The organism is Streptomyces antioxidans, from assembly GCF_000968685.2.
In the GTDB taxonomy this organism is placed as follows: Bacteria; Actinomycetota; Actinomycetes; order Streptomycetales; family Streptomycetaceae; genus Streptomyces; species Streptomyces antioxidans.
In genome coordinates, this window is record NZ_LAKD02000006.1 from 1 (window position 1) to 56394 (window position 56394).

Genomic DNA, 56394 nt, shown 5'->3' on the forward strand with positions numbered 1-56394 from the left:
GGGCGGGGCGGCGGGGCGTGAGCGGGGATCAGCGGGCCCTCGTGCCAGAGGGGTCACCGTGGCCACATGAGCCACGGTGACCCCTGCCGTATCAGCCCTTGCTGGCGCCGAGGGTGAGTCCGGCGATGAAGTGGCGCTGCAACAGCAGGAAGACCAGCACCGTGGGAAGCGCCACGATCACCGAACCCGCCGCGAGCAGGTTGTAGTCGGTGAAGAACTGGCCGCGCAGATTGTTGAGCGCGGAGGTGATGGGCAGCTTCTCGCCGTCGGAGATGAAGACGAGCGCCCACAGGAAGTCGTTGTACATCCAGGTGAATTGCAGGGTGGCGAGCGCGGCCAGCGCGGGCCGGCACAGCGGAAGCGTGATGTTCCAGTACTGCGTCCAGACCCCCGCTCCGTCCACCCGCGCCGCCTCCACGATCTCATCGGGAATGGTGCGCATGAAGTTGGCGAGGACGAAGACGCAGAATCCCACCTGGAAGGCGACCTGAACGGCGAGCACGGCCCAGTAGGAGTCGTACATCGTCATCGAGTCCGACATCCAATAGGGCAGATCGATCTTGGTGAAGAGCACATAGAGCGGGGTGACGATGACCTGCTGCGGCAGCAGATTGCCCGCCGTGAACACCATCAGCAGCACCAGCCCGCCGCGTATTCTCAGCCGGGTCGCGCAGAAGGCGACGAACGAGGCGAGGAACAGCGTCAGCAGCACCCCGGGCACCGCGATGATGAGCGAGTTGACGAAGTACTTGCCCATTCCGGAGTCGTTGAACGCCTTGGCGTAGTAGTCGAACGACAGATGGCGCGGCAGCGAGAAATAGCCGTATTTCGCGGTCTCCTCGTACGGCCGCAGCGAGGCGTAGACCGCGAGCAGCAGCGGGGCGAGGAAGGCGAGCGACACGACCATCAGAAAGGCGTGCAGTCCGAGCCGGCCACGGGTCACCCGACGCTTGCCGGTACCGGTCGCCGGGGTCACGGTCCGCACGGGGGCGGTCGGCGTGGTGAGGGTCATCGCTTCTTCCCCCCTCGCAACTCCTGGACCAGATAGGTCACGATGAATCCCAGGGACACGGTCAGCAGGACGACGGCGATCGCGGAGCCGAATCCGATCCGGCTGGCCTCGCCGATGATGTTGTCGGTGACCAGCACCGAGAGCAGTTCGAGCCCGTTGCGGCCGTGGTTGATGGCATAGACGATGTCGAAGGCGCGCAATGCCTCGATCACCGTGATGACGCCGACGATGATGTTGACCGGCCGCAGGGTGGGCAGCACCACCCGGAAGAAGGTCTGGGTCTCGCTGGCGCCGTCGATCGCGGCGGCTTCCTTGAGCGAGGGATCGACGGATTTCAGCCCGGCCAGATAGAGGATCATCACATACCCGGTGTGCCGCCAGGCGGCCGCCAGCAGCACCATCCAGATATTGAGGTCCGGGTCTCCGAGCCAGTCCACGGGGTCGTTCTTGTTGGCGAGGATCGCGTTCAGCGCACCCTGGTCGCGGGAGAAGACCAGCTGTGCGATGAAGCCGACGATGGCGAGGGAGAGCACCACCGGCATATAGAGGGTGGACTGGTAGAAGCGGCTGAATCGGACGCCCTTGTCCAGCAGGACCGCCAGCAGCAGTCCGAAGGGGGTCGCGACCAGGCCGAGAAAGGCCACCCAGAGCAGATTGTTGCGAACCGCGGGCCAGAACGGCGGATAGTCGGTGAAGAGGGTCTTGTAATTGTCGATGCCCACCCAGTGGATGTCGCCGATGCCGTCCCAGTTGGTGAAGGACAGGCCGACGGAGGCGAGGGTCGGGCCCCAGATCAGGGCCAGGTCGAGCAGGACGGGTATGCCCAGCAGCACGCCGATGACGGCGAGGTCGCGGGGGGTGAACCTCCGCGGACCCCGCCGTTTGGCACGCCGCGCGGTGGTGAGCGGCACGGCGCGGATCTCCTAGTCGCTGGCGAAGATGGTCTTCTTCTGGGACTCGATGTCCTTGGTGAGGCCGTCGATGTCGTTGGGCTTGTTGATGAACTGCTGAATGGCCCGGATCATCACCTGGGACGCGAAGTCCGGCCGGGTGTCGCGGTCCATGAACTGCGATATCTGCTTGGCGTTCGAGACGAGGTCGACGGCCTTCTTCTGGAGCGCGTTGTACGACGAGGTGGACGCCTTGTCGTTGACCGCGATGTTGTTCGGGTCGCGCTTGAGGTAGATCTCCTCGGCGGCGGGGGTGGCGAGGTACTTCATCAGCTCCTTGCCCTCCTTCTGCCGCTTGGACTTCTTCGCCAGCAGAAAGCCGTCGATCGGCGCCTCCACCGCGTCCTGGCCGTAGGCGGAGTCGATCTCGGGGAAGGCGAAGAAGTCCAGATCCTCGCGGTCGGCGGCGGAGAACTGCTGCCCGGGGTGGGGCAGCCCGAAGACCGCCATACCGGACTTCTTCTGGGCCAGGCTCTGGGCGGCCTCCTGCCAGGTCCGCCCGTTGGCGCCCTTCTGGTGGTAGGGCATCAGCCCGCGCCACAGGTCGAAGACGTGTTTGACCTTGGGATCGGTCCAGGACTCCTCGCCGCCCATGAGCGAGACATGGAAGTCGTAGCCGTTGGCCCGCATGTTGAGATAGTCGAAGGTCCCCATGGCGGGCCAGCCGTCCTTGTCGCCGAAGGCGATGGCGTCGAGACCGTCCTTGTCCATCCGCTTGGCGAGCGCCCGGAACTCGTCGAAGGTCTTGGGAATCTCGTAGCCGTGCTGGGCGAAGACGCTCTTCCGGTAGAAGACCGCCCAGGGGTAGTAGTAGTACGGCACCAGGTACTGCTTGCCGTCCTTGCCGGTCGACTGCGCCTTGAGCGCGGCGGAGAAGCCGTCGAAGCCCTTCCAGAGGTCGCTGATATCGGCGAGCTGCCCCTGTTCGGCGAAGAATTGCATGCGGTATCCGGCGAACCACATGAAGACGTCGTCGGGGGTGCCCTTCAGATAGCGGTTGATGCCCTCCTGGAAGGCCTCGTGGTTGACGGTGTTGACCTTGACCTTCTTGTCCGACTTCTTCTCGTACGCGTTGAAGACCTCGGCGAACGCCTTACGGGGCACGGCGTCGGAGGCATTGGAGCCGATCTTCACTTCGTCGCCCGGACCACCGCAGGCGGTCAGCAGCGCCGGAAGGGCGACCGCGCCGGCTCCGGCCGCGGTGCCCCGTAGTAGCGCACGGCGGGAGATCCGATGTCCTGACGATGACGGTTCCATGTGCCCCTCCACAGAGGTTCAATCAAACACAACCGAACGCGAGTGAGGGGATCTCACCCGGCCGCCAGGCCAATCGTCAAGGGTTTTGACAAGATATCGAACAACTGTTATCGCAACTCTTCCAACAGACTCCAACAGGGTCTACCGTAAACGCTCGCATGTGACGCAGCCATGACACTGCGTTACCCCCGCTGAGGACGGAGGACCCGCATCGTGCGCCACCGCTGTTTCCGACCCGCGAGCCGAAGAGTCATCGGAGCACTGAGCGCCGGACTGCTGGCCACGGTCGGCCTGGCCCTCCCGGCCGTCGCCCAGCCCGCACATCCCGCCGAGGTCACCCCATCGGTCTCCGACCCGGGCGCCGCGCCCGGTGACGGGCTCGCCCTCACCCCTCCGATGGGCTTCAACAACTGGAACTCGACCAACTGCCGCGCGGAGTTCAACGAGGCGATGGTCAAAGGCATCGCCGACATCTTCGTGGACAAGGGGCTGAAGGACGCCGGATACCAGTACGTCAACCTCGACGACTGCTGGGCGCTGCCGGAGCGCGACGCCAACGGCAAGCTGGTGCCCGACCCGGACCGCTTCCCGAACGGCATCAAGGCCGTCGCCGACTATGTCCACTCCAAGGGCCTGAAGATCGGCATCTACACCAGCGCGGGCACCAAGACCTGCAACAGCGCGGGCTTCCCCGGAGCACTCGGCCATGAGGAGTCCGACGCCCAGCAGTTCGCCGACTGGGGCATCGACTACCTCAAGTACGACAACTGCAATAACCAGGGCGTCGACGCCAAGCAGCGCTACCGCACCATGCGCGACGCCCTGAAGGCCGCGACCGAGACCACCGGCCGCCCCATCGTCTACAGCATCTGCGAATGGGGCGAGAACAAGCCGTGGGAGTGGGCAGGGGACGTCGGCCAGCTCTGGCGGACCACGGGCGACATCAGCGACAACTGGGGCAGCATGCTGTCGATCGCCAAGCAGAACCTGCCGCTCGCGCGGTACGCCGGGCCCGGCCGCTGGAACGACCCCGACATGCTGGAGGTCGGCAACGGCGGGATGACGGACACCGAGTACCGCAGCCACTTCTCGCTGTGGTCGATCATGGCCGCGCCGCTGCTGATCGGCAGCGATCTGCGCGAGGCGTCCGCCGAGACCTATGAGATCCTCGGCAACCGCGACGTCATCGCCGTCGATCAGGACCCGCTGGGCAAGCAGGGCACCGTGGTCTCCTCCGAGGGCGGGCGCTGGGTCATCGCCAAGGAGATGTCGGACGGCAGCCGCGCCGTCGCGCTGTTCAACGAGACCGGCCAGCCGCAGCACATCGCCACCTCGGCGACCGGGGTCGGGCTGCCCCGGGCGACCGCGTACCGGCTCCGCGACCTGTGGTCGCACAAGGACTACAACACCGCCGGAGCCATCTCGGCCACCGTCCCGGCCCATGGCACCGCGCTCTACCGGGTCTCGGCCGACACCCGCTGGGCCTCCTACCCGCCCGCCGCCGAACTCGGCCTCGACGGCGCGGTGCTGACCGAGGCCGGGACCGCGGCCCAGGTCGACACCGCGGTCACCGACCTCGGCCGCACCCCGGCCCAGCAGGTCGCGGTCCGGCTCACCGGCCCCGACGGCTGGCGGATCAAGGCCACCTCCCCGACCCGGGCCGCCTCGCTGCCCACCGGCTCGAAGCTGGCCACACGCTGGCAGGTCACCGCGCCGACCGGTGCCAAGCCCGGTCCGTACGACCTCACGGTCAGCGCCGACTACCGCTCACCGGGAGGCGACAAGGCCACCGCCCGGCTGGTCTCGGCGGTCCATGTGGTGGTCGCTCCGCCCTCCGGCAACTCGTACGCGAGCGATCTGCCGTGGCTGAGCGCGCTCAACGGCTGGGGTCCGGTGGAGAAGGACACCAGCGTCGGCGAGGACCAGGCGGGTGACGGCCATCCGCTCACCATCGACGGCACCACGTACGCCAAGGGCCTGGGCGTGCACGCGCCGAGTGAGGTCACGTACTACACCGGCGGCCGGTGCTCGCGCTTCACCGCGCGGGTCGGCGTGGACGACGAGCAGGGCAGCGAGGGGTCGGCCGGCTTCGAGGTCTGGGCGGACGACGCCAGGGTGGCGTCGTCGAAGACGCTGACCAACGCCGATCCGGCCGCCGCGCTCGACGCCGCCATCGACGGGGCGAAGACGGTGCGGCTCGTGGTCACCGACGGCGGGGACGGGGTCACCAGCGATCACGGGGACTGGGCCGAGGCGGCCTTCACCTGCTGAGACGGCCTGAGTTCCGCCCCTTCCCGTGGCCGCCCCGGGCTCAGCACTCGGGCAGCCCGGGAAGGGGCTCGTCATTCTCGCCGCCCTTGACGTAGACGACGCTCACATAGACATCCCGATGGCCGTTGTCATCGTCGGTCCTGGCCCACCACACGTTCGTCCACTTGCCGTAGTTCTCCCGGCGGCCCAGGTTCTCCTGGCAGTAGAAGTAGTTCACGCCGTGCTTGAGGGTGCCGACCGGCTCACCGCCGTGGGTGTACGAGGTGGCGTCGCGCCACACCTCGCAGTCGTACCGCCCGCCGCCGCTGCCGTGGCAGACGGGCGCGGCGCCCGAGGGCGGGTCCGATGGAGCCGCCGGGCCGCTGGCGTCACCGCTGCCACCGCCGTCGTCCGGGGTGGACGAGGCCGTGTCATCCGGCCGCGCGCTGCCCTGCCCGGCCGTGGCGCTCGCCTTGCCGCCGCCCGGCGCGGCGGACTTCCCCGGGCCCGCGGATTCGCTCGGCGCATCCCCCGTCCGCCCCGACTCCGTGCTGTGGCCCTCGCCCCCCACCAGTGCGTACGTCAGCCCGCCGCCGGTGAGCGCGACGGTGGCGGCCGCGGCGGCGATGAGCGCTCCGCGGCGCCTGCGCCCCGCGCTGCGCGGCCGGGCCCCGCTCCCCGCGCCCGGCTCCCCACCCACCAGTTGCTCCGCCACGGGCGGCGGGCCGAAACCCGGAGGCGGGGCGGACGCGGCTGGTTCGCTCGGCGGAACGGGCGGGGGCGGCGCGGCCGCGCCGCGCGGCGTCTCCCCGGCCGCCACCTCCGCCAGCATCCGGCGCGCCTCGGCGGCGGACGGCCGCCCCCGCGGGTCCTTGTCCATCAGCGCGCGCAACACGGGCGCCAGCGGCCCGGCCAGCCGGGGCTCGGGCAGCGGCTCATTGACGATCGCGGTGAGCGTGGACCACACGGAGGTGCGGCGGAACGGCGAGGAGCCCTCCACCGCCGCGTACAGCGTCATTCCCAGCGCCCAGACGTCCGAGGCCGGGCTCGGGTCCTGGCCCTGGGCGCGCTCGGGCGCGAGGTAGTCCAGGGAGCCGATCAGCTCGCCGCTGCGGGTCAGCTTGGTGGTCGCACCGTCCTCGGGCGCCTCGAGGCTCGCGATGCCGAAGTCCGTGAGGACGACACGGCCCTCGCGGTCCAGCAGCACGTTGCCGGGCTTCACATCGCGGTGCAGCACCCCGGCGCCATGGGCCGCGCCGAGCGCGTCCGCGACCTCGGCGCCGATCCCCGCAGCCTCCCGGGGGCCGAGGGTGCCCCGCTCGTCGATCAGATCGTCGAGCGAGGGCCCGTCGATCAGCTCCATGACGATGAGCGGCAGCCCGTCCTCCTCGGCCACGTCATGGACCGTGATCACACCGGAGTGCCGGATCCGGGCCGCCGCCCGCGCCTCCCGCTGCATCCGGGTGCGCAGATCGGCCAGTTCGGCGCTGGAGGCGTCGGTGTGGGCGCGCAGCACCTTGACCGCGACCTCCCGGCCGAGCACCGCGTCCACGGCCTTGCAGACCACGCCCATGCCGCCGCGGCCGAGGCTGCCCGTCACCCGGTACCGCCCGCCCAGCAGCCGCCCCGACAGATCCCCGCCCATGTCCGCCGGTGCCACCGCTCCGCCTTCCCTCGCGCTCTCCTCGGCCCCGCCCGGCCGCCGTTGGGCATCCGGGCTCAGGGCGAACAGCTTAGGGGGCGACGGTGACAGCGAGTCATGGCCAAACGGTGAAGGAGCGGACTCAGTCCCCGGCCGGACGCGGGCCCGCCGCCGGGCCGAACCCCTCCAGCCGCGCCTCCTGGGCCGCCGCGGCGGCCGCGCCCACCAGCCCCGCGTCCGTGCCCATCTGCGCCGGAACGACCTCCAGCCCCCGGACGAACGACAGGGTCGCGTAGTCGCCCAGGGCGCGCCGCAGGGGCGCGAAGAGCACGTCCCCGGCGCCCGCCACCCCGCCGCCGATGACCGCCACCTCGATCTCGACGAGCGCGGCGGTCGCGGCGATACCGGCGGCCAGGGCCTGGGCGGCCCGTTCGAAGGAGGCCCGCGCGACCGGGTCTCCGGCCCGCGCCGATGCTGCCACCGCCCGGGCGCTGGTGTCGCCGTCCGGCCCCGGGCGCCAGCCGCCGTCCAGGGCGCGGCGGGCGATGTTGGGGCCGCTGGCGATCCGCTCCACGCAGCCGCGTCCGCCACAGGGGCAGGGGTCGCCGTTGAGCTCCACGCTGATGTGGCCGATGTGCCCGGCGTTGCCGGTCGGGCCCGGATACAGCCTTCCGCCCAGGACCAGCCCGCCGCCCACACCGGTGGAGACCACCATGCACAGCGCGCTCTTACGGCCCCGCGCCACGCCCTGCCAGTGTTCGGCGGCCGTCATCGCGGGCCCGTCGCCGACCAGGGACAGCGGCAGTGCGCCGGTGGTCTCGCGGACCCCGGCGACCAGCGGGAAGTCTCTCCAGCCGGGGATGTTGACGGGGCTGACGGTGCCCACGGAGGCGTCCACCGGGCCCGCGCTGCCGATGCCCACGGCGGCCGCCCGCGACCAGTGCGCGGTGGCCGCGAGCTCCTTGAGCACGGCGGTGACCTGCCGCATCACCGTGGCGCCTGACTCCTGGGCGCGGGTGGCGCGGCGGGCCCGTACGACGAGCTTTCCGCTCCCGTCCACCAGAGCGCCCGCGATCTTGGTCCCGCCGATGTCGAGTGCGGCGATGAGGTCACGTGGCATAGGTGTCGTCTCTCCTGGTGGGCATGCTGGCGGGCAGGGCGTGTTCGGTGTGCGGCCATAGTCTTCCCGGCGCTGACAACGTTGTCCAGGGGCTATGCTCGTCACTCCTTCCCCCACGACGACCAGCGACGGGACGAGCGCACTGTGACCGACACCGCCCCGGGTACCGCCAGCCGCACCCCCACCCGCCGTTACGGCACCCGGCCCACGATGAAGGACGTCGCCGCGCGGGCCGGGGTCGGCCTCAAGACCGTCTCCAGAGTGGTCAACGGCGAGCCGGGCGTCACCCCCGACACCGAACGCCGCGTCCAGGAGGCCATCACCGCGCTCGGCTTCCGCCGCAACGACAGTGCCCGCATCCTGCGCAAGGGCCGTACGGCGAGCATCGGTCTTGTCCTGGAGGACCTGGCCGACCCCTTCTACGGTCCGCTGAGCCGCGCCGTCGAGGAGGTCGCCCGGGCCCATGGGGCGCTGCTGATCAACGGGTCCAGCGCGGAGGACCCCGAGCGCGAGCAGGAGCTGGTGCTCGCCCTGTGCGCGCGCCGGGTCGACGGCCTCGTCATCATCCCGGCCGGTCATGACCACCGCTATCTGGCGCCCGAGATGGCGGCCGGGGTGGCCACCGTCTTCGTCGACCGGCCTGCGGGGCGCGTCGAGGCCGACGCCGTGCTCGCCGACAGCTTCGGCGGTTCCCAGGACGCCGTCGCCCATCTGATCGCCCACGGACACCGGCGGATCGGCTTCCTCGGCGACCTGCCGGGCATCCACACCGCCGCCGAGCGGCTGCGCGGCTATCACGCGGCGATGAGCGAGGCCGGGCTGCCGGTCCATGACGCCTGGGTCTCGCTCGGCCCCACCGATCCGGAGCGGGTCCGGACCGCGGCCACCGCGATGCTGGACGCCGCCGAGCCGGTCACCGCGCTCTTCGCGGGCAACAACCGGGTCACCGTCACGGTCGTACGGGTCCTGGCCGAGCGCCCCGCGCCCGCCGTCCCGGTGGCCCTCATCGGCTTTGACGACTTCGAGCTCGCCGATCTGCTCTCCCCCGGGATCTCCGTCATAGCCCAGGACTCGGCACAGCTCGGCCGCACCGCCGCCGATCTGCTCTTCCGCCGCCTCGACGGGGCGGGCGGGGACCCCCGGCGACTCGTGCTGCCGACCCGGCTGATCCCGCGCGGCTCGGGTGAGCTGCCCCCGCCCGCGGCGTCCTGAGCGCCCCTCCCCCAACGGCGCGCCTCCCCGGACGCCCGGGCCGCCTTCCCCGGACGCCCGGTCTTCCCGGGACGGCCCGCCGCCCACGAACGCCTGGACGGCCCCGCTCCGGTTGCCCCGGTCCCCCGCTCCCCCCAGGGTGGAGGCCGAGGGCCCGGGGCCTGTCCGACGGAACGAGGGAGACGCGATGAGCGGGCGCCGAACGCGGACGATCTGCGCGGTGAGCCTCATGGCCGTGCTGGCGCCGGCCGCCGTCGGCTGTTCGGAGGACGGGGGCACCCCGTCCTCCGAGGTGTCCCGGGCCTCCGCCGCCATCGCGTCCGCGCGGGCGTCGGCGCAGGCCGAACTCGACAAGATCAAGGGCGGCTCGCAGGCCAAGCGCGAGGTGAAGGTCGGCCGGGTGAGCCGCGACGGCGCGGGACGTGCCGTGGCTCCGCTGACCGTGACCAACGCGGGCAAGCACCCGGCCGGTTACGCCATCGAGATCAACTTCCGCGACGCGAGCGGGGACTTGGTGGACGCCGTCGTCCTGCGCCTGCCCAAGGTGGCCCCGAACCAGCCCACCCCGGCCACCGCCCGCAGCCACCGCAAGCTCACCGGCCGCATCACGGCGAACGTGGGCACGGCACTGCGGTACTGACCCCGTACTGAGCCCCCGTACCGACCGGTGCTCCCGAAAGGCGCAGAGGCTATGTCACAGGTGCACCACAGGTTCGCGGACATCCAGGGCCGACGGCTGTTCTACCGCGAGGCAGGGCCCGCGGACGCCCCCGCGCTCGTCCTCCTGCACGGCTTCCCCACCAGCTCGTTCATGTTCCGCGAGCTCATCCCGCGCCTGGCGGACCGCCATCGGCTCATCGCCCCCGACCATCTCGGCTTCGGATTCTCCGACGCCCCCGGGGTCGATGAGTTCGACTACACCTTCGACGCCCTCACCGACCTCACCGCCGGTCTCCTCGACCACCTCGGCCTCGACCGCTACGCCCTCTACGTCCAGGACTACGGCGCGCCCATCGGCTGGCGCCTCGCCCTGCGCGCCCCCGAAGCGGTCACCGCCATCGTGACGCAGAACGGCAACGCCTACGACGAGGGCTTCGTCGAGGACTTCTGGCGGCCCGTATGGGCCTATCAGGCGGATCAGGGCCCGGCGAACGAGGAGGCCGTCCGCCAGGCCCTCTCCCTGGACCTGATCAAGTGGCAGTACGTCACCGGAGCTCCCGACGAGAGTCTGGTCAGCCCCGACACCTGGCACCACGACTTCCAGCAGGTGTCCCGCCCCGGCAATGACCTGGTCCAGCTCGAGCTCTTCCGGGACTACGCCACCAACAGCCCCCTGTACCCCCGGGTGCACGAGTACTTCCGCGCCCACCAGCCGCCCCTGCTCGCCGTATGGGGCCGCGACGACCCCATCTTCGGCCCCGACGGCGCCCGCGCCTTCGCCCGCGACAACCCGAAGGCCGAGGTGCACCTCCAGGACGGCGGCCACTTCCTCCTCGAAACCGGCCTGGACGAGGTGGTCCCCCTGATCCGGACGTTCCTCGGCACCCACGTGGGCGCCCGCTGAACCACGCCCGACCCGGTGTCAGCCGCCCCGGCCGGGTGCGCCCGTGCGGCCCGTGGCGGCCAGCAGGGCGATCACGGCGAGGGCGGCCAGCAGGATCAGGACCAGCAGGAGCACCGTCAGCACGGTGGGGTGGTTCCACAGGGCGAACACCGCGACCGGCACCAGCAGGGCCGCCGTCGTCAGCCCCCGCCGGTGGTCGGCGGTCCAGGTACCGGCCCGGCCGGTGCGCATCCCGTGGGCCGCGCCCCAGCGGGCCGCGCTGTCGGCCAGGACCTCGGCCCGGCCGCGTACCGCGCTCGGCAGCCGCCCGGGGCCCGCCAGATAGGCGCCGAGCGCGACCACGAGGCCGAGCACCAGCACGGTGAGCACGGTGACCCGCAGGAAGCGGACCACCGTGTCGAAGAGGGCCGAGGCGGCCTCCCGGGACAGCACGCTGGTCGGCACGTGGTCGAGGTAGTAGCGGCGGCCCACCACCAGGAGCAGCACCAGGCCGAGGGAGGCGAGCGCGGTGCCCAGGGCCGCGCGGGCGAGCGCCCGGCGGCGCCGGCGGGCGAGCACCACTCCCGTACCGCCGAGGGTCACGGTCAGCGCGGGCAGCCAGTTCCCGGCCAGGTCGAGCAGGCGTGCCGACCGCCGGAGGGTGTCGAGCCGGTCGGAGTGGAAGAGGACGAGCCGCTGGTGGATGTCGGGGACGCCGGTCACCGCGGGGAGTCCGGCGTCCACCAGTTGCTGTCTGACCCGCTCCACGGCGGCGCCGACGTTGAGGGTGACGGTGTGGCCCTCGACGCCGACCGGCCCGCCGCCCTTGCCGGTGAGGGCGCTCACGACGGCGGTGTGGGCGGCCCGGTTGGCGCCGGTCCACACGGCGGGGAACTGCTCGCTGCGCACGATGTGGGCGGCCACCTTCCGCACCGCCTGGTCCAGGGCCGAGTCCAGCTGCGGGGCCAGCCCCTCGATGGTGTCGGCGGCCCGCTCGGGGAGGCCGTGGGCGCGCAGCCAGGAGGCGATGTCGTCGGTGATCTCCTGGCTGTTGTGGCGGATGTCGACGGCCTTGCTGACCTGTTCCACGGCGGTGTCCTGGATCGCCGGGTCCTTCGCGAGCGGGGCGACGGTCGCCACATAGCGGTCGGTGTCCAGGACGATGTCATGGACCCACACCGTCAGCACGGACACCGGTACGAGGAGGCAACCGAGCAGGATCAGCAGGGCCGACACGGCGCTTCTGGCCATGACACCCATCTCCCGCCCTCACCGGCGGGGCCGCATCCCGGGTGACACGTGCGGGTGAGCGGATGTGACCAAGCGGATCAGCGGGCCCGGCGGGACGGGCCGAGCCGTGGGCCCCAGCGGTTCCGGTGTGCCGGGCCGGTCAGGGGGCGGCCGGGGCGGCGCGGCCCGCCAGCGCGTCGAGTTCGGCGCGGCCGAGCCCGGTCAGCCGCTCGACCTCGGCGGCGTCGAGGGCCCCGCAGTCCAGCCCGCGCACCAGATGGCCGCTGAGCGCCTTCGCGGTGGCCGGTTCGTCGGCGACGCCGCTGGGTCCGGCCGTACGGTCCACATACGCGGCGAGCCGTTCCGCCGCCGCCTCCAGGCCCTCGCGGTAGAACGCGTAGACGGCGGCGTAGCGGGTCGAGAGGTGGCCGGGGTGCATGTCCCAGCCCTGGTGGTACGCGCGCGCCAACGACCGCCGTACCAGGCGGTGGTGGAGCCGCCAGGCGTCGTGGACCCGCTCGGTGGGGCCGACCGGCAGCACGTTGGTGGAGCCGTCGGAGAGTCGTACGCCGGTGCCCGCGGCGGCGACCTGCATCACGGCCTTGGCGTGGTCGGCCACCGGGTGGTCCATGGACTGATGGGCGGCGCCCACGCCGCAGGAGGCGCTGTAGTCGAAGGTGCCGTAGTGGAGTCCGGTGGCCCGTCCCCCGGCGGCGTCGATCATCCGGGCGACGGTGGCGCGGCCGTCCGGGCCGAGGATGGCCTGGGTGGTCTCGATCTGGATCTCGAAGCCGATACGGCCGGGGGCGAGCCCGTGGGCCTTCTCGAACTCCCCGCACAGCCGGGCCATCGCGGTGACCTGCTCGGCGTACGTCACCTTGGGCAGGGTGAGCACCAGGCCGTCCGGCAGCCCTCCGGCCGCCATCAGTCCGGTGAGGAAGATGTCGAGGGTGCGGATGCCGCGGTCGCGCACGGCGGCCTCCAGGCATTTCATGCGGATGCCCGCGTAGGGCGGCGCGGTGCCGTCGGCGCGGGCGGCCGCGATGAGCCCGGCGGCGCGGGCGGCCGCGGCGTCCTCCTCGGCGTCGGGCCGGGGGCCGTAGCCGTCCTCGAAGTCGATCCGCAGGTCCTCCACGGGTTCGCGCTCGAGCTTGGCCCGCACCCGGGTGTGGACGGGCTCGGCGAGTTCGTCCGGGATGCCGAGGACGGCGGCGAAGGAGCCGGCGTCGGGGGCGTGCCGGTCGAGGGCCGCCAGCGCCTGGTCGCCCCAGTCGCGCACGGTACCGGCGGTGACGAGGTCGGCGGGGACGTAGACGGTGTGGACGGGCTGGCGGGTGCCGGGGTCGCCCGGGTAGCGGCGGGCCAGCTCGGCGTCGACGGCGGCGAGGGAGTCGGCGACGGCCGCCCGTACGGCACCGGGCAGGCTGGTGCGCACCGTCTGCTGAGGCTCAGGCTCCATGTCCGCTTCTCCACCCTTCCCGGCCACTTCCGCGCTGCGGAAACGATGATCCGTCCGGTGAAGTTAGCCAGTCGCGGAACGGCGGGTCAACACCCTCCCGGCGGCCGTGAGGCCCCGTGCGCGATGCGCGTACGGGGCCTCGGCGGAGGTCCGGCGGGGGTCAGCCCTTGCGGGACTTGACCTCCTCCGTCAGCTGCGGGACGACCTCGAAGAGGTCACCGACCACGCCGTAGTCGACCAGGTCGAAGATCGGGGCCTCGGCGTCCTTGTTGACCGCCACGATGGTCTTCGAGGTCTGCATACCGGCGCGGTGCTGGATCGCGCCCGAGATGCCCGCCGCGATGTAGAGCTGCGGCGAGACGGTCTTGCCGGTCTGGCCCACCTGGTTGGTGTGCGGGTACCAGCCCGCGTCCACCGCGGCGCGGGAGGCGCCGACGGCCGCGCCGAGGGAGTCGGCGAGGGCCTCGACGACGGGGAAGTTCTCCGCGCCGCCCACACCACGGCCGCCGGAGACCACGATCGCGGCCTCGGTCAGGTCCGGGCGCCCGGTCGACTCGCGCGGTGTGCGCGAGACGACCTTCGTACCGGTGGCCCGCTCCGAGAAGGACACCTCCAGCGCCTCGGCCGCGCCCGCGGCCGGGGCGGCCTCCACGGCGGCCGAGTTCGGCTTCACGGTGATCACCGGAGTGCCCTTGCTGACCCGGGACTTGGTGGTGAAGGCGGCGGCGAACACCGACTGCGTGACCACCGGGCCCTCGTCACCGGCCTCCAGGTCCACGGCGTCGGTGATGATGCCCGAGCCGATGCGGACCGCGAGCCGGGCCGCGATCTCCTTGCCCTCCGCGGAGGACGGGAACAGTACGGCGGACGGCGACACGGCCTCGTACGCGGCCTGGACCGCGTCCACCTTCGGGACGACGAGGTAGTCGGCGAACTCGGGCGCCTCGGCGGTCAGCACCCGCGCGGCGCCGTGCTCGGCGAGGGTGGGCGCGGTGTTCCCGGCGCCGGAGCCGAGGGAGACGGCGACGGGCTCGCCGATGCGGCGGGCCAGGGTCAGCAGCTCCAGGGTGGGCTTGCGGACGGCACCGTCCACGTGGTCGACGTAGACGAGGACTTCAGCCATGGGAATCGCTCTCCTGCGACATGCGAAAGATCTGGGCGGTAAGGGGGGCAGCGTGGCTCAGACGAACGTCTGACCCGCGAGGCGGCATCAGATGAATTTGCGCTCCGCGAGAAAGGCGGCGAGCTGCTTACCGCCCTCCCCCTCGTCCTTGACGATCGTGCCCGCGGTGCGGGCCGGACGCTCGGTGGCGCCGTCCACGGCGGTCCAGGCGCCCTCGAGACCGACCTCGTCCGACTCGATCTCCAGGTCCTCCAGGTCCCAGGACTGCACCGGCTTCTTCTTCGCCGCCATGATGCCCTTGAACGACGGGTAGCGGGCCTCACCGGACTGGTCGGTCACCGACACCACCGCCGGAAGCCGTGCCTCCAGCTGCTCGGACGCGGTGTCCCCGTCACGGCGCCCCTTCACGGTGCCGTCCTCCACCGACACCTCCGACAGCAGCGACACCTGCGGCACGCCAAGGCGCTCCGAGAGCATCGCCGGGAGCACGCCCATGGTGCCGTCGGTGGAGGCCATCCCGCAGATCACCAGGTCATACCCGGTCTTCTCGATGGCCTTGGCCAGCACCAGCGAGGTGCCCAGCGCATCGGTGCCGTGCAGATCGTCGTCCTCGACGTGCACGGCCTTGTCCGTCCCCATCGACAGCGCCTTGCGCAGCGCGTCCTTGGCGTCCTCCGGGCCGACGGTCAGGACCGTGATCTCGGCGTCATCGGCCTCGTCGGCGATCTGCAGGGCCTGCTCGACCGCGTACTCGTCCAGCTCCGAGAGCAGGCCGTCCACGTCGTCGCGGTCGACGGTCAGGTCTTCGGCGAAGTGCCGGTCGCCGGTGGCGTCGGGCACGTACTTCACACAGACAACGATCCTCAAGCTCACGCCGGCTCTCCTACTGCATCGTCTCTACCGAGCTGCCTTGTTGCTGGCAGCATAGGCGCCTTCGGGGGCGGGACCCGGGCGGGACCGCGGGCGGTTTCCTGCCGGGGCGTCCCATGCACCGCAGCAAAATATTACTCGTCAGTACACCCAGCTCGTTCCCCGTACGCAACCCGCTTGAACTGTGACCTTGCCAACGGCGGTGATCAACGCGAGGCGTACATGCCAAGCAGAGAGGCGGCGGGCTCAGTCTCGGAGGGCGTTGAAGCGCCCCTGGTGGTACAGCAGCGGACGGCCGGTCCCGGCCGCGGTACCCGTGGTGACCTCGCCGATCAGCACCCGGTGGTCCCCGGCGGGTATCCGGGCCACCACCCGGCACACCAGCCACGCCAGCACCCCGTCGAGCACCGGCACGCCCTGCGGTCCCGAGCACCAGCCGGTGGCCGGTCCGAAGCGGTCGGCACCGCTGCGTGCGAAGGTCGCGGCCAGCTCCCGCTGGTGCTCGCCCAGGACGTGGACACCGACGTACTCGGCGTCGGAGAGCACCGGCCAGCTCGAGGAGCCGGTGCCCACGCCGAAGGAGAGCAGCGGCGGCTCGGCGGCCACGGAGGCGAGGGAGGTGGCCGTGAAGCCGACCGGGCGGGTGCCCTGGGCGGTGATCACGGCGACGCCTGAGGCGTGGCGGCGGAAGACGGAGCGGAACAGGTCGGACGTCGTCGGTCGGGACGTGCCGAGGTCGTGCGTTGCCGTCATGGACTTGTCCTTCTGCCGGAGGTACGGGCGGGGGCTGCGCTTGTCCTCGTTCGCTCACCCGCCCGGACACCGTGCGCCGGCGGTCCGCATCAGATCCACGTGCACACGTCCGTAAAGGAGGGGTCCAGGCCGCATGCCGTTCACCCTGACCACGCGGGGTGCGGACCGTCAAGTGGGGCCGGGGGACGGTGATTCACACGGCATCACCCACAGCGGCGATGACATCGGCCCGGCGCGGCGGTCCGGAGGCCCGCCGTACGATCCGCCCGGCCGCGTCGAGCACCAGCACGGTGGGGGTACGGGCGATGTCCAGCGCCCGGACGAGCTCCAGCCGCGACTCGGCGTCGATCTCGATGTGCGCCACCCCGTCCACCATCGCGGCCACCTCGGACAGCGTCCGCCGGGTGGCCCGGCAGGGCTGGCAGAAGGCGCTGGAGAACTGGACCAGCGTCGCCCGCTCGCCCAGCTCCGCACCGAGCACGGCCGCGCCCAGCCGCGGGCTTCCCTCGCCGTCTCGCACCTGTTTCCTCCCGGTCGGGCCGTCGTGGCCTCCGATGGGCCCCTTCGCCGGACCTCTGGTTGGGCCTCCGTCCGGGCCTCCCTGGTTCAGCGTCCTGGGCGGCCCGGGGATTCCCCGGGAGCTCTCCGACGTGATGAGGATCTCTTGGCCGGGCCGTGCCGCGCGGTAGCACAACGAGACGACATCGGGCACCATCTGCCAGAAGCCGGATACCTACGGCCGCGTAACTTCCGCCGGGAGAACCCTCCCCGGGCATCGACGAAGGGTCCTCGATGGCAGAGCTCGTCTACCCGCCGGTGATCGGCATCGCCCGCACCATGTTCAAGGCGCTCGATCTGCGCTTTGACATCAAGGGCACCGAGAATGTCCCGCAGCGGGGCGGCGCGGTTCTGGTGAGCAACCACATCGGCTACCTCGACTTCGTCTTCTGCGGGCTGACGGCCCGTCCGGCCAAGCGGCTGGTGCGGTTCATGGCCAAGGAGTCGGTCTTCCGGCACAAGGTCTCCGGGCCGCTGATGCGCGCGATGAAGCACATTCCGGTGGACCGCGCGGCGGGCATGGACGCCTACAAGCACGCCCTGCGGGCGCTGCGCTCCGGCGAGATCATCGGCGTCTTCCCTGAGGCGACGATCTCGCGGTCCTTCACCCTCAAGAACTTCAAGTCGGGCGCGGCCCGGCTGGCGCAGGAGGCGGGCGTCCCGCTGCTGCCGATGGCGCTGTGGGGCACCCAGCGGCTGTGGACCAAGGGGCAGAAGCGGGCGCTGGGCCGCCATCACTTCCCGATCACGATGCGGGTGGGCGAGCCGATGGAGGCCGACCCGACCGAGCCCTCCGACACCCTCACCGAGCGGCTGCGCGGCCGGGTGCAGGAGCTGCTGGAGGCGGCGCAGCGGGCGTATCCGGTGCGGCCCAAGGGCCCGGAAGACACCTGGTGGGTCCCGGCCCACCTGGGCGGCACCGCCCCCACCCCGGCCGAGGCGCTGACCCTGGACCGGGGCCGGTAGGACGGACCACCGCGGGGCGGGCCGTACGGCCCGCCCCGCGCGCATGCCCGGAAACGGCCTAGCGGCCCATCTCCTCCTTGACGGCCGTGATGAAGCCGTCCACGTCCTCCTCCGTGGTGTCGAAGGAGCACATCCAGCGCACATCGCCCGCGGCCTCGTCCCAGAAGTAGAAGCGGTAGCGCTTCTGGAGGCGTTCGCTCACCTCGTGCGGGAGCCGGGCGAAGACCGCGTTGGCCTGGACCGGGTGGAGGATCTCCACCCCGTCCACCGCGCGCACGCCGTCGGCCAGCCGCTGGGCCATGGTGTTGGCGTGGCGGGCGTTGCGCAGCCACAGGTCGCGGGCGAGCAGGGCCTCCAGCTGGACGGAGATGAACCGCATCTTGGACGCCAGCTGCATGGACAGCTTGCGCAGGTGCTTCATGGCGCCCACCGCGTCCGGGTCGAGGACGACGACGGCCTCGCCGAAGAGCATCCCGTTCTTGGTGCCGCCGAACGACAGGATGTCGATGCCCGCCGCGTTGGTGAACGCACGCATCGGCACGTCCAGGGACGCGGCCGCGTTGGCTATCCGGGCGCCGTCGAGGTGGACCTTCATCCCGCGCTCGTGCGCGTGGTCACAGATGGCGCGGATCTCGTCCACCGTGTAGACGGTGCCGAGCTCGGTGTTCTGGGCGATCGAGACCACCTGCGGCATCGCCCGGTGCTCATCGCCCCAGCCCCACGCCTGGCGGTCGATGAGCTCGGGGGTGAGCTTGCCGTCCCCGGTGGGGACGGTGAGCAGCTTCAGCCCGCCGACGCGCTCGGGCGCCCCGCACTCGTCCACGTTGATGTGGGCGGACTCGGCGCAGATGACCGCGCCCCAGCGGTCGGTGAGGGCCTGGAGGGCGACGACATTGGAGCCGGTGCCGTTGAAGACGGGGAACGCCTGGGCGTGCGGGCCGAAGTGGCTGCGCATGACGAACTGCAGATGCGCGGTGTAGTCGTCCTCGCCGTAGGAGACCTGGTGGCCTCCGTCGGCGAGGGCGAGCGCGGCGAGGATCTCCGGGTGGGTGCCCGCGTAGTTGTCGCTGGCGAAGCCGCGTACCTCGGGGTCGTGGTGGCGGCGGGCGTCGGTCCTCACGGCTTGGGGGTCAGCCACTGGCGGGTTCCGTTCACTTCCTGGGCGGGCCGGTCCCAGAGTCCGGTGATGGCCTCGGCCAGCTCCTTGACGTCCGTGAAGCCCGCGAACTTCGCGTTGGGGCGGTCCGCCCGCATGGCGTCGTGCACCAGCGCCTTGACCACCAGGATGGCAGCGGCCGCCGACGGACCGCCCTCGCCCCCCAGCTTCTGGAAGGAGTCGGCGAGCGCGAGCGTCCACGCCTCGGCGGCGGCCTTGGCGGCGGCGTACGCGGCGTTGCCCGCGGTGGGCTTGGCCGCGCCCGCCGCGCTGATCAGCACATAGCGGCCGTTGCCGCTGCGCAGCAGGGCGTCGTGGAAGGCGAGAGAGGTGTGCTGTGCGGTGCGGATCAGCAGATTGTGCAGGGTGTCCCAGTCGGCGAGCGGGGCGTCGGCGAAGGTCTTGCCGCCGCGCCAGCCGCCGACCAGGTGGATCAGCCCGTCGACCCGGCCGAACTCCTTCTCGGTACGGTCGGCCCAGGCGCGGGCGGCGCCGAGGTCGAGCAGGTCGACCGTCTCGCCGGTGACGCTGGCACCGCCGTGGGCGTAGCGCGCCGCGTCCACGCCCTCGGCCAGCCGGACCGGGTCCGCGTCGGAGGCGACGACGGTGGCGCCCGCTTCGGCGAGGCGGAGCAGCGTGGCCCGGCCCGCGGGGCCGGCCGCGCCGGCCACCGCCACCACCGCACCGTCCAGCGGCCGCTCGCCCGGCTCGTTGGGGCTGGGGCTCGACGTCGGTGTGGTCATGCTCGCTGCCTCCTCGTCCTGCCCCGACTGGGGGCTCTGCGCAGCCGCGGTGCTCATGCCGCCGCCGGTAGGTCGCTGTCCGCCGTGATGCCCTTGGTGGAGGCGACCACGTCACGCAGCTTCTTCCCAAGCGCCTCGTAGAACATGCTCAGCGGGAACTCGTCGGGGAGCACGTCGTCGACGAGCTTGCGCGGCGGCTGGGTGAGGTCCAGGGCTTCGGGGCCCTTGGCCCAGACCGAGCCGGGGTGCGGGGCGAGATAGGTCGACACCAGCTCATACGCCTTGAACCAGTGGACGAGCTTGGGGCGGTCGATGCCGTCGCGGTAGAGCTTCTCGATCTCGCCGCACAGCTGGTTGGTGACCTGCGAGGCGCGGGACCAGTCGATGTGCAGGGTGTTGTCCGTCCAGCGTACGACGTCGTGCTGGTGGAGGTAGGCGAAGAGCAACTGGCCGCCGAGCCCGTCGTAGTTGCGGACCCGCGCTCCGGTGACCGGGAACCGGAACATCCGGTCGAAGATCACGGCGTACTGGACGTCACGGCCCTGGGTGACGCCCTCGGCGTCCAGCTTCACGGCCTCCCTGAAGGCCGTGAGGTCGCAGCGCAGCTCCTCCAGTCCGTACATCCAGAAGGGCTGCCGCTGCTTGATCATGAAGGGGTCGAACGGCAGGTCGCCATGGCTGTGGGTGCGGTCGTGGACCATGTCCCACAGGGCGAAGGCCTCCTGGCAGCGGCGCTGGTCGGCGAGCATGTCACGGATGTCATCGGGGAGTTCGATCCCCAGGGCCCGGACCGCCGCCTCGCTGACCCGGCGGAAGCGGGCCGCCTCGCGGTCGCAGAAGATGCCGCCCCAGCTGAACCGCTCGGGGGCCTCGCGGACGGCGATGGTCTCCGGGAAGAGCACCGCGGAGTTGGTGTCATAGCCGGAGGTGAAGTCCTCGAAGGCCAGACCGCAGTACAGCGGATTGTCATAGCGGGTGCGCTCCAGCTCGGCCAGCCAGTCCGGCCAGACCATGCGTAGCACCACGGCTTCCAGATTGCGGTCCGGGTTGCCGTTCTGCGTGTACATGGGGAAGACCACGAGGTGCTGGAGGCCGTCGGCGCGGGCGCGGGCGGGCTGGAACGCGAGCAGCGACTCGAGGAAGTCGGGGACGTCGAAGCCGCCCTCGGCCCAGCGGCGCAAGTCCGCGACGACCGCCCGGTGGTAGTCCGCGTCGTGCGGAAGCAGCGGGGCAAGCTCCTCGATGGCCTCGATCACCCGGGCGATGGCCGCCCCGGCGGCCTCCCGGGTGGGCGCGCCCTCGGCGTCGAAGTCGATGGAACCGTCTTTGGACTGCCATTGACGAAACGTTTCGACAGCGTTCTTGAGGGTGAGCCAGGCCGGATGATCGACCACACGCTCCGCGGGCAGAACGACACCTTCAGCTATCGCCGACGAAAAGATTTCCGTCATGACCACTCCCTCACCGAAGAAACTCGCGTATGACCACCGTATCTATGGACGCTCCTTCACTCAAGCGACGGTACGGGAAATCATCCTGCGCCACACCCGCACCACCGCAGTTTTTCCTGCCCCGATCGGTTCGGCTCATGCTCCGGCCGTCGGTTCGGCTCACGCTCTCGCCCTCGGTTCGACTCATGTCACGGCCCCGCTTGAACGGTCCCGTCATGGGCGGCCGGTATGGTGTGCGCCGGTCCGGGCGGCCCGTCCGCCGCGTGCCGAGGAAACCAGCCATCCCACTGCCTCCCCCGACCCGACGCAGACGACCCGACGGCGGCCGTCGAGGGCCGTCAGAAGAGCGAGACAGCGTTGACTTTTCTCACCATCGGACACCGCGGAGTGATGGGTGTCGAGCCGGAGAACACCCTGCGGTCCTTCGTCCGCGCCGATCACGAGGGCATGGACGTCATCGAACTGGACCTGCACCTCAGCAAGGACGGCGCGCTCGTGGTGATGCACGACACCCACGTCGACCGCACCACCGACGGCAAGGGCCCGATCAGCGACTTCACCCTCGCGGAGCTGCGTGAGCTGGACGCCGGGGAGGGCGAACGGATCCCGGTCTTCGAGGAGGTCGTGGACGCCGTGGAGGCGCCGCTCCAGGCAGAGATCAAGGACACGGCGGCCGCCCGGGCGCTGGCCGAGGTGCTGACCCAGCGCGATCTGCTGGACCGGGTGGACATCCTGTCCTTCCACGACGAGGCGCTCGCCGAGATCCGCACCCTGCTCCCGGCCGCCCGTACCGCCCTCGTGGCCAGCCGGTACGGCCTCGATGTGATCGACCGGGCGCATGCGGTCGGCGCCGGGATGCTGGTGCTCAACGTCCGCAGGCTGACCCTGGAGCTGGTGGAGAAGGCGCACGCCGACGACCTCAGGGTCATCGGCTGGACCGTGAACACCCCCGACCACCTGAAGCTGGTCCGCGGCCTGCGCCTGGACGGCGCCACCACGGACTTCCCGGAGATCCGGCGGGCGGCGCGCTTCACGGCGTGACGCCATCCGGGGTCTGACGCCACTCGGGGTCTCCGGAGGCGTTCACGGCCCTGCCGAGGGCCCTCGGCAGGGCCGTGCTCAGCCGAGGGGCTTGATCAGCAGCTCGAACTCGAGGTCGGCGCGGCGCGGCACGCCGAAGCGCTCGTCACCGTACGGGAACGGGGTCATCTGGCCGGTACGGGCGTAGCCGCGCCGCTCGTACCAGGCGATCAGCTCCTCGCGGGCGGAGATCACCGTCATGCGCATCTCCTTCGCGCCCCACTCCACCCGCACGAACCGCTCGGCCTCGGCGATGATCACCTTGCCCAGCCCCCCGCCCTGGAGCTCGGGCCGGACCGCGAACATACCGAAGTAGGCGTGGTCATCGTGGCGCTCGAGCTGGCAGCAGGCGATCAGCTCGCCGTTCCGCTCGACGATCACCATCCGGCCGTTCTCGGCCCGCACCACGTCCGCGACCCCCTCCGGGTCGGTGCGCTGCCCGTCCAGGATGTCCGCTTCCGTGGTCCATCCGGCACGGCTGGCGTCCCCGCGGTAGGCCGACTCGATCAGGGCCACCAGCCCCGCCACGTCGGCCTCGGTGGCCGTACGGAAGGTGAGCGGGTCGGTGGCCGCTCCTGCGGTGGCGTCCGCGGTGTCCATGGCGTCGGAGGGTTCCCTTCGGTGGCGGCCGAACGGCCGGTGGCAACGGGTGGCCGGGGGTGAGACGGGGTGGGGGTCGCTGGCGGTCGCTGGCGGCAAATAGACCCTAACCTGCCCCGAAGGGTGCAGGTTGCGTAGGGTCGCGGGCATGGTTCACGTACTGAGCAGCCGTGTGCTGCTGCGGCCGACGGACCCCGAGCGCTCCCGGGCGTTCTACGGCGAGGCGCTGGGGCTGGCGGTCTACCGGGAGTTCGGGACGGGCCCCGAGCGCGGCACGGTCTACTTCCTCGGCGGGGGCTTCCTGGAGGTCTCCGGCCGCGCGGACACCCCGCCCGCCCCGGGCCTCCAGCTGTGGCTCCAGGTGGCGGACGCGGCGGCGGCGCACAAGGAGCTCACCGCGCAGGGGGTCGAGGTGCTGCGCCCGCCGAAGAAGGAGCCGTGGGGGCTGGTGGAGATGTGGATCGCGGATCCGGACGGCGTGCGGATCGCGGTCGTGGAGGTGCCGGAGGACCATCCGCTGCGCTACCGCCCCTGATGGCTCCTCCCCGTGCCGTCGGCCCCGCCACGGCTCGCGGTGGCGGGGCCGACGGCACCGCGGGGGTCAGCCGGGCTGGCTGTTCTCCTTGTGCTCGCCCCAGCCGTGCCAGCGGTCGATCTCGATCCAGGCGCTGATCCGGCCGCGGTCCCGCCGCGGGTAGTCCTTGCCCAGGTACTGCCGGGCCAGCCGGTCGATCCCGGCCAGGTCCTTGTCCTCCTGGAACTCGACGACCCGGCCGATGAGGGTGATGTGGTTGTACCAGTCCGCCTCGTCGAGGACGGTGAGCGTAACCCTGGGGTCGTTGCGGATGTGATCGAGCCGCTTGCGGCCCTCGTCCATGTTGACCAGGATCCGGCCGTCGTCCCAGAGGTACCAGGTGGCCGTGGACACCGGCTGGCCGTCGGACCGGACCGTCGCGATCACGGCCGGATTGGGCTTCTCGAGCATGGCGACCGCGGCCTCGGGAAGCGGTGGGTTCGACACGGGCTCTCCTCCTCTGTGAACGGCTGTTCACGTCGCGTGGTGCGGCTGGGGCCTGCGTGATCCACGGCACGCACCTCTCACCGTGCCATACGACTCCCTGTGCTCCCCCCGCTACACCGCACGCCTCGCGCTCCCCCACTGCGCCCGTGCGCTCCCGTGGGTGGCGCCGCGGCAGGGGATGTCTCCTGGTATTACGTCCCCCTTCGGGAGGTGTGGCCGTGCACGGACCTCCACTCATCGGCTGGCTGCTGGTCGCGCTCTGCGCGGCCACGGGTGGCTACTGCCTGCTGCAGGCGCGCGGAGAGCCGCCCGGGCCGGGGCGCCGGATCGCGGGCGCCGAGGCGCTGATGGGGTGGGGGATGGCCGTGATGGCGGTGCCGCCCACCGTGCTGGACACCCGGCCCTGGGGTCCGCCCGCCTTCGCGGCGGTCTTCGCCGTGGCGGCCGTAAGGGCGCTGCTGCCGGTCCCGTACGGCGCGGGGCTCCCGGGGCACCGTCTGCATCACGCCGTCGGAGCGCTGGCGATGGTCTATATGGCGCTCGCGATGATGGTGGGCACCACGGGCGGCCACCATCACACCGGCGAGATGACCCCGGGCCGGATGGCGGGCGGGGTACCGCTGCTGACCGGGGCACTGCTCGTGTACTTCGCGGTCTACGTCGTACGGTCCGGGCTGCGGCTCGTACCGATGACGGACGGGGCCGTGGACGGAGCGGGGGCGGCGGCGGGACCGTCCGGGGCCGGGTGGTCGCGGCGGCCCGAGCTGCGGCATGCCTGCAGGCTGTCGATGGGGATAGGGATGTTCGCGATGCTGCTGGCCCTGTGAACCGGGGCGGGCCGATCCGTGGCCGCGTCCGTGGCTTCACCGTGGTATGCGTCACTTCCCCGCCGTGACCGTACCCGGCCGGAGCGTCGCGATCATAGGCTGGCGGTCATGATGGTCCCGTTCGCGCTGATGGGCCTCGGCGCACTGGCGGCGGCAATGGCGCCGCGCCTGTTGTCCCGCACCGACTGGATCGACCGCGAACCCGTGCTCGCCCTCTGGGTGTGGCAGTGCGTGGTCGTCGGGGTGCTGTTGTGCTGCGCGCTGACCATGGCGCTCACCGGGGCGGCCGCCTGGGACGCCGTGCGCGGCAATGTCTTCGCCCCCGCGCCCAAGGGCGTGGTGGAGGCGTACGCGCTCTCCGGCTACGGGCCGTTGGCCGCGCCCATCGCCCTCGTGCTCGCCTTCGGGGCCGTCTGGAGCGCGGTGATGCTCACCCGTGAGATCGGCCGCGCCCGCGCCTGGCGCAGACAGCACCGCGCCGAACTCCTCGTACGCTCCCCCGTTTTGCCCGGTGAGGAGCCCGACGGGGAGCGGCTGGTGGTCCTGGAGAGCGACAAGCCGGACGCCTGGTGGCTGCCGGGGACCACGCCCCAGCTGATCATCACCACGGCGGCGCTGCGCCGTCTCAAGGGCCGTCGGCTGGATGCCGTCATCGCCCATGAGCAGGGCCACGCCCGCGCCCGCCACCACTGGCTGCTGCACTGCTCGACCGCGCTGGCCAGCGGCTTTCCGCGGGTGCCGATGTTCGCGGCGTTCCGCGACGAGGTGCACCGGCTGGTCGAGCTGGCCGCCGACGACTCCGCGTCACGGCGCTTCGGTCGGACCACCACCGCGCTCGCTCTGGTCGAACTCAACGAGGACCGCGGGGTGTTCGGCCCCTGCCCCAGCGCGCTCGCCCAGGTGCCGCAGCGGGTGGACCGGCTGCTGGCCCCGGCGGCCCGCCTCCCCGTGGCGCGCCGCTGGCGCCTTACGGCCACCGCGGCGCTCGTCCCGGCCGTCCCGCTGCTGGTCACGCTTGTCCCGGCGCTGCGGGTGCTGGGGTAGGCGCGTCCCCGGCGCTCCCCACACTTCCGGCATTTTCGGTACGCCGACGGCTCCCGGCTTACGACGACGGCACCCGACTCCGCGCTCGGGATGATCGGGAGCCTCCTGGCTCCGAGGTCCGCCCGTCGGCGATCATCGACCCATGCACCCGGCAACCCTCCACCGCCGAGCCGCCCGCGCCGCGGCCGTGTACACCGCGCTCTTCCTGGTGCTGCTCGCCCTGGTGGCCGCCCATTGGGGGCCCCTGGGGACCGTCGACCGGGACATCGTCGTCACCCTGCACCACTCCGCCGTCCGGCACCACGGCTTGACCCGGGTCAACAGGGTGCTCACGGACTGGTGCTGGGACCCGTGGACGATGCGTGCGCTGCTGGCCGTGGCCGTGGGGTGGCTGCTGTGGCGCCGGGAGTGGCGGCTCGCCCTCTGGGTGGCCGTCACTGCGGCGCTGGGCACGGCGCTGCAGCAGGGGGTGAAGGCCGCGCTCGGCCGGGAGCGTCCCCGATGGGCGAACCCGGTGGACTCGGCGCACTACGCGGCCTTCCCGTCCGGCCACGCGCTGACCGCGACCGTCGCCTTCGGGCTGCTGCTGTGGCTGATGACGCTGCACGGGGCACCGGCGAAGTGGCTGCGGCTCATGGCCGCCGTAGGGGTCGTATCCGTGCTGGGCGTCGGCTTCACCCGCCTCTATCTGGGGGTCCACTGGCCCAGTGACGTCCTGGGCGGCTGGCTGCTGGGCGCGGCGCTGGTGTACGGGGCGATCGCCTCGTACGGCTGTGCCCGCGGCCGTACGGGCGACGACGGTCCGCGCGCCGGTCCCACGCCGGGCGTCGGCCAGTAACGGCAGTCGGTAGCGGCGGTCAGTAGACGTCGCGCAGATAGCGTTTGTCGGTGGCGAGTTGCTTCACGTACGCCGCCGCCCCGGCCCCGCCCAGGCCGCCGTGGACGGTGGCGATGTCCCGCAGGGCCTGGTCGACGTCCTTGGCCATGCGGGAGGCGTCGCCGCAGACGTAGACCTGGGCGCCGTCCTGGAGCCAGGACCACAGCAGGGGACCGTGTTCGCGCATGCGGTCCTGGACGTATTTCTTGGCGCGCTCGTCGCGGGAGAACGCGGTGTCCAGACGGGTGAGGGTGCCGTCGGCGAGGAACGCGGTCAGCTCCTCCTCGTAGTAGAAGTCGGTCGCGCGGTGCTGTTCCCCGAAGAACAGCCAGTTCGGGGCGCGGTGGCCGCGGGCCCGGCGTTCCTCGAGGAAGCCGATGAAGGGGGCTATGCCGGTGCCGGGGCCGACCATCACCATCGGCGTGTCGGGGTCGGCGGGCGGGCGGAAGTGCGGTGTGCGCTGGACCCGGACCGGCACCCGGGTCCCCGGCTCGGCGTCGGCGAGGAAGGGGGAGCAGACGCCCTGGCGCGGACGGCCGCCCAGGTTCTCGTAACGGACGACGGAGACCGTCAGCGACACCAGGTGGGGGTCGGTCAGCGGGCTGGACGATATGGAGTACAGGCGGGGCCGCAGGCGTCCCAGCAAATCGGTCCACTCCTGTGCCCCGGCCCGGATGCCGAACTCGGCCAGCACGTCCACGGCCTGCCGTCCCCAGGACCACTTCGCCAGCTCTCCCTTGTTGTCCGGGCGCAGGAGCTTCCGCAGCTCACGGGGGTCGTGGATCCGATCGGCGGCGAAGCGCAGCAGGTCGGGGGTGACGCTGGTGATGTCCAGATGGCGCGACAGGGCCTCGGCGAAGGGCATCTCCCCGACGTTCCCGATCCGAACGGCCGCGTTCGCGTCGAGGCCGGTGACGGCCAGCCACTCGGTCACCAGCTCGGGCCAGTTGAGCGGTCGCACCGCCAGGGCGTCACCGGCCTCGTAGCCCAGCGGGGTCTCGCCGTCGCGGGTGTCGAAGGTGAAGCGGCGGACCTCCTTGGCCGCGCCGGGCAGGCTCAGGCGACGGTTGCCGGTCAGCCGGGCGGTGGCGGGAGCGGGAGCCGTCCCTGCGGCGGCAGCCGTCCGTGCGGCAGGAGCCGTCCGTGCGGCGGGGGCCGGGTCGGGCGCGGGGGCCGGGTCGGGTGACGGTTGCTCCGCGTTCTTCAGCGCGATGAGTACCTGGTCGAGCCAGGCCCCGGCCTCGGCCCCGTAGTCCGGTTCGCAGTCGGTGCGCGGGGCCAGCCGCACGGCGCCCAGTTCTGCCATCCGCCGGTCGAGGCGGCGGCCGTGGCCGCAGAAGTCGCCGTAGGAGGAGTCGCCGAAGGCCAGGACGGAATAGCGCCGGTCCGGCAGGCGCGGGGCGTCGGGCGCGGTGAGGGCGGCCCAGAAGGCGGAGCCGTTGTCCGGTGCGTCGCCGTCGCCGAAGGTGCTCGTGATCAGCAACAGATCGGCGTCGTACGGCAGCGCGGCGGGGTCGGCCTCGTCCATGGACACACGGGAGGCGGCGTGACCGTGTGCGGTGAGCCGGTCGACCGTGGCCGCCGCGAACTCCTCGGCGTTCCCGGTCTGGGACGCCCAGAGGATCACGACCTGCCGGCGCGGCACCTCCGCGGTGGGAGCCGTCGGCTCGGCCCTGGAGTGCATCCCGGCCAGCACGCCGTTCACCCACAGGGCGTGCGACGGATGGAACGGGGCGTCCGCGGGCAGCACCGGCACGCCGGGGGCGCCGGACGGGACACCGGCGAGGAAGCCGGTCAGGTACCGGCGCTCGTCTTCGGTGAGGGACGGCGGCGGGGTGGGTTCCAGCCCGAACGGGGCGGGAGCGGCAGCCGTGGGAAGAGGACCCGCCGGGGCAGTGGTGGACGTCATGTCCGCGGTGGCCGACGTGCCCGTGGACCGATGCTGTGCGTCCGCCGACGCCGGAGCCCGCACCGTCACCGGCGTGGCCACCTTGGTCAGCGAGACCGCGCACACCTTGAACTCGGGCTGGAACGACAACGGATCGACGGCGTCGCTGGTCACCGCGTTCACACTCAGGTACTCCCCGAACAGGTCGTTCCAGTGGAACGGTGCGAAACAACAGCCCGGCCGCACCCGGTCGGTGACGACCGCGGGCAGCACGGCCCGGCCGCGCCGCGAGGCGACCTCCACCGAATCCCCCTCGGCGACGCCCAGTTCCGCGGCGTCCCGCGGGTGCACCTCCACGAAGGGTCCGGGGTTGAGCCTGTTCAGCCTCGGCACCCTGGCCGTCTTCGTCAGGGTGTGCCACTGGTGCTGCAGACGGCCGGTGTTGAGTTGGTACGGATAGTCGTCATCGGGCAGCTCCGCGGCCGGGACGTGCGGGCGGGGGTAGAAGACCGCGCGACCGGTCGCGGTCGGGAAGAGCGGCGCGCCGTCCGCACCGAGGTACCGGATCGGATTGCGGTCGGCCCCCTCGGCGCTCGCTGCGGGCCACTGCACCGGGGCGGCGCGCAGCCGCTCGTAGCTCACACCGCGCAGGTCCCAGCCGGTCACCGGATTCCAGGCGCGCTTGATCTCCTCGAAGACCTCCTCCGCGCTGTCGTACCCGAAGCCCCTCGCAAAGCCCATGGCACGGGCCACGGCCGCGATGACGCGCCAGTCGGCCATCGCCTCGCCGGGTGGATCGACCACCGGCCGGGCGAGGGTGAGGTTGCGCTCGCTGTTGATCAGGACGCCCTCGGTCTCGGTCCACAGCGCGCCGGGCAGTACGACATCGGCGTAGGCGTTCGTCTCCGTCTCGGCGAACACGTCCTGTGTGACGACGAATTCGGCGGCCTCCAGGCCCTCGATGACCGTCTTACGGTTCGCGACGGAGGCGACCGGGTTGGTGCAGATGATCCAGCACGCCTTGATGTCCCCGTCGGCCATCCTCTGGAACATCTCGACGGTGCCCTTACCGACGCCGTCCGCGCGGATCGTGTCCTGCGGCAGTCCCCACAGGTTCTCGACGAAGGCCCGGTCGGCGTCGGCGAGCACCGACCGCTGACCGGGGAGTCCCGGCCCCATGTAGCCCATCTCCCGGCCGCCCATGGCGTTGGGCTGTCCGGTCAGGGAGAAGGGTCCGCTGCCCGGGCGGCAGATCGCGCCGGTGGCGAGGTGGAGGTTGACCAGCGCGTTGGTGTTCCAGGTGCCGTGGGTGGACTGGTTGAGGCCCATCGTCCAGCAGCTCATCCACTCGCCCGCCTCGCCGATCAGCCGGGCGGCCTCGCGGATGTCGTCCTCCGGGATGCCGGTGATCTCGGCGACGGTGGCGGGCGGGTAGTCGGCGAGGAACTCCGGGATCGCCTCCCAGCCCTCGGTGTGCGCCGCGATGAACGCGGCGTCGGTGTGGCCGTTCGCCCGCAGAAGGTGCAGCAGCCCATTGAGCAGTGCCAGGTCCGTACCCGGCTTGATCTGCAAGAACAGATCGGCCTTGGCGGCGGTGGCGGTGCGGCGCGGATCGACCACGATCAGCTTGGCACCAGCCGACTTCACCCGGTCCATCATCCGCAGGAAGAGGATGGGATGGGCGTCGGCCATGTTGGAGCCGATGACGAAGAAGACATCGGCCCGGTCGAAGTCCTCATAGGAGCCCGGCGGCCCGTCCGCGCCCAGCGAGAGCTTGTAGCCGGTCCCGGCGCTGGCCATGCACAGCCGGGAGTTCGACTCGATCTGATTGGTGCGGAGGAACCCCTTGGCCAGCTTGTTCACGAGGTACTGCGCCTCCAGGCTCAGCTGCCCGGAGACATAGAGGGCGACCGCGTCCGGCCCGTGCTCCTCGACGATCGCCCGCAGTCGCCGCGCCGTCTCGGCGATCGCCTCGTCCCTGGGCGTCGGCACCGGCTCTTCCGCGCGGTGCGGACGCCGGAGCGCCGTGGTCAGACGCCCGGGGGCGGCGAGCATGTCGGCCGTGGTGGCACCCTTGGCGCACAGTCGGCCGAAGTTCGCGGGGTGCTCCTTGTCCCCGGAGGCCTTCCGCACCGTACGGCGCCCATCCGGCCCGCTGCCGACATCGAGGACCAAGCCGCATCCCACACCGCAGTACGAGCAGACCGTCCGCACCTTCGTCGTGTCCTCGCTCCGCGAACCCGAGGCGGCCACGGGCGCCTCCCTATCCTGTGCTCGGTCCGGTCCCCACGTCTCTCGTGACTCTACGAACCGCTCGTTGCACAGGTCTCTCGGGCCGGTCACCGGCGGTTAAACCCCTGCGCACAGGACCTGGAGGCCGCCTGTGAGCAGGGATCATACGTCCGCAACGCAACCGGGGCGGTCGTCACGCCGGAGGCTCCCGGGATGGCGCCACGGCGTCGGCGACGATCGCTCGCAGTGCCTCGATATGGGCGTTGAAGGCGTCCCGGCCGGTGCTGGTGAGCCGGGCGCGCACCTTCCGGCGGCCGCCGATGAGGCGGCGCTCCGTGGCCACGTACCCGGCCTCTTCGAGCGTCGTGAGCTGCTTGGAGAGCGCCGAGTCGGACAGCTGGAGCCGGTCCTTGAGGAAGGCGAACTCCGCCCAGTCGGCGGCCGCCAGGGTCGCCACCAGCGACAGCCGGGTGCTGGGATGGATCAGCTCGTCGAACCGCGCCTCCGTCACGCCCGCACCCACCGGCGCAGCACGCGCAGGATCTCCGGTCCGCCGAACCCGACGACGGCCGCCGTCAGCACCGCCGCCCAGATACCGGCATGACCGGCGCCGTCGGCGTCGAGCGCGAGCGCCACCAGGACGGTGACCGCGACGAGCCCGAACAGCATGCCGACCACCACCAGGGGGATGCGGCGACCGGCGACCGCCGCGCTCACCTGGAGCCGATCCGTGCGCCGGCGCCCGTCGAGCAAGCGCGCCGCGAGCACCCCGTGCCCCACGCCGAAGGCCACGGTCGCGATCCCGGCCAGCCAGGGCGGCAGCACGGTGCCCAGCACGCCCAGCAGCAGCCAGCCGGTCGCCATGGCCCACCAGTAACCCCGGGGCAGGCCGACTTCCTCGGCCACCTGGTGCCGGGCGCGGTCTGCTGCGTCGAGGGCGGTACGGGCCTGTTCCGGAGCGATGTCGACCATGATGAGACCTCACTTTCCTGTCGGGAAAGTAAGCATCCAACTTTCCCGACAGGAAAGTCAAGGGCCGAAGGAGCCCGATCCGGCGAACTCGCGCGGGCTCCGCGCTAGCCGTGGGCGGGAGGGGTGTCCCGCGGTTCGGAGGGGGCGAGGAGATAGGAGTGGAGCTGCCCGAGCAGTTCCGCGATGCCTTCCCTGTCGGCGCGGTAGCGGACCAGCTTGCCGCTGCGCGTCGACTGGAGCAGCCCACCGCGCCGGAGGACCGCGAGGTGCTCGGAGGTGGTCGACGGGCCGAGCCCGGCGCGCTCGGCGGCCTCGCCGACGGTCAGCTCCTCCCCGTCGGCGAAGTGCGCGAAGAGTTTCTGACGGGTTCCGCTGGTCAGCGCCTTGAGGAAGACCTGGAGGTCATCGCCGGGCACGGCGGCCCCGGGGCGTATCGCCCGCCCCGTACCGGGGTCCGCCCGCCCGGAGGCCCGGTCGCCGACCACCCGCGGGAGCCCGCCCGGGGCCCGGTACGGGCGGGGGACGCGGAGCGGGCGGTGGAGGTCGAACTCGGTCGGGGGGATGTCCAGGGCCGAGCACGCCTCGCGGACGACGTCCCGTTCGCTCTCGTCGAAGTAGCCGTCGGCGCAGCCGATGACGATGCCGATCTGGATGACGGCCCGGGCCTCGGCGGGCCTCCTCCTCGCCTTGCCGATCTCCCGCATGGCGCTCGCCCTGCCGAGGGCGAAGTCCGCGGTGACCTCGTCTAGGCGGTCCTCGAAGCGGCGGTGCAGATCGTCCGGGGGGAAGTTCTGGAGCACGTCATTGGTGGCGATGAGCTGGGCGACGCGCCGCCGCTCGGCCGGGTCGATCGTGCCGTCCGCCGCCGCCACCAAGGCGCACATCGCCATGCTCGCGTCCCGGAACGCCCCGCTCTGCAACTCGTGCTTCTTCGCCGTGAGCTGAGCCTGCATCGTCTGGACCGAGTCCTTGAGGCGGTCCCACAGCGTCATCTGCATCTCCTTCTCAGTAATACCTCCATTGTGGGGAGAAAACAGAATCTACACGTTTGTAGATCACCGGCCCCCGCCAGGTCCGCCACCGGCGCGGAGCGGGAGCTTCTTCAGGAAGAGCGCGCAGACCAGGCCCACCAGGGTGAGCGGCAGAGCGGTGAGGAAGACGGTGGACAGGGAGTCCGCGTACGCCGAGGTGTAGGCGTCCCGCGCGGCTTCCGTCATGCGGCGCACGGCCTCCGGACTGATGGACGCACCCTCGCCGAGTTCCACCGTCCGACCGGCGAGCCCGTGGTTGAGTATGGCACCGAAGACCGAGGCGCCGAGCGAGGTGCCCAGCATCCTGGCGAAGGTGACGGTGGCCGTCGCCGCGCCGATGTCCCGCACCTCGACCGCGCTCTGCGAGGCGACGACGGTGACCTGCTGGGAGAGTCCGGCGCCGAGGCCGAGTACGGCCATGAAGGCGGAGGCGGCGGCGAAGCCGGTACCGGCCGTCATGGTCGACAGCAGGTAGAGGGCCACCGCGGAGACGGCCATGCTCGCGGCGGGGAACCACTTGTACTGCCCCGTCGCGGCCATGTAGTGGCCGGTGGCCATCGTGGCCAGGAGCATTCCGGCCGTCATCGGGAGCATCAGCAGACCGGCGTTCTGCGGGCTGGTGCCCGTCACCATCTGCAGATACAGAGCGAGGTAGTTCAGTGCGCCGATGGAGATGAAACCGCCGACGAACGCCACCGCGTTGGAGATGGTGAAGGTGGAGCTGGTGAACATGCGCAGCGGAACGACCGGTTCGGCCGCCCGGCGCTCCGCCGCGAACCAGAGCAGCCCCAGGGCGAGAACGGCGACCGCCAGCCCGACGATGACCGCGGAGCCCCATGCGTACGCGGTGCCCGCCCAGTTGGTGAGCAGCACCAGGCAGCTCACGGCGCCCCCGAGGGTGACGATGCCCGCGTAGTCGACCCGCGGGGTCCCCCGGCGGCCGGGTGGCGGCAGGAAGACGGCCACCATCAGCAGGGCGATCGCGCCGACCGGCATATTGACGAAGAAGACCCAGCGCCAGCCGAGGTGGTCGGTGATCAACCCGCCGAGCAGGGGGCCGCTGACGGCGGACACGGCGAAGGTGGCGGTGGCGTAACTCTGGTAGCGGGCACCCTCGCGGGGGCTGAACAGGTCACCGAGGATCGCGAAGATCGAGACGGTGAGCCCGCCCCCGCCGACGCCCTGTACGGCACGGAACACGATGAGTTGGGTCATCGACCCGGCCGCGCCGCACAGCGCGGAGCCGATGAGGAAGACCACGATGGCGAAGACGAAGACCCGCTTGCGTCCGAGGAGATCGCCGAGCTTCCCGTACAGCGGGGTGGTCACACTGAAGGTCAGCAGATACGCGGTGCTGACCCAGGCGAACTGTTCGAGACCGCCGAGGTCACCGCTGATGGTCGGCATGGCGGTGGCGACGATCTGGGTGTCCAGGGTCCCCAGCAGCATGGCGAGCATCAGTCCCAGAAAGACCAGGACCGCCTGCTGACGAGGCGGGGGCGCCTTTTCGATGTCCACGGCGTGCGCCGACTGAGCGCGCGACATGGCATCCCTCCTCCCGATGGATGGATGGGTGGGTGTGGATGGGTGTGGATTTCTGCCCGGACCCATGTCAACCTAGGGTGACAGTCGCTGGCGTGTCAACCCAAGCTGACACACCCGCCGGGATCCTTGACGCCCAGCCGGACCGTCAGTTTGGGTTGACACATGGACGAATCCAAGGTGAACGAGCTCGTTGCGGCGGCGACGTCGGACAAGATCCGCGAAGGGCTGGCCGCCGTACGAGCACTGCGGGGGCTCGTCGACGAGATGGAGGCGCTGCAGGTCGACCGGGCGCGTGAACTCGGCTGGGCCTGGGGCGACATCGCCGAGCCGCTTGGCGTCTCGCGGCAGTCGGCGCACAAGAAGCACACCCGGCGGCGTGCGAAGACCTCGCGTACGGCCGCGCGGCCGGGCGGGGCGGGGTCTGAGGAGGCGCCCTGAAGGGAAGGGACGCGGGGATAGGGGGAGGGCGCGGGGCCGTGTCACCGTGCGGCGCCGAACGGGGCCGGGCCCACGGCATACGATGCCGGAAGTCCCAGCCCCTGGCCACGCCGTACTGGCCACACCGTCGACGAGGGAGCGTCAGCCGTGACCATGACGGGTGCACTGTTCGACTTCTCGGGGACGCTGTTCCGCGTCGAGTCCACCGAGTCCTGGCTCCGTGCCGCGCTGGAGCGGACCGGAACCGCCCTCCCGGAGGCGGAGGTCCTGGGGTACGCACGGGGCCTGGAGGACACCGGGGCGCTTCCCGGCGGCGCCGCGCCACTCTCGGTGCCGCCGCACCTGGAGGAGGTGTGGCGGGCGCGGGACCGCGACGCCGGACTGCACCGGGCCGCCTACACCGGTCTGGCCCGCCAGGTGCCGCTCCCCCGCCCCGAGCTCTACGACGCCCTCTATGACCGCCATAAGGAGCCCGCCGCCTGGCGGCCCTACCCCGACGCCCCCGAGGTGCTGGGCGAGTTGCACCGGCGCGGTGTGCGGATCGCGGTGGTCAGCAACATCGGCTGGGATCTGCGCCCGGTCTTCCGCGCCCACGGTCTGGACGGGCTGGTGGACGCCTATGCGCTCTCGTACGAGCACGGCGTCCAGAAGCCGGATCCCCGACTGTTCCAGACCGCGTGCGATGCGCTGGGGCTGGACCCGGGTGACGCCCTGATGGTGGGCGATGACCGCCGGGCTGACGCGGGAGCGGCGGCCCTGGGCTGCCGGGTCCATCTGGTGGACCACCTCCCGGTGGACCGGCGCCCGGACGCCCTGCGGGCGATTCTCGACCTGCTGCCGGACGCCGCCACGGCTCCCTAGGCCGCGGAGGCCAAGCGACCCGGAGACCAAGCACCAGAAGGCCCGGCCCCCGAACGGGATTCCAAAAGCGCCCCAAAGGGGCGAAACCACCGGTTCGGGCGATCCCCCCATGCCGCCCGAACCGGCGGAGACATACGGCTGCCCTCAGAGGAAGGGCGGACAACCGCACCTCGCCTGAGTATATTGGCTGACAGCCAGCCAACGCAGGAGTTACAGCATGGTCCCCCGAAGCCCATCGGTCAATGAGGAATTGCGGCGCCGGTCCCAGGTCCGTCTACTGGAGGCCACGGTCGAGCTGATCGGCGAGCGCGGCTACGAGGCGACCACCCTCGCCGACATCGCCGACCGGGCCGGGGCGGCCCGCGGTCTGGTGTCGTACTACTTCCCCGGCAAGCGGCAGCTGCTGCAGTCGGCCGTCCACCGGCTGATGCACATGGAGCTGGAGCGGGGGCTCGAGCGGGAGCCGCGGCCGGAGGGCGAGGGGGCCGGGCGGGAGCTGCTGGCGCGGGCGATCGACGCGATCCTGGGCCTGGCCCGGGACCGGCCCCGGCTGATGCGGACGCATATGGCGGGGATCCTCACGGCGGAGGGCTTCATCCAGTGTCCCGAGCAGCAGCGGCTGGCCAGTCTGTTGCGGGACACCGTGACCCGGTACGGCTCGGAGGACCCCGAGACCGACTACCGGCTGCTGCGCGCCCTGCTGATGGGCGCGGTGGTCGCGGTGCTGCTGCCGGGCGCGCCGATGGCGCCCGGGCGGCTGCGGGCGGAGCTGTTCCACCGCTACGGACTGGACTGGGAGCTGGGGCTCCCGCCGGGCGATGAACCGCCCGACGGGAGCCGGATGAGCACTCTGGACTAGGGAGCCCGCGCTCAGCGGTAGTCGGGCTGCGTCTGGGTGTTGAGCTCGCGCAGCCGGACCGAGTCGGCGCTGTCGGTGCGCCGGTCGTGGATCTTCAGGACATCGAAGCCCTTCTCGATGTCGTTGGAGTAGATGTAGCCGTTGTAGTAGTACGCGGACCAGGCGCCGCCGGTGACCAGCGCGTCGCTGGAGAGCGGCCCGCGCTCGAAGTAGCCGATCTCCTTGGGCCGGTCGGAGTCGGTGAAGTCCCAGATGGACACGCCGCCCTGGTACCACGCCTGGACCATGATGTCGCGGCCCTTGGCCGGGATCAGCGAGCCGTTGTGGGCGACGCAGTTCTCGGTGTCGGCCTGGTGGCGCGGGATCTTGAAGTAGCTCCGGAAGACCAGCTTGCGCCGGTCGCCCTTGCCGACGATGTCGTAGATGCCGTCGGCACCGCGGTCGTGACCGACCTCGGTGTTGCAGGTCGCGGCCCCGCCGCCGCCCAGCTCATCGGTGAACACGACCTTGCTGCCGCGCTCGTTGAAGGTGGCCGAGTGCCAGAAGGAGAAATTCACGTTGTCCTCGACCCGGTCGATGACCCGCGGCTTCGCGGGGTCGGCTATGTCGAGCAGGATGCCGTCGCCCATGCACGCGCCCGCCGCCAGCTTCAGCTGGGGGAACGTGGTGAGGTCATGGCAGCCGGTGGTCTGGGAGACGCCGGGGTTGGTGGGCCCGCCGGGGTTTCCACCGTCCGGGAAGAGCACGGGGAAGTCGATGACCGCGGCCTTCTCGGGCGCCTTGCGGGGCACCTTGATGACGGAGATGCCGTCGTGCGGAGGCTGGCAGTCCGGGAAGGTGGCGCTGGGCGCGTACGAGGAGACGTAGATGTACACGTCCTTGCGCTCGGGCACCAGGGTGTGGGTGTGGGAACCGCAGGAGGTCTCGACGGCGGCGACGTACTCCGGGTTCCGCTTGTCGCTGATGTCGAAGACCTTCATGCCCTCCCACGAGGACTTCTCGGTCGCGGGCTGGGTGGTGCTGTTGCAGGAGTTGTCGCTGCGCGAGGAGTCGGTGGAGAGGAAGAGCAGATCTCCTGAGACCGACACATCGTTCTGCGAGCCCGGGCAGAGCACCTGGCTCACGATCTTCGGGCTCTTCGGCCGGCTGATGTCGTAGATGACAAAGCCGTCGTAGTTCCCCGCGAAGGCGTACTTGCCCTGGAAGGCCAGGTCGGAGTTGACGCCCTTGAGGTCCTGCTTGGGGATGTTGATGAGGTGGCTGACATTGCGGCTGTGGACGATCTGGTCCACGCCGGGGATGTCACCCTTCTCGATGGCGGCCCTGGCCTCCGACTGCTGACTCTTCGTCACCCGCTCCTTGTGGGGAGCGTCACCGGGGTCGGGCGTCGCGGCCGCCGGGCCCGCGGCCAGCAAGGTGGCCACCAGTCCGAAGGCGGCGGCGAGCGCCCCGAGGTATCTGCGCCGCTGCGGAGGTCTTTCCCACGGCTTCACTGCGTCCTCCCTTTGTCGCCGTCTCCGTTCGGAGTTGAACGGTTGACGGACCGGGGGAAGTATCGCTCTATCCATGTACACCACAACAGGTAGCAACATGTTCGTAAAGAGATTTTCCCAACGCGCCCGGAACGGGAGCCCCGCTGACGTGCTAAGACGGTCTGCGGATCCCAAGCGCCCCAGGAGGCCACGGTGTTGAACCGCCGTACGACGCTCCACTCCGCATCCCTCGCGGCGGCCGCGGCGGCGGCCGCCCTGGCACTCGTCCTGACCGGCTGTGACGCGGAGAGCGGCGGCGGGGCCGACGCCGGGAAGGGCAAGGACGGACAGCCCGCGGTGATCGCGCCGGGCAAGCCGGGCGAGGCGGCGAAGAAGCTGTCGGCCGAGGAGGCGGCGAAGGCGGGCGACGACGACTCCCCCAACGCGGCCGACCGCTCCTACGTCCGCATGATGATCGAGCACCACCGGCAGGCCCTGGTGATGACCGCCCTCGCCGCCGACCGCGCCGCGTCGGCGAAGGTCAAGCGGCTCGCGGAGCGCATCGCGTCCGGCCAGGGGCCGGAGATCGAGGCGATGCGCGCCTGGCAGAAGACGGCCGGCGGCGAGCCGGAGGGCGGCGACGGAGACGGCCACGGGGGCCATGACGCGAAGATGCCGGGAATGGCCACCGGGGCCCAGCTCGCCCGGCTGCGCGCCGCCGAGGGCGCCGACTTCGACGCGCTCTTCCTCAAGCTGATGATCGCCCATCACCGGGGCGCGGTCTCCATGGCCACGGATGTGCTGGCCCAGGGCAACAACATCCGGGTGGAGGAGATGGCGGACGATGTGATCGCGCAGCAGAGCAGCGAGATCCTGCGGATGCGGCGGATGTCGTAGCCGCGGACCCGTGGACCGTCGGCCGGGCGGTGTCACCGGCGGCCGGGCGGCGTCACCCGGGACGGTCCCCCGGCGCGTAGTGCCGGACAGGGCGCCTCACCGGGTGGGATGCTGGAGACATCCTGCGGAAGGAGCTCCTCGTGCTTCGCGTCGCGGTCATCGGTTCCGGGCCGAGCGGGGTGTACGCGGCCCAAGCGCTCGTCCAGCAGCAGGCCGTCCCCGAGGTGTCGGTGGATGTGCTGGACCGGCTGCCCTGTCCGTACGGGCTGGTGCGCTACGGTGTCGCGCCCGACCACGAGAAGATCAAGTCACTGCAGAACACCCTGCGCGCGGTCCTGGAGCACCCCCGGGTCAGCTTCCTCGGCAATGTGCAGGTGGGGCCGCCCCCACTGGTGCCCGAGCGGCTGCTGGGGCTCTACCACGCGGTGGTCTACTGCGTGGGCGCGGCGACCGACCGGCGGCTCGGCGTTCCCGGTGAGGAGCTGCCGGGCAGCTTCTCGGCGACCGACTTCGTCTCCTGGTACAGCGCCCATCCGGACGCGACCGTCGACTCCTTCGCGCTCGGGGCGGACTCCGCCGTCGTCATCGGGGTGGGCAATGTCGCGGTGGACGTGGCGCGCGTTCTGGCCCGCGGGGCGGAGGAGCTGAGGCCCACCGACGTGCCGCACGCCGCCCTCGGGGCGCTGTACGAGAGCCGGGTCTCGGACATCCACATGGTCGGCAGGCGCGGGCCGTCGCAGGCGAAGTTCACCACCAAGGAGCTGCGTGAGCTGGGCGCGCTGACCGGCGCCGATGTGCTGGTGCGCCCGGAGGAGCTGGCGCTTGACCCGGCGTACGTGGACCCGTCCGGGCTACCGGGGATCAACCGGCGCAATGTCGAGGTGCTGCGCGACTGGGCGCGGCGCGCGCCCATGGGCCGCCCGCGCCGGATCCATCTGCGGTTCTTCCTCAAGCCGGTGGCGCTGCTGGGCGAGGGCGCGGTGCGCGCGGTGCGCTTCGAGCGGACCGCGCCGGACGGGCGCGGCGGGGTGGCGGGCACCGGGGTCTTCGAGGACATCGAGGCGCCGCTGGTGCTGCGCTCGGTGGGCTATCGGGGGGTGCCGCTGCCGGGGCTGCCGTTCGACGAGGAGCGCGGCACGGTCCCCAACGTGGCGGGGCGGGTGCTGCGCGGCGGCGAGCCCTCGCCCGGCGAGTACGTGGCGGGGTGGATCAAGCGCGGGCCGACCGGGGTGATCGGCACCAACCGGCCGTGTGCGAAGGAGACGGTGGCCTCGCTGCTGGCTGACGCGGACGCGCTCGCCGCCCGCCCGGTGGCCCGGGATCCACTGCGGGCGCTGCGCGAGGCGGGGGTGGAGCCGGTGGAGTGGACCGGCTGGCTGCGGATCGAGGCGGCCGAAGCGGCGCTCGGCGAGGCGCTGGGGCGTACGAAGGTGAAGATCCCGGACTGGACGGGGCTGCTGGGCGCGGCGCGCGGGCGGGAGTGACCCGGGCCGGGTGAACCGCTGCCGGGCGTCCGGCGGCGGTCCCGGCCTTCGCGCGGTCGGGGCGGCGGCGGTTCGCGGGTCTCCGCGCGCCTCCGTGCGATCAGAACGGCGGTCACGGGTCTCCGCGCGGTCCAAGGGGTTGACACAGGGCCGCAACACCCCTGAAATCAACAGATTGTTTAAGTCTTCTACGGTCGCCTCACTGATCCGCCGCCCGACCCGCACCGCGCGAGGAGCCGCCATGACGTCCGTACGCCATCCCGTGGACGAGGTGCCACCGCCCGGCCGGCTCGCCGCCTTCGGACTGCAGCATGTGCTGGCCATGTACGCGGGTGCGGTGGCCGTGCCGCTGATCGTCGGCGGGGCGATGAAGCTGTCGCCCGCCGACCTGGCGTATCTGATCAACGCCGATCTGCTGCTGTGCGGTATCGCCACGGTCCTGCAGTGCGTGGGGCTGTGGCGGTTCGGCGTCCGGCTGCCGATCATGCAGGGCTGCACCTTCGCCGCGGTCACCCCCATGGTGCTGATCGGCACCGAGGGCGGCGGACTGCGCGCGATCTACGGCTCGGTGATCGTGGCCGGGGTGGCGATGATCGTGCTCGCGCCGGTCTTCGGGCGGCTGTTGCGGTTCTTCCCGCCGCTGGTGACCGGCACGGTGATCCTGGTCATCGGCCTTTCGCTGCTGCCGGTCGCGGGCAACTGGGCGGCGGGCGGCCAGGGCGCGCCGGACTTCGGTGCGCCGAAGAACCTGGGCCTGGCCGCCGGGGTGCTGGTCCTCGTCCTGGCCGTACAGCGCTTCGCGCCCGGGTTCCTCGGCCGGGTGGCGGTGCTGGTGGGGATCGTGGCCGGCACGGCGGCCGCGATACCCCTGGGCTTCACCGACTTCTCCGGGGTGGGCGACGCCGACTGGGTCGGCGTCGCCACCCCGTTCCACTTCGGCACCCCCACGTTCGAGACCCCGGCCGTGGTGTCCATGCTGGTCGTCGCGCTGGTGACGATGACCGAGACCACCGGCGACTTCATCGCGGTGGGCGAGCTGACCGAGCGCCCGGTCGACGGGCGGCGGCTGGCGGACGGACTGCGCGCGGACGGCGCCGCGACCCTGCTCGGCGGGGTCTTCAACACCTTTCCGTACACCGCCTTCGCACAGAACGTCGGCCTGGTGGGGATGACCCGGGTGCGCAGCCGCTGGGTGGTGGCGGCCGCGGGCGGGCTGCTGGTGCTGCTCGGGCTGGGCCCGAAGCTGGGCGCGGTGGTGGCGGCGATCCCGGCCCCGGTGCTGGGCGGCGCGGGTCTGGTGATGTTCGGTACGGTCGCGGCGAGCGGGCTGCGCACCCTGGCCGGGGTGGACTTCCGGGACAACCACAATCTGACGGTGGTGGCGGTGTCGGTCGCTGTCGGGCTGCTGCCGGTGGGGGTGCCGGGGATCTACAAGGAGTTCCCGGACTGGTTCCAGACGGTGATGGACAGCGTGATCAGCGCCGGGTGTGTCACCGCGATCGCGCTCAATCTGCTCTTCAACCACCTGCCGGGCGGGCGGACTTCAGCCCCGGTCGCCGCCGCGCCCCTCCTGGAGGGTCGCGGCGGCGAGGACGCTGTCGAGCAGTCCGGGGAACAGCGCGTCTAGGTCGGCCCGGCGCAGCACGTTCATCTTGGCGGTGCCACGGTAGATCTGGTGGATCACACCGCATTCGCGCAGCACCCGGAAGTGGTGGGTGGTGGTGGACCTGCTGATCGGCAGATCGAAGACCGAACAGGACAGCTCGCAGGTCTCCTCGGCGAGCGTCCGCACCACCCGCATCCGCATGGGGTCGGAGAGCGCGTGCAGCACGTCCTCGAGGCGGATCGCCTCGCACCGCGGATGCTCCAGCGAGCGCCCGGGCGCCTGGGGCTGGGGCGACGCCTGGGGCTTGGACTGGGGCGCGGTCGGCGTGGTCTGCGTCTGCACGGCTGCTCCTCATCGCCTCGTTCCTAGACCTCCAGTGTAGTTTGACGATCGCCGTACTACTTCCGCTCCGAACTGCTTCAGCTCGGAACTGCTTCAGCTCGGAACTGCTTCAGCTCCGTACTGCTTGAGCTCCGTACTGCTTGAGGTCCCGGACGGGACCGCGGCGGCGTTCGCGGTTACCGGACCGCGCGGTGGTACTGGTCCGGGCTGTGCACCTGACCGCCCAGTTCCGCCGCCGCACGGCGGGCGAAGTAGGGGTCCCTGAGCAGTTCGCGGCCCAGCAGCACGGCGTCCGCCTCGCCATTGGTGACGATCTTCTCGGCCTGCTCCGCCTCGGTGATCAGCCCGACCGCGACCACCGGCAGCCCGGCCTCCCGGCGCACCCGCGCGGCGAACGGCACCTGGTAGCCCGGCCCCACCGGAACGCTCACACCCGCGGCGTTGCCACCGCTGGAGACGTCGAGGAGGTCCACCCCGTGGTCCTTCAGCAGGGCGGCGAGCCGGACGGTGTCATCCGGGGTCCAGCCGTTCTCCTCCAGCCAGTCGGTGGCCGAGATGCGGAAGAACAGCGGCAGTTCCTCCGGCCAGACCGTGCGAACCGCGTCGACGACCTCCAGGGCGAAGCGGACCCGGTTCTCGAAGGAGCCGCCGTAACCGTCGGTGCGGTGGTTGCTGTGCGGGGACAGGAACTCTCCGATGAGGTAGCCGTGGGCGCCGTGGATCTCGGCCACCTCGAAACCGGCCGCGAGCGCGCGCCGTGCCGCGTCCACGAACTGGCGGGTGACCTCGCCGATCCGCTCCTCGGACAGCTCGTCCGGCACCGGATGGCCCTCGTCGAACGGGACCGGGCTCGGCGCCAGCGGCTGCCAGCCCCGCTGGTCGGCGCCGAGCGGCCCACCGCCCCTCCAGGGAGCGTCGGTGGACGCCTTACGGCCGGCATGGGCGAGCTGGACGCCCGGCACTGTGCCCTGCTCCTTGAGGAAGTCGACGATCTTACGGAACGCCTCGACCTGGGTGTCGTTCCAGATGCCGAGGTCTCCGGGGCTGATGCGGCCCTCGGCGGACACGGCCGTCGCCTCGACCAGGATCAGTCCGGTGCCGCCGGTGGCACGGGCGCCGTAGTGGACGAAGTGCCAGTCGTGCGGGACCCCGGCGCCCTTGTCCGGATCCGCGCTGTACTGGCACATGGGCGCCATCCAGAGGCGGTTGGGGATGGTCAGCGACCGCAGGGTGAAGGGTTCGAAGAGGGCACTCATGAACGTCTCCGTATCTCCTCATGCGGTCCGGCCGGACCGCCACCTAGTACGGTAACCACCGTAGTACGACGATCGTCAAATTACGATGCCTCTCGTATGACGCGCATGGGGCTTGGGGGACGCGAGTGCTTCCGGCGGCCCATTGTCAGTGGGCGGGTGCAGACTCTGTGATGACGGACACATCCATCCGTTCCGCCGTCCCGTCCCGCACGTCAAGGAGTGAGCCGTCATGAACGATGTCCTGCTCGCCGTCGGCACCCGCAAGGGTCTCTTCCTCGGCCGCCCAGGCGGCGGCGGGGGCTGGGGCTTCACCGGCCCCCACTTCCCCATGCAGGCGGTGTACTCCGTCGGCATCGACACCCGGGGCGACCGTCCCCGGCTGCTGGCCGGTGCGGACAGCCCGCACTGGGGCCCCTCGGTCTTCCGCTCCGACGACCTCGGGACGAGCTGGTACGAGCCCGCCAGACCCGCGGTGAAGTTCCCCGAGGGCACCGGCACCTCGCTGGAGCGGGTGTGGCAGCTGGAGCCGGGCGGGCGCGATGAGCCGGGGGTGGTCTACGCGGGCACCCAGCCGGGCGCGCTGTTCCGCTCCGAGGACGGCGGGGAGACCTTCGCGTTCGTCCGCAGCCTGTGGGACCACCCCCAGCGGCCGGAGTGGGGCGAGGGGTTCGGCGGGCAGGCCGTGCACACGGTCGTCACCGACCCGAGGGATCCGCGGGCGCTCATGGTCGCCGTGTCCTCCGGCGGGGTGTACCGCTCGGCGGACGGCGGGGAGAGCTGGGCGCCGTCCAACAGCGGGCTCAAGGCCGATTTCCTGCCGGACCGGTATCCCGAGTTCGGGCAGTGCGTCCACAAGATCGCCCGGGATCCGGTCGACCTCGACCGGCTCTATCTGCAGAACCACGGCGGGGTGTACCGCAGCGACGACGGCGGGGCGCACTGGGCCGAGATCAGCAAGGGCCTCCCGGCGGACTTCGGCTTCGCGGTCGCCGTCCATCCGCGCCGGAGCGGCGTCGCGTACGTCTTCCCGGCCAGCGACGGCTCGGACCGCTACCCCCCGGGCTACCGCTGCCGGGTGTTCCGCACCGAGGACGCGGGCGCCAGCTGGGAGGAGCGGTGCGCCGGACTGCCGGGCGGGCCGCACTACGGGGTGGTGCTGAGAGACGCACTGCGCACCGATGACGCCGATCCGGCCGGGGTCTACTTCGGCAATCGCAACGGCGAGGTGTACGCGAGCGCCGACGAGGGTGAGAGCTGGCGGCAGGTCGCCCGCCACCTCCCCGATGTGCTGTGCGTCCGGGCCGCGGTGATCGGCTGAGCGCGGCGGCTGTGTTGGGCCGGGGGGGGATCGCCGTGATCGGCTGAGGGCGATCGTTGGCTGAGGGGGCGATCGCGGGGTCGGCGCTGGCCGCTGATCGGCCGGGAGTGATCGTAAGGTGGCACGCGACCACCCGCTGAGCCACTAGAGTGACGCGGTGTGGCAGCACGACCCTTGAATGAAATTGTGGAAGCGGGCTGGGCCAAGGCACTTGAGCCCGTCGAGGAACGCATCGCGGCGATGGGCGACTTCCTGCGAGCCGAGATCGCGGCAGGCCGCACCTATCTGCCCGCCGGGCCGAATGTGCTGCGCGCCTTCCAGCAGCCCTTCGACGAGGTGAAGGTGCTGATCGTGGGTCAGGACCCGTATCCCACACCCGGACACGCGGTGGGGCTCAGCTTCTCGGTGGCGCCCGAGGTCCGGCCGCTGCCCGGCAGTCTGGAGAACATCTACCGCGAGCTGCACACCGATCTCGCGCTGCCGCGTCCGTCCAACGGCGATCTGACGCCCTGGACCCAGCAGGGCGTGCTGCTGCTCAACAAGGCGCTCACCACGGCCCCCCGCCGTCCCGCCGCCCACCGCGGCAAGGGCTGGGAGGAGGTCACCGAGCAGGCCATCCGGGCGCTGGCCGGGCGCGGCCGTCCCCTGGTGGCCATCCTGTGGGGCCGCGACGCCCGTAACGTACGGCCGCTGTTGGGCAGCTTCCCGGCGGTCGAGTCCGCGCACCCCTCCCCCATGTCCGCCGACCGCGGGTTCTTCGGCTCCCGTCCCTTCAGCCGCGCCAATGAGCTGCTGGCACAGCAGGGGGCACAGCCCGTGGACTGGCGCCTTCCCTGACCTCATCACACCAGGTGGGCGGGGGGTAGTCTGCCCGCCATGACATCACCTACGAACACCCCTCCGGGCTGGTACGCCGACCCCCAGGGCACACCGAACCAACTGCGCTGGTGGGACGGTGCCCAGTGGACCGCCCATACCCACGCGGGCCAGCCCGGCCAGCCCCCGCCACAGCAGGCCGCCCCGCCCAACCCCAACCCCGCCAAGGTCCAGCACCAGGTGCAGCAGCAGGCGCATGTGGCACCCGCGGCGAGCGGCGGCGGCACATTGTTCACCGAACCGGTGCTGGTGGTGAACCAGAAGGCCAAGCTGATCGAACTCACCAATGAGTACAGCGTCTTCGACCAGCACGGGCGCACCATCGGCTCGGTGGTCCAGGTCGGCCAGAGCACGCTGAAGAAGGTCGCGCGGTTCGTCTCGAGCCTCGACCAGTTCATGACCCACCGGCTGGAGATCCGCGACGCCAACGGGCAGCCGCATCTGGTGCTCACCCGGCCCGCGAAGTTCGTGAAGTCCAAGGTGCTGGTGACCCGCCCGGACGGACAGCCGGTCGGTGAGATCGTCCAGCAGAACGTCTTCGGCAAGATCAACTTTGGTATCCAGGTCAACGGCCAGCAGGTCGGCGCCATCAAGGCGGAGAACTGGCGGGCCTGGAACTTCGCCATCGTCGACCACACGGACAGCGAGGTCGCCCGGATCACCAAGACCTGGGAGGGCCTGGCGAAGACGATGTTCACCACCGCGGACAACTATGTCCTCCAGATCCACCGCCAGTTGCCGGATCCGCTGCTGAGCCTTGTGATCGCCACGGCCCTCACCGTGGACACGGCGCTCAAGCAGGACTCGCGCGGATTCGGCTGAGCCGGTGGCCGACACGGTGCCCGGCGGTGCGGCGACGCATGTGCTCGGGATCGATTCGGGCGGCTCGGGCGTACGGGTGGGGGTGGCCCGCGCGGACGCCTACGGCGGCTACGCCGCGGAGAACCCACTGACCGGGCCCCCGCCGCTGACGTGGTCCTCGTCCACGCCCGCCGTCGTCGGCGCCCGGGGCATCGACGCGGAGGACCTGCTGGCGCGGGTCCTGCCCGCCGCCCGGGAGCTGCTGCACGAAGCCGGGGCCAGGCGCCTCGGCGCGGTCTGCGTCGGCGCGGCGGGCATGGCCACGCTCGGCGAAGATCTGCGCACCAGACTCCCGGCCGCGCTCGCCGACGCCCTGGGCGTACGGCGGCTCGCCCTGGCGGCCGACGCGGTGACCGCGTACGCCGGGGCGCTGGGCCAGCACCCCGGCGCGGTGGTCGCGGCGGGGACCGGGCTGATCTCGCTGGGGGCGGTGCCGGAGGGGGTCATGGAGCGGGTTGCGGCGCGGGGTGCGGAGGGCTTGGGCGGCGCGTCCGAACCGGATGACGCGACCGGGACGGGTGCACCGCCCGGTACGGGCGGTGCACCCGGTGCGCTCCGTACGGGAGGTGCGCCCGGCGGGGGCGGTGCACCCAGTACGGGCGGTCCGTCCAGCACCGGCGCCGCATCCGGCGGGGGCGCCGCCGCCCCGCGCGGGGATACCCGCTGGGCCGCCACCGGCTGGCGGCGGGCCGACGGGTGGGGCCATCTGCTGGGCGACTGCGGCGGGGGCGCGTGGATCGGCCGGGCGGGCCTGGAGGCGGCCATGCGCGCGTACGACGGGCGCGACGGCGGCTCGAAGCCGCTGCTGGCCCGCCTGGAAGCCGTCTTCGGCCCCGCGACCGGACTGCCGGGGAAGCTGTATCCGCGCCCCGACCGCCCCGCCGTACTGGCCTCCTTCGCCCCCGAGGTGGGCCGGTGCGCAGGCGAGGACCCGGTCGCGCAGGCGATCCTGCGGACCGCCGCCCGCCATATCGCCGAGGCCGCCGAGGCGGTCTGCCCCCGGCTGGAGTCGAGCGGGGTGGCGCTCACCGGCGGACTGTTCCGCATGGGCGCGCCGCTGCTGACGCCCGTGCGCGAGGAGCTGGCGGCTCGGCTGTCCGGGGTCCCGGTCACCGAGGCGGCCGGGGACCCGCTGGACGGGGCGCTGTGCGTCGCGGCGGCGCTGGCGACGGACGAACTGCGGCTGCCACGGGACGCGGCGCTGCTCAGCGTCGTCTGAGTCCACGCTCCGTACGGGGACGGAAGACGACGCGGACACGGAGGATTGACGATTTCCGGACAGATGGCTGATTCTTTGACCAAGTAGGGCCGCTGAGCGCACATCACCACACAACACCGCTCGACAGAGCGGGACATATGCCCCCAGTCACCCCCTCCCGAACAGCCGAACCCATTGAGCGACTAACATGCGGCGCCATGAGCTCCCCCACAGGGCCCGCGTCCGGCCTGCCTGTACGAATGCCGCGTCCCCGCCAGCCCGGACGGCACCGCCGACCGGAGCCCGCCGCCGTACCCCTCGGCGCGCCTCCGCTGGTGCTGGCCGTCCCCGGTGCGCCGAATGACGGTGCCCGGCGCCTGGCCGAGGAGCTTCTGAGCATCGCCCGTTCCGAGATGCCGGGGCTCGACGCCCAGATCGGTTTCCTGGACGGGGACGGCGAGGAGTTCCCGCAGCTGGAGGGCGTGCTCGCGCGCGCCGCCCAGGAGAACCCCGAGCGTCTGCGGCTGGCGGCCGAGGCCGCCAAGGCCCTCGCCGACGAGGCGGCGGAGGCGATCGCCGCGGCCGAGGCCGCGGGCGAGGTCGTCGACGAGGTCCCGCCCGTCCCCACGGTGCCCACGGACGGCCCGGCGGCCGTCGTGGTCCCGCTGCTCGCGGGCCCGGACAACGGCCAGCTGCGCCGGATACGCCAGGCCGTCATGAGCAGCGGCTCCGCGGCCGAACTGACCGATGTCCTGGGCCCGCATCCGCTGCTCGCCGAGGCCCTGCACGTACGGCTGTCTGAGGCGGGCCTGGCCCGCGCCGACCGCGCCCGTCTCTTCACGGTCGCGACCGCCGCGGACGGCATCATCCTCGCCACGGTGGGCGGCGAGGAGGCGGCCCAGGCCGGTGGCATCACCGGCATGCTGCTCTCCGCGCGCCTCGCGGTGCCGGTGATGGCCGCCGCGCTGGACGAGGACGGGGCCGTCCTCCGCGTCGCCGAGCAGCTGCGCTCGGCGGGCTCCGCGCGGCTCGCCCTCGCGCCGTACCTCATCGGACCGGAGGTCTCCACGGAGCTGATCTCGGCGGCGGCCGAGGAGGCGGACTGCTCGGCGGCCGAGGCGCTGGGCGACTACCCGGCCGTGGGCAAGCTGGCGCTGGCGAAGTACGCGGCGGCGCTGGGCATCACGCTCCAGCAGGCGTCCCCGGCGATGCGCTGACGCGACGGCCAGCGGACGGCGGAACAACAGAACAACGGACGACGCAGTGAGGGCGGTGACCACCGAGGTCACCGCCCTCACTCACCTCAATCCCACCGCAACCCGGCGAACCTCACCCGAAGACCACACAGGACGCCGCCGGGGCCGGAACCGAACCCCCATGACGCGGCACCCCGCTCGAGGGGTCGATATCGAACCAGGTGACATCGCCCGAGCGCTCATTGGACACATAGAGCCGTCGCCCCGACGGGCCGAGCGTCAGATCGCGGGGCCAGTGACCGCCGCAGGGCGTAGTGGTGACCAGCTCCACGCGGTCACCCGACGCGTCGAGGGCGAGCGTCGCGACGCTGTCGTGACCGCGGTTGGCGGCCCATACGAAGCGGCCGTCCCCGGAGACCACGACCTCGGCGGGGTAGGTCTCGACGCCCGTGCCCTCGGGCACCACACGGGTCTCGCCCAGCGGTTCCAGAACGCCGGACGCCGCGTCCCAGCGGCAGGCCGTGATCGTCGGAGCGAGCTCGTTGATGACATACGCGCGGTCGCCCCGCGGATGGAACGCCAGGTGGCGCGGACCGCTCCCCGGACGCAGCCGGACCTCACGATGCGGACGCGGCCCGGGCAGCGCGTACACCCGCACCGCGTCGATCCCCAGGTCCACGGCGAGCAGCCAGCGGCCCGACGGATCGGCCACCACGGCATGGGCGTGCGGCCCCCGCTGCCGCTCCGGATGCGGCCCACTGCCCTCGTGCCGCACCACGGCCACCGGCTCCCCGGGCCGACCGTCCGCCAGCACCGGCAGCGCGGTGACACTGCCGGACCCGTAGTTGGCCGTCACCAGCTGCCCGCCGGCCAGCGCCAGATGCGTGGGCGCCGCACCGAGCACCGGCACGGCCGCCCCGACCAACGCGGGCGGATCCTGCCGGACGTCCACGGCGGCGACGGCCCCGTCATCGGTCTCACTCACCGCGTACAGCACACGCCCACCGGGCGCGAGCGCCAGATAGGACGGATTGACGACCGCGTCGGTGGAGTTCCGGATCCGCAGACTCCCCGTCTCATCATCGACATCGGCCACGGTGATCCCGGCACCACCCGCCGACGTGAACGACCCGATGTACGCCCGCCACCCACTCCCAGTCGCACCCACCGCACTACCCTTCCGCCGACTCCGTTTCGGTATCCGCTCGGCGCCGACGCTAACAGAGCGGTCTAGACCAACACGCCGCCACGGCAGCGGCCCGGGGGTGGAGTTCCGGCGGTAGCGGGAGCGAAGTCTTGGCATGCTTGTCCCCATGAGCACCATGCCCGCCGTGATCTTCGACCTGGACGGCACGCTTGTGGACAGCGAGCCCCTCTACTACGAGGCGGGGAGGCGGACCCTTGGGCGGTATGGGGTTGCCGGGTTCAGCTGGGAGGAGCACAGGCAGTTCATCGGGATCGGGACCCGCGAGACGCTGGAGACGCTGCGTGAGCGGTACGGCATCGAGGCGCCGGTGGAGGAGCTGCTCGCCGTCAAGAACCGGCACTATCTGGAGCTGGCGGCCACGACCGAGATCTTTCCCGAGATGCGGGCCTTCGTGGAGCGGCTGAGGGCAACCGGTCATCCGCTGGTCGTGGCCTCCGGCTCGTCCCGTTCCGCGATCGAGACCGCGCTCAAGGCCACCGGGCTGGACGCGCTGCTGCCCGGCTATGTGTCCGCGGAGGACGTGGGCCGTGGCAAGCCGGAGCCGGATGTGTTCCTGGCCGCGGCGCGGCTGCTGGGCGTCGAGCCGGGGCGGTGTGTGGTGGTCGAGGACGCCGGTCCCGGGGTGGAGGCGGCGCGGCGGGCCGGGATGCGGTGTATCGCCGTTCCGTACGTGGGCGGGCCGTCTCCGGACGGGGAGCTTTTCGCCTCCGCGGGGCTGCTCTTCCGGGGCGGACAGCCGGAGTTCGACGCCCGGCGGGCCTATGAGTGGGTCACCAGCGGTCGTTGACGGCGCCCGGCGGGTGTCTGGTCTTCGCCGCGAAGCGTGACGGACGCGCCGCCGGGGCGCCGGGTCTTGTGGGTGGTGGCCGTCAGCCGCACTTACGTCCGGTGTTGATGCACTTCACGGCCTTCCTCATCAGCGAGTCTGACATCACGTTGATGAAGTCGCCGTGGTCGGTCACCGGCTTGTGCAGCTGCTCGGGGAAGCTGTCGACCGCGAAGAGCGAACCGGGTGCGACCTTGTAGGTGATCCGCTGGGTCAGCTGCGGAATGGCCTTGAACCCCTTGGCGCACCGGCCCCTGGCGTCCGCGAACGCCACATGGGTGCGGTGGTTCGCGCTGTCGGCGTTCTCGCCGTCCCAGCAGCTCTGGAAGTTGAACGTACGGACCACCTTGCTGCCCTTCGGGCAGAGCGGGTACTTGTCCTTCAGCTGCCGGTTCTCGAAGCCGGTGCAGCTCCAGGAGGCGTTGGCATTGGCGGTGCCGTTGGTGAGGGCCTTGGCGTCGCCGGTGATGATGCGCAGGAACCTGGGCATCGCCACGACCTTGGACACCGCGCTGCCGCGGAAGGTGATCGACGCGGTGGCGGGCCGCAGGATCCGCCCGATGTTGCCCTCGGTGCCGCCGCCGGGCGCGTCGGCGTCGGCCTCCTTCGTCCCGTCCCGGAGCCGCAGGACCGGCCAGTAGTGGGTGGAGCGGTCGCCATTGGTGCAGGTGGTCCCGGCGGCGGCGAGGCCGTCATTGGTGGAGAAGGCGTCGGTGTCGCGGTTGCCCACGTAGTCGTGCATGTGGTGGGCGCCGTTGGACACACCGGGGGCGACGATCACGTTGTCCGAGTTGAAGTGCTTGTTCTCATTGCGTCCGCAGCGCGACGCGAAGGTGCCGCGGGAGGCGTTGCCCCGCGTGCGGGCCCTCTTGACGTTCGGCTTCACCCTGCGGATGTCCACGAAGTCCGCCCGCACCGGGCCGGACTGCGGCTGGCCGCCCGCGGCCGGAGCGGCGGGGGCGGGCGTTTCCGCCGCGGAGGTGGCGCCCTCCGAAGCGGTGGCGGGCTCAGGCGCTTCCTGTACGGTGCAGGACGCCATCCCGCCCAGGCCGGACGGGCGGCTCGCCACCCGGTCGATCTCGTTCCCGATGCGGTTCAGCGCGCCACGCCGCCGGGCGGTCAGCGGGTCCAGCACCCGGGTGCGCACCCACTCCCGGTCGGCGCCGGGGCCGCGTGCCGCCAACTGCTGGTAGGCGTCGGCCACTTGGTTGTCCATCGTCGCCAGTTCCCTGTCCACGGCGGGCCGCGCCCGCTGCGGCACACTCGCCAGCCGGGTCGCGGCATCCGGACACTTGACGGTCATCGCCGTCCGCGCCGACGTCTGCTGCCCGGCCGACTGGCGGGTGGCGGAAGCGTCGTTGTCGGTCATCAGGAGAGCCCCGCCACCCACGGCCAGTGCGGTCACTCCGACCACGGTCAGCCCGATGACCCTGGATCGCTTGTGTCTCTTCTTGTTCCTCATCCTTCGCCCCTCATCGGCCGTCTTCCTACGCCGGGGACGCCTTGCCCTCGGCCACGCCGGAGCGCGCTCCCTCATCCGTCCCGGAGTGGGGGCACGGCCCGACGCCGATGGATACGGACGGCGAGGCGATCGTTCTCAACGGTGGTCGCACCGTCTCGCACATGGCCGGAGGGGCCGGTCTCGTGCCTGGCCGGAGGGGCCGGTGCGGTGGCGTATCTCCGCACCGGCTTCACCACATGTCCACGGACCGATGGGACGAAGGTGATCAGCCACGGCTAAAGTGAGTGCTTCGCTCTACCACCCCCCGTGTCCCTCTACGCGCCCCGGAGCCCCCCATGTCCAGCGCGAACTCGTCCAGCGGGCGTCATCGCAAAGCCAAGCCCATGAGTCTCGCCGTGCGCCGCGCGTTCATCGTCGCGGCCGTCCCGGTCACGGGCGCGCTGCTGTCCGCCCCGTCGGCGCTCGCCGCCGACAAGAGCGCCAAGACCACCACGGCGGCCCAGTCGGTGGCAGCCGAAGGGCTGGACCCCGCCGAGCGGCGGATCGCGGAACACCTCAACGCCCGCGCCCAGGACCCGAGTCTCGGCGACACCTTCAGCGGCATCGTGCTGGACTCCGCGTCCGACAAGGTCATCTGGGGGCATGACGCCGACACCGCGCTGATGCCCGCGTCCAACGCCAAGCTGGCCACCGCCACGACGGCGCTGACCGTGCTCGGCCCCGAGCACCGGTTCACCACCAAGGTGGTCTACGGCGACGGCACGCTCACCCTCATCGGCGGCGGTGACCGCCTGCTGACCACCGCCGATCTCACCGAGCTCGCCAAGACGGCCGCCGCCGGGGTGAGGCTCGGGGGCCTGGACTCGGTGAAGGTCCGCATCGACGACAGCCTCTTCCCCGAGCCGAGACTCGCCACCGGCTGGAACGACTCCTACTACGACGACCAGGTGTCACCGGTGCGCTCCCTGGTGGTGGACGGCAAGCTGTCCGCGGACACCTCCATCGACGCGGGGAAGGTCTTCGCCCGGCAACTCGCCGACCAGGGCGTCACCGTGGACGGCGAGGTCACCCGCGGCACGGCCTCGGCGACGGACGTCCCGGTGGGGCGGCATCTGTCCCCCACCCTGGCCGAGACGGTCAAGAAGATGCTCAAGACGAGTGACAACGATATCGCCGAGACGGTGCTGCGCATGACCGCGCTCGGCTCCGGCAGGCCCGCCACCTTCGAGGACGGCACGGCCGTGGTGCGCGATGTCCTCAGCCGCCACTACGGGGTCTCGATGGCCAACTTCGAGCTCTACGACGGCAGCGGGCTCTCCCGCGCGGACCGCATCCCGGCCCGCACCGTGGCGGACATCCTCGACCTGCTCACCGACCCGCGCTACCGCGGCGTGCTGCGCTCCGTCGACGAGGGCCTGCCGGTGGCGGGCGAGGCGGGCAGCACCCTGGGCCCCGAGTGGGGCCGCTTCGACACCCCGGACTCCCAGTGCGCGGTCGGTCAGGTCAAGGCCAAGACGGGCACGCTGACCGGCGCCATCGCGCTCAGCGGCCTGACGAAGGCGGAGGACGGCCGGTGGAAGGTCTTCTCCTTCATCGAGAACCAGTCCTCCGCCGACCCGGACGCCACCAAGGACACCCTCGACGGTCTGGCCGCCACGGTCAACGGCTGCTGGGCGTAGTCAGCCCGCGTCTGCCACGTCATCGTCAACCCGGCTCCGCCCGCCCGCCTCAGCCCAGCTCAGCCCAGGAAGCTCAGCCGCACCTGGCGGTCGGGGTTGTCCCCGTTGGTGTCGACCAGGCACACCGACTGCCAGGTGCCCAGGGCCAGCCCGCCGCCGATGACCGGAATGGTGGCGTGCGGGGGTACGAAGGCGGGGAGGACGTGGTCGCGGCCGTGGCCGGGGCTGCCGTGGCGATGGCGCCAGCGGTCGTCGGCGGGGAGGAGGTCACGGAGGGCGGAGAGCAGATCGGTGTCGCTGCCTGCGCCCGTCTCCAGGATGGCGATCCCGGCCGTGGCATGCGGGACGAAGACGTTGAGCAGGCCGTCGCCGCCGCCCGCCACCTCGCGCAGATACGCCTCGCACTCGGCGGTGAGGTCGGCGACGGTCTCGGTGGATCCGGTGGTGACGCTGATGGTGTGGGTGCGGAAAGTGCTCATGGCACCATCCTGATACGCCGTCGCGTAAAACTCCCGCAACAAAGGTCCGAGGGGCAAGACACCGTTGACCGTTGCGGACGTCCTCGCTAGCTTCGGGGGCATGTTTACGTCAGCCCTGCTCACCACGCGCGGTCATATCGACCTGCTGCGGGTGGCGTCCGCCGCGTGTCCCGGCCTCCGCTGACCTCTCCCTCCCCCTCCCGCCTCTCCCCCTCGCCTCGGTCTCGTTCCGCCGTACCGTACTGACCGTCGTGCCGTGCGGCGTGTCCGGACCTCAACGGACGTCGAGGCGTACCCCTTTGTGGAGCCCCCATGTCCCCGGTTCTCGAACCGGTCGTGCCGCTCTCCGCGCGCCGCCGCACCGTGCCGCGATGGCTGCGCCGTACGACCGGGCCCCTTCTGCTGCTGGTGCTCTGGCAGGTGTCCAGCGCCACCGGTGTGCTGCCCTCCGACACCCTGGCCTCCCCCGGCACCATCGCCGGTACCGCCTCCGACCTGCTCAAGGACGGCACCCTTCCGCACGCCATGCTGGTGTCCGTACAGCGGGTGCTGATCGGGCTGGCGCTCGGCGGTGTCATCGGCATCGCACTGGCGCTGGTCTCCGGGCTCTCCCGGCTCGGCGAGGACCTCGTCGACGCGAGTGTGCAGATGCTGCGCAGCATCCCCTGGGTCGGCATGATCCCGCTGTTCATCATCTGGATGGGCATCGGTGAGGCCCCGAAGATCGCGCTCATCGCGCTGGGCGTCACCTTCCACCTCTATCTGAACGTCTACGCGGGCATCCGCGGTGTGGACGCCCAGCTCATCGAGGCGGGGAACTCCCTCGGGCTCGGCCGCTGGGGGCTGATCCGCCATGTGGTGCTGCCCGGGGCGCTCCCCGGCGCGATGACCGGGCTGCGCTACTCCCTCGCCACCGCCTGGCTGGCGCTGGTCTTCGGCGAGACCATCAACGCCGACGACGGGATCGGCTTTCTGCTCAACCGCGCACGGGAGTTCTTCCAGACCGATGTGATCGTGGTCTGCCTGATCGTCTACGCCGCCCTCGGCCTGCTCGCCGATTTCATCGTCCGCACTCTGGAGAGGCTGCTGCTGCAATGGCGACCGAACTTCACCGGCAAGTGAACTCCCCCGAAAAGGAGTCGGGGCAGGAGCAGGAGGACGGGAGCGGCGGTGCCGCGGTGCGGGTGCGCTCGCTGACCCGCTCGTTCGACGGCCGCGCGGTCATCGACAACCTCCAACTCGACGTACCGGCGGGCGAGTTCGTGGTACTGCTCGGCCGCAGCGGCTGCGGCAAGTCCACGCTGCTGCGGGTGCTCGCCGGTCTTGACCGGGAGATCGAGGGCGAGGTGCTGGTGCCGCGCCGCAAGGCCGTCGCCTTCCAGGCGCCCCGGCTGATGCCCTGGAAGCGGGTCTGGCGCAATGTGCTGCTCGGGCTGCCCGGCCGCCCCGGGCGGGCCGTGGCCGAGCGGGCGCTGAAGGAGGTCGGTCTCGACCACCGCGTCGACGCCTGGCCGAAGACCCTCTCCGGCGGTGAGGCCCAGCGCGCCTCGCTCGCCCGTGCGCTGGTGCGCGAGCCCGATCTCCTGCTGCTGGACGAGCCGTTCGGCGCGCTGGACGCGCTCACCCGGATCACCGCCCAGCAGCTGGTGGCCGAGCTGTGGCAGC

The 56394-nt window shown here is 71.6% G+C and carries 54 protein-coding genes and 1 pseudogene (1 of these 55 only partly in view); 26 read left to right on the plus strand and 29 right to left on the minus strand.

Translation table 11 applies throughout. From position 1 onward, the window contains the following. Nucleotides 1-91 precede the first annotated feature (91 nt). From VT50_RS04945 to VT50_RS04955, 3 genes are read right to left on the minus strand one after another with little or no spacing between them, the layout of a single operon-like run. Complete coding sequence (locus VT50_RS04945) at nt 92-1012, minus strand: carbohydrate ABC transporter permease (RefSeq protein WP_046084612.1); 921 nt, start codon at nt 1010-1012, stop codon at nt 92-94. Next, nucleotides 1009-1923 (minus strand): carbohydrate ABC transporter permease, encoded by a 915-nt coding sequence (locus tag VT50_RS04950; protein WP_046084613.1) that lies wholly within the window; start codon nt 1921-1923, stop codon nt 1009-1011. Before VT50_RS04950 ends, VT50_RS04945 begins: the two co-directional genes overlap by 4 nt. A 12-nt stretch (nt 1924-1935) precedes the next feature. Further along, nucleotides 1936-3219 carry an ABC transporter substrate-binding protein gene (locus tag VT50_RS04955; RefSeq protein ID WP_206269344.1) on the minus strand — a complete coding sequence of 428 codons (1284 nt, stop codon included), beginning with the start codon at nt 3217-3219 and terminating at the stop codon, nt 1936-1938. Between the two features lie 213 nt (nt 3220-3432). On the opposite strand from VT50_RS04955, the gene VT50_RS04960 reads away from it, so the two are divergent. Next, nucleotides 3433-5490 carry an NPCBM/NEW2 domain-containing protein gene (locus VT50_RS04960; protein ID WP_046084614.1) on the plus strand — a complete coding sequence of 686 codons (2058 nt, stop codon included), beginning with the start codon at nt 3433-3435 and terminating at the stop codon, nt 5488-5490. 40 nt (nt 5491-5530) lie between these two features. Here the strand turns inward: VT50_RS04960 and VT50_RS04965 are convergent, their stop codons facing one another. Then, nucleotides 5531-7114 (minus strand): serine/threonine-protein kinase, encoded by a 1584-nt coding sequence (locus tag VT50_RS04965; protein WP_046084687.1) that lies wholly within the window; start codon nt 7112-7114, stop codon nt 5531-5533. Nucleotides 7115-7253: 139 nt separating this feature from the next. Further along, on the minus strand, nt 7254-8231 hold the full coding sequence (locus tag VT50_RS04970; RefSeq protein ID WP_046084615.1) for an ROK family protein: 978 nt from the start codon (nt 8229-8231) through the stop codon (nt 7254-7256). Nucleotides 8232-8375: 144 nt separating this feature from the next. Between VT50_RS04970 and VT50_RS04975 the strand changes: the two genes are divergently transcribed. The 3 genes from VT50_RS04975 to VT50_RS04985 all read left to right on the plus strand — a co-directional run bounded on the left by VT50_RS04975 (nt 8376) and on the right by VT50_RS04985 (nt 11007). Continuing rightward, nucleotides 8376-9443 carry a LacI family DNA-binding transcriptional regulator gene (locus VT50_RS04975; protein ID WP_046084616.1) on the plus strand — a complete coding sequence of 356 codons (1068 nt, stop codon included), beginning with the start codon at nt 8376-8378 and terminating at the stop codon, nt 9441-9443. A 187-nt stretch (nt 9444-9630) separates the two neighbouring features. Next, nucleotides 9631-10083: a hypothetical protein gene (locus tag VT50_RS04980; protein ID WP_046084617.1), complete on the plus strand. Its 453-nt coding sequence runs from the start codon at nt 9631-9633 to the stop codon at nt 10081-10083. 51 nt (nt 10084-10134) lie between these two features. After that, on the plus strand, nt 10135-11007 hold the full coding sequence (locus VT50_RS04985; RefSeq protein ID WP_046084618.1) for an alpha/beta fold hydrolase: 873 nt from the start codon (nt 10135-10137) through the stop codon (nt 11005-11007). A gap of 18 nt (nt 11008-11025) precedes the next feature. Here the strand turns inward: VT50_RS04985 and VT50_RS04990 are convergent, their stop codons facing one another. The 7 genes from VT50_RS04990 to VT50_RS05015 all read right to left on the minus strand — a co-directional run bounded on the left by VT50_RS04990 (nt 11026) and on the right by VT50_RS05015 (nt 16941). Continuing rightward, nucleotides 11026-12237, minus strand: a complete 1212-nt coding sequence (locus VT50_RS04990; RefSeq protein ID WP_046084688.1) for a hypothetical protein — start codon at nt 12235-12237, stop codon at nt 11026-11028. Nucleotides 12238-12376: 139 nt separating this feature from the next. Continuing rightward, nucleotides 12377-13675 (minus strand): DUF6986 family protein, encoded by a 1299-nt coding sequence (locus tag VT50_RS04995; protein WP_046084619.1) that lies wholly within the window; start codon nt 13673-13675, stop codon nt 12377-12379. 160 nt (nt 13676-13835) lie between these two features. Then, nucleotides 13836-14798 carry an electron transfer flavoprotein subunit alpha/FixB family protein gene (locus VT50_RS05000; protein ID WP_046084620.1) on the minus strand — a complete coding sequence of 321 codons (963 nt, stop codon included), beginning with the start codon at nt 14796-14798 and terminating at the stop codon, nt 13836-13838. Nucleotides 14799-14885: 87 nt separating this feature from the next. After that, entirely contained in the window at nt 14886-15671 is a 786-nt protein-coding gene (locus VT50_RS05005; RefSeq protein ID WP_046084621.1) for an electron transfer flavoprotein subunit beta/FixA family protein, read from the minus strand. A 243-nt stretch (nt 15672-15914) separates the two neighbouring features. Next, nucleotides 15915-16421 (minus strand): flavin reductase family protein, encoded by a 507-nt coding sequence (locus tag VT50_RS05010; RefSeq protein ID WP_046084622.1) that lies wholly within the window; start codon nt 16419-16421, stop codon nt 15915-15917. Nucleotides 16422-16475: 54 nt separating this feature from the next. Further along, nucleotides 16476-16556, minus strand: a complete 81-nt coding sequence (locus VT50_RS41260; RefSeq protein ID WP_317259516.1) for a putative leader peptide — start codon at nt 16554-16556, stop codon at nt 16476-16478. Between the two features lie 58 nt (nt 16557-16614). Beyond that, a complete protein-coding gene (locus VT50_RS05015) occupies nt 16615-16941 on the minus strand; it encodes a TlpA family protein disulfide reductase (protein ID WP_046084623.1) in 327 nt (108 codons plus the stop codon). Nucleotides 16942-17213: 272 nt separating this feature from the next. On the opposite strand from VT50_RS05015, the gene VT50_RS05020 reads away from it, so the two are divergent. Beyond that, nucleotides 17214-17945: a lysophospholipid acyltransferase family protein gene (locus VT50_RS05020; protein ID WP_046084624.1), complete on the plus strand. Its 732-nt coding sequence runs from the start codon at nt 17214-17216 to the stop codon at nt 17943-17945. Between the two features lie 58 nt (nt 17946-18003). On the opposite strand, the gene VT50_RS05025 is transcribed toward VT50_RS05020, so the two are convergent. Genes VT50_RS05025 through VT50_RS05035 form a run of 3 tightly spaced genes read right to left on the minus strand, consistent with a single transcriptional unit; the run spans nt 18004 to nt 21295 of the window. Then, a complete protein-coding gene (locus VT50_RS05025; RefSeq protein ID WP_206269348.1) occupies nt 18004-19065 on the minus strand; it encodes a threonine aldolase family protein in 1062 nt (353 codons plus the stop codon). Then, a complete protein-coding gene (locus VT50_RS05030; protein ID WP_063893187.1) occupies nt 19062-19844 on the minus strand; it encodes an SDR family oxidoreductase in 783 nt (260 codons plus the stop codon). Before VT50_RS05030 ends, VT50_RS05025 begins: the two co-directional genes overlap by 4 nt. 53 nt (nt 19845-19897) lie before the next feature. After that, nucleotides 19898-21295 (minus strand): DUF6421 family protein, encoded by a 1398-nt coding sequence (locus tag VT50_RS05035; protein WP_046084627.1) that lies wholly within the window; start codon nt 21293-21295, stop codon nt 19898-19900. A gap of 357 nt (nt 21296-21652) precedes the next feature. Here VT50_RS05035 and VT50_RS05040 point away from each other — a divergent pair, with 357 nt between their 5' ends. Beyond that, nucleotides 21653-22336 (plus strand): glycerophosphodiester phosphodiesterase, encoded by a 684-nt coding sequence (locus tag VT50_RS05040; protein WP_046084628.1) that lies wholly within the window; start codon nt 21653-21655, stop codon nt 22334-22336. Nucleotides 22337-22414: 78 nt separating this feature from the next. Here the strand turns inward: VT50_RS05040 and VT50_RS05045 are convergent, their stop codons facing one another. Next, the gene (locus tag VT50_RS05045) at nt 22415-22975 is read right to left on the minus strand and encodes a GNAT family N-acetyltransferase (RefSeq protein WP_046084629.1); all 561 of its coding nucleotides are present in this window, start codon (nt 22973-22975) and stop codon (nt 22415-22417) included. Nucleotides 22976-23123: 148 nt separating this feature from the next. On the opposite strand from VT50_RS05045, the gene VT50_RS05050 reads away from it, so the two are divergent. Next, on the plus strand, nt 23124-23510 hold the full coding sequence (locus VT50_RS05050; RefSeq protein ID WP_046084630.1) for a VOC family protein: 387 nt from the start codon (nt 23124-23126) through the stop codon (nt 23508-23510). Between the two features lie 66 nt (nt 23511-23576). Here the strand turns inward: VT50_RS05050 and VT50_RS05055 are convergent, their stop codons facing one another. Beyond that, nucleotides 23577-23996 carry a PPOX class F420-dependent oxidoreductase gene (locus VT50_RS05055; protein ID WP_046084631.1) on the minus strand — a complete coding sequence of 140 codons (420 nt, stop codon included), beginning with the start codon at nt 23994-23996 and terminating at the stop codon, nt 23577-23579. Between the two features lie 218 nt (nt 23997-24214). On the opposite strand from VT50_RS05055, the gene VT50_RS05060 reads away from it, so the two are divergent. From VT50_RS05060 to VT50_RS05070, 3 genes are all read left to right on the plus strand, one after another. Further along, nucleotides 24215-24823, plus strand: a complete 609-nt coding sequence (locus VT50_RS05060; RefSeq protein WP_046084689.1) for a DUF5134 domain-containing protein — start codon at nt 24215-24217, stop codon at nt 24821-24823. 108 nt (nt 24824-24931) lie between these two features. Then, complete coding sequence (locus VT50_RS05065) at nt 24932-25867, plus strand: M56 family metallopeptidase (protein ID WP_046084632.1); 936 nt, start codon at nt 24932-24934, stop codon at nt 25865-25867. A gap of 142 nt (nt 25868-26009) precedes the next feature. Next, entirely contained in the window at nt 26010-26705 is a 696-nt protein-coding gene (locus VT50_RS05070) for a phosphatase PAP2 family protein (protein ID WP_046084633.1), read from the plus strand. A gap of 19 nt (nt 26706-26724) precedes the next feature. Here VT50_RS05070 and VT50_RS05075 read toward each other — a convergent pair whose 3' ends face one another. The 6 genes and pseudogenes from VT50_RS05075 to VT50_RS05095 form a co-directional block, all read right to left on the minus strand. Next, nucleotides 26725-30885 (minus strand): bifunctional nitrate reductase/sulfite reductase flavoprotein subunit alpha, encoded by a 4161-nt coding sequence (locus VT50_RS05075; RefSeq protein ID WP_046084634.1) that lies wholly within the window; start codon nt 30883-30885, stop codon nt 26725-26727. A gap of 172 nt (nt 30886-31057) precedes the next feature. Continuing rightward, nucleotides 31058-31375 carry a winged helix-turn-helix domain-containing protein gene (locus VT50_RS05080; RefSeq protein WP_046084690.1) on the minus strand — a complete coding sequence of 106 codons (318 nt, stop codon included), beginning with the start codon at nt 31373-31375 and terminating at the stop codon, nt 31058-31060. Then, the gene (locus VT50_RS05085) at nt 31372-31836 is read right to left on the minus strand and encodes a hypothetical protein (RefSeq protein ID WP_046084635.1); all 465 of its coding nucleotides are present in this window, start codon (nt 31834-31836) and stop codon (nt 31372-31374) included. The genes VT50_RS05080 and VT50_RS05085 overlap by 4 nt, the downstream gene beginning before the upstream one ends. Before the next feature lie 104 nt (nt 31837-31940). After that, nucleotides 31941-32321, minus strand: coding sequence for an ArsR/SmtB family transcription factor (locus VT50_RS40215; RefSeq protein WP_240529051.1), 381 nt, complete (start codon nt 32319-32321; stop codon nt 31941-31943). Between the two features lie 54 nt (nt 32322-32375). Beyond that, nucleotides 32376-32828, minus strand: a pseudogene (locus VT50_RS40220) (tellurite resistance TerB family protein); the annotation flags it as partial. Between the two features lie 63 nt (nt 32829-32891). After that, the gene (locus VT50_RS05095) at nt 32892-34478 is read right to left on the minus strand and encodes an MDR family MFS transporter (protein ID WP_078840568.1); all 1587 of its coding nucleotides are present in this window, start codon (nt 34476-34478) and stop codon (nt 32892-32894) included. Between the two features lie 96 nt (nt 34479-34574). Between VT50_RS05095 and VT50_RS05100 the strand changes: the two genes are divergently transcribed. The 3 genes from VT50_RS05100 (at nt 34575) to VT50_RS05110 (ending at nt 36570) form a co-directional block, all read left to right on the plus strand. After that, nucleotides 34575-34850 carry a hypothetical protein gene (locus VT50_RS05100; RefSeq protein ID WP_046084637.1) on the plus strand — a complete coding sequence of 92 codons (276 nt, stop codon included), beginning with the start codon at nt 34575-34577 and terminating at the stop codon, nt 34848-34850. A 153-nt stretch (nt 34851-35003) separates the two neighbouring features. Then, nucleotides 35004-35711 carry an HAD family hydrolase gene (locus VT50_RS05105; RefSeq protein WP_046084692.1) on the plus strand — a complete coding sequence of 236 codons (708 nt, stop codon included), beginning with the start codon at nt 35004-35006 and terminating at the stop codon, nt 35709-35711. Between the two features lie 217 nt (nt 35712-35928). Beyond that, nucleotides 35929-36570 carry a TetR/AcrR family transcriptional regulator gene (locus VT50_RS05110; RefSeq protein WP_046084638.1) on the plus strand — a complete coding sequence of 214 codons (642 nt, stop codon included), beginning with the start codon at nt 35929-35931 and terminating at the stop codon, nt 36568-36570. An 11-nt stretch (nt 36571-36581) separates the two neighbouring features. On the opposite strand, the gene VT50_RS05115 is transcribed toward VT50_RS05110, so the two are convergent. Further along, nucleotides 36582-38063, minus strand: coding sequence for an LVIVD repeat-containing protein (locus VT50_RS05115; protein ID WP_046084639.1), 1482 nt, complete (start codon nt 38061-38063; stop codon nt 36582-36584). Nucleotides 38064-38255: 192 nt separating this feature from the next. On the opposite strand from VT50_RS05115, the gene VT50_RS05120 reads away from it, so the two are divergent. The 3 genes from VT50_RS05120 to VT50_RS05130 all read left to right on the plus strand — a co-directional run bounded on the left by VT50_RS05120 (nt 38256) and on the right by VT50_RS05130 (nt 42050). Further along, entirely contained in the window at nt 38256-38939 is a 684-nt protein-coding gene (locus VT50_RS05120; RefSeq protein ID WP_046084640.1) for a DUF305 domain-containing protein, read from the plus strand. Nucleotides 38940-39079: 140 nt separating this feature from the next. Then, a complete protein-coding gene (locus VT50_RS05125) occupies nt 39080-40423 on the plus strand; it encodes an FAD-dependent oxidoreductase (protein WP_046084641.1) in 1344 nt (447 codons plus the stop codon). A gap of 241 nt (nt 40424-40664) precedes the next feature. Further along, entirely contained in the window at nt 40665-42050 is a 1386-nt protein-coding gene (locus tag VT50_RS05130; RefSeq protein WP_046084642.1) for a nucleobase:cation symporter-2 family protein, read from the plus strand. Here VT50_RS05130 and VT50_RS05135 read toward each other — a convergent pair. Together VT50_RS05135 and VT50_RS05140 are read right to left on the minus strand one after the other, a co-directional pair. Continuing rightward, nucleotides 41967-42371, minus strand: coding sequence for an ArsR/SmtB family transcription factor (locus VT50_RS05135; RefSeq protein WP_078840569.1), 405 nt, complete (start codon nt 42369-42371; stop codon nt 41967-41969). The two genes, VT50_RS05130 and VT50_RS05135, sit on opposite strands and share 84 nt — an antisense overlap. 176 nt (nt 42372-42547) lie before the next feature. Then, nucleotides 42548-43627: an NADH:flavin oxidoreductase/NADH oxidase gene (locus VT50_RS05140; protein WP_046084643.1), complete on the minus strand. Its 1080-nt coding sequence runs from the start codon at nt 43625-43627 to the stop codon at nt 42548-42550. A gap of 229 nt (nt 43628-43856) precedes the next feature. On the opposite strand from VT50_RS05140, the gene VT50_RS05145 reads away from it, so the two are divergent. The 5 genes from VT50_RS05145 to VT50_RS05165 all read left to right on the plus strand — a co-directional run bounded on the left by VT50_RS05145 (nt 43857) and on the right by VT50_RS05165 (nt 49097). Then, entirely contained in the window at nt 43857-44945 is a 1089-nt protein-coding gene (locus VT50_RS05145; RefSeq protein WP_046084644.1) for a WD40/YVTN/BNR-like repeat-containing protein, read from the plus strand. A 159-nt stretch (nt 44946-45104) separates the two neighbouring features. Further along, entirely contained in the window at nt 45105-45782 is a 678-nt protein-coding gene (locus VT50_RS05150) for a uracil-DNA glycosylase (RefSeq protein ID WP_046084645.1), read from the plus strand. A 39-nt stretch (nt 45783-45821) separates the two neighbouring features. Next, on the plus strand, nt 45822-46643 hold the full coding sequence (locus tag VT50_RS05155; protein ID WP_046084646.1) for an LURP-one-related family protein: 822 nt from the start codon (nt 45822-45824) through the stop codon (nt 46641-46643). Nucleotides 46644-46647: 4 nt separating this feature from the next. Continuing rightward, complete coding sequence (locus tag VT50_RS05160) at nt 46648-47901, plus strand: N-acetylglucosamine kinase (RefSeq protein WP_420822168.1); 1254 nt, start codon at nt 46648-46650, stop codon at nt 47899-47901. Between the two features lie 197 nt (nt 47902-48098). Beyond that, nucleotides 48099-49097 carry a sirohydrochlorin chelatase gene (locus VT50_RS05165; protein ID WP_075200264.1) on the plus strand — a complete coding sequence of 333 codons (999 nt, stop codon included), beginning with the start codon at nt 48099-48101 and terminating at the stop codon, nt 49095-49097. A 112-nt stretch (nt 49098-49209) separates the two neighbouring features. Here VT50_RS05165 and VT50_RS05170 read toward each other — a convergent pair whose 3' ends face one another. Then, nucleotides 49210-50244, minus strand: a complete 1035-nt coding sequence (locus tag VT50_RS05170; protein WP_046084648.1) for a lactonase family protein — start codon at nt 50242-50244, stop codon at nt 49210-49212. Between the two features lie 145 nt (nt 50245-50389). Between VT50_RS05170 and VT50_RS05175 the strand changes: the two genes are divergently transcribed. Beyond that, complete coding sequence (locus VT50_RS05175; protein WP_046084649.1) at nt 50390-51070, plus strand: HAD family hydrolase; 681 nt, start codon at nt 50390-50392, stop codon at nt 51068-51070. Nucleotides 51071-51152: 82 nt separating this feature from the next. On the opposite strand, the gene VT50_RS05180 is transcribed toward VT50_RS05175, so the two are convergent. Continuing rightward, entirely contained in the window at nt 51153-52571 is a 1419-nt protein-coding gene (locus VT50_RS05180; protein ID WP_046084650.1) for a DUF1996 domain-containing protein, read from the minus strand. A gap of 383 nt (nt 52572-52954) precedes the next feature. Between VT50_RS05180 and dacB the strand changes: the two genes are divergently transcribed. Next, nucleotides 52955-54250 (plus strand): D-alanyl-D-alanine carboxypeptidase/D-alanyl-D-alanine endopeptidase, encoded by a 1296-nt coding sequence (dacB, locus tag VT50_RS05185; protein WP_240529043.1) that lies wholly within the window; start codon nt 52955-52957, stop codon nt 54248-54250. A 59-nt stretch (nt 54251-54309) separates the two neighbouring features. On the opposite strand, the gene VT50_RS05190 is transcribed toward dacB, so the two are convergent. After that, complete coding sequence (locus VT50_RS05190) at nt 54310-54729, minus strand: YjbQ family protein (protein ID WP_046084652.1); 420 nt, start codon at nt 54727-54729, stop codon at nt 54310-54312. A 100-nt stretch (nt 54730-54829) separates the two neighbouring features. Here VT50_RS05190 and VT50_RS41265 point away from each other — a divergent pair, with 100 nt between their 5' ends. The 3 genes from VT50_RS41265 to VT50_RS05200 all read left to right on the plus strand — a co-directional run. Continuing rightward, nucleotides 54830-54913, plus strand: a complete 84-nt coding sequence (locus tag VT50_RS41265) for a putative leader peptide (protein WP_375792224.1) — start codon at nt 54830-54832, stop codon at nt 54911-54913. Nucleotides 54914-55041: 128 nt separating this feature from the next. Further along, nucleotides 55042-55851, plus strand: coding sequence for an ABC transporter permease (locus VT50_RS05195; protein WP_046084653.1), 810 nt, complete (start codon nt 55042-55044; stop codon nt 55849-55851). Continuing rightward, nucleotides 55824-56394: the 5' portion of an ABC transporter ATP-binding protein gene (locus tag VT50_RS05200; protein WP_046084654.1), read on the plus strand. The gene runs 224 nt beyond the window's last position; 571 of the gene's 795 nt are visible here — the first part of the coding sequence; the start codon lies at nt 55824-55826; its stop codon lies off the right edge, out of view. Before VT50_RS05195 ends, VT50_RS05200 begins: the two co-directional genes overlap by 28 nt.

Bases quoted from the DNA above. Each gene is read 5' to 3' on its own strand.
- VT50_RS04945 (WP_046084612.1), bottom strand. From the start codon at position 1,012: ATGACCCTCACCACGCCGACCGCCCCCGTGCGGACCGTGACCCCGGCG.
- VT50_RS04955 (WP_206269344.1), bottom strand. From the start codon at position 3,219: ATGGAACCGTCATCGTCAGGACATCGGATCTCCCGCCGTGCGCTACTA.
- VT50_RS04965 (WP_046084687.1), bottom strand. From the start codon at position 7,114: ATGGGCGGGGATCTGTCGGGGCGGCTGCTGGGCGGGCGGTACCGGGTG.
- VT50_RS04970 (WP_046084615.1), bottom strand. From the start codon at position 8,231: ATGCCACGTGACCTCATCGCCGCACTCGACATCGGCGGGACCAAGATC.
- VT50_RS04980 (WP_046084617.1), top strand. From the start codon at position 9,631: ATGAGCGGGCGCCGAACGCGGACGATCTGCGCGGTGAGCCTCATGGCC.
- VT50_RS04985 (WP_046084618.1), top strand. From the start codon at position 10,135: ATGTCACAGGTGCACCACAGGTTCGCGGACATCCAGGGCCGACGGCTG.
- VT50_RS04990 (WP_046084688.1), bottom strand. From the start codon at position 12,237: ATGGCCAGAAGCGCCGTGTCGGCCCTGCTGATCCTGCTCGGTTGCCTC.
- VT50_RS04995 (WP_046084619.1), bottom strand. From the start codon at position 13,675: ATGGAGCCTGAGCCTCAGCAGACGGTGCGCACCAGCCTGCCCGGTGCC.
- VT50_RS05000 (WP_046084620.1), bottom strand. From the start codon at position 14,798: ATGGCTGAAGTCCTCGTCTACGTCGACCACGTGGACGGTGCCGTCCGC.
- VT50_RS05010 (WP_046084622.1), bottom strand. From the start codon at position 16,421: ATGACGGCAACGCACGACCTCGGCACGTCCCGACCGACGACGTCCGAC.
- VT50_RS41260 (WP_317259516.1), bottom strand. From the start codon at position 16,556: ATGCGGCCTGGACCCCTCCTTTACGGACGTGTGCACGTGGATCTGATG.
- VT50_RS05020 (WP_046084624.1), top strand. From the start codon at position 17,214: ATGGCAGAGCTCGTCTACCCGCCGGTGATCGGCATCGCCCGCACCATG.
- VT50_RS05030 (WP_063893187.1), bottom strand. From the start codon at position 19,844: ATGACCACACCGACGTCGAGCCCCAGCCCCAACGAGCCGGGCGAGCGG.
- VT50_RS05035 (WP_046084627.1), bottom strand. From the start codon at position 21,295: ATGACGGAAATCTTTTCGTCGGCGATAGCTGAAGGTGTCGTTCTGCCC.
- VT50_RS05045 (WP_046084629.1), bottom strand. From the start codon at position 22,975: ATGGACACCGCGGACGCCACCGCAGGAGCGGCCACCGACCCGCTCACC.
- VT50_RS05050 (WP_046084630.1), top strand. From the start codon at position 23,124: ATGGTTCACGTACTGAGCAGCCGTGTGCTGCTGCGGCCGACGGACCCC.
- VT50_RS05065 (WP_046084632.1), top strand. From the start codon at position 24,932: ATGATGGTCCCGTTCGCGCTGATGGGCCTCGGCGCACTGGCGGCGGCA.
- VT50_RS05070 (WP_046084633.1), top strand. From the start codon at position 26,010: ATGCACCCGGCAACCCTCCACCGCCGAGCCGCCCGCGCCGCGGCCGTG.
- VT50_RS05085 (WP_046084635.1), bottom strand. From the start codon at position 31,836: ATGGTCGACATCGCTCCGGAACAGGCCCGTACCGCCCTCGACGCAGCA.
- VT50_RS05095 (WP_078840568.1), bottom strand. From the start codon at position 34,478: ATGGGTCCGGGCAGAAATCCACACCCATCCACACCCACCCATCCATCC.
- VT50_RS05100 (WP_046084637.1), top strand. From the start codon at position 34,575: ATGGACGAATCCAAGGTGAACGAGCTCGTTGCGGCGGCGACGTCGGAC.
- VT50_RS05105 (WP_046084692.1), top strand. From the start codon at position 35,004: ATGACGGGTGCACTGTTCGACTTCTCGGGGACGCTGTTCCGCGTCGAG.
- VT50_RS05110 (WP_046084638.1), top strand. From the start codon at position 35,929: ATGGTCCCCCGAAGCCCATCGGTCAATGAGGAATTGCGGCGCCGGTCC.
- VT50_RS05130 (WP_046084642.1), top strand. From the start codon at position 40,665: ATGACGTCCGTACGCCATCCCGTGGACGAGGTGCCACCGCCCGGCCGG.
- VT50_RS05140 (WP_046084643.1), bottom strand. From the start codon at position 43,627: ATGAGTGCCCTCTTCGAACCCTTCACCCTGCGGTCGCTGACCATCCCC.
- VT50_RS05145 (WP_046084644.1), top strand. From the start codon at position 43,857: ATGAACGATGTCCTGCTCGCCGTCGGCACCCGCAAGGGTCTCTTCCTC.
- VT50_RS05155 (WP_046084646.1), top strand. From the start codon at position 45,822: ATGACATCACCTACGAACACCCCTCCGGGCTGGTACGCCGACCCCCAG.
- VT50_RS05165 (WP_075200264.1), top strand. From the start codon at position 48,099: ATGAGCTCCCCCACAGGGCCCGCGTCCGGCCTGCCTGTACGAATGCCG.
- VT50_RS05175 (WP_046084649.1), top strand. From the start codon at position 50,390: ATGAGCACCATGCCCGCCGTGATCTTCGACCTGGACGGCACGCTTGTG.
- VT50_RS05180 (WP_046084650.1), bottom strand. From the start codon at position 52,571: ATGAGGAACAAGAAGAGACACAAGCGATCCAGGGTCATCGGGCTGACC.
- dacB (WP_240529043.1), top strand. From the start codon at position 52,955: ATGAGTCTCGCCGTGCGCCGCGCGTTCATCGTCGCGGCCGTCCCGGTC.
- VT50_RS05190 (WP_046084652.1), bottom strand. From the start codon at position 54,729: ATGAGCACTTTCCGCACCCACACCATCAGCGTCACCACCGGATCCACC.
- VT50_RS41265 (WP_375792224.1), top strand. From the start codon at position 54,830: ATGTTTACGTCAGCCCTGCTCACCACGCGCGGTCATATCGACCTGCTG.
- VT50_RS05195 (WP_046084653.1), top strand. From the start codon at position 55,042: ATGTCCCCGGTTCTCGAACCGGTCGTGCCGCTCTCCGCGCGCCGCCGC.